This is a genomic window from Oceanobacillus halophilus (assembly GCF_003628505.1).
Lineage (GTDB): Bacteria > Bacillota > Bacilli > Bacillales > Amphibacillaceae > Oceanobacillus > Oceanobacillus halophilus.
Window position 1 is genome coordinate 403,701 of the sequence record NZ_RBZP01000002.1, and the last position, 57,671, is coordinate 461,371.

General features: G+C 38.1%; 52 protein-coding genes and 1 pseudogene (1 of these 53 only partly in view). 1 reads left to right on the forward strand and 52 read right to left on the reverse strand.

The window, feature by feature from the left end; translation table 11 throughout:
- The 48 genes and pseudogenes from D8M06_RS05865 to D8M06_RS06100 form a co-directional block, all read right to left on the reverse strand.
- Positions 1-796, reverse strand: the 5' portion of a protein-coding gene (locus D8M06_RS05865) for a TRAP transporter large permease (protein WP_121203455.1). 521 nt of this gene lie to the left of the window's left edge; the window shows 796 of its 1,317 coding nt (coding positions 1-796); the start codon lies at positions 794-796; the stop codon falls past the left edge of the window.
- 44 nt (positions 797-840) lie between these two features.
- On the reverse strand, positions 841-1,362 hold the full coding sequence (locus D8M06_RS05870; protein ID WP_158591736.1) for a TRAP transporter small permease: 522 nt from the start codon (positions 1,360-1,362) through the stop codon (positions 841-843).
- Positions 1,363-1,522: 160 nt separating this feature from the next.
- A complete protein-coding gene (dctP, locus tag D8M06_RS05875; RefSeq protein ID WP_121203457.1) occupies positions 1,523-2,533 on the reverse strand; it encodes a TRAP transporter substrate-binding protein DctP in 1,011 nt (336 codons plus the stop codon).
- Positions 2,534-2,580: 47 nt separating this feature from the next.
- Positions 2,581-3,611: pseudogene (locus tag D8M06_RS05880) on the reverse strand (zinc-binding dehydrogenase).
- Between the two features lie 360 nt (positions 3,612-3,971).
- Positions 3,972-4,352: a 4-carboxymuconolactone decarboxylase gene (gene pcaC / locus D8M06_RS05885; protein WP_121203458.1), complete on the reverse strand. Its 381-nt coding sequence runs from the start codon at positions 4,350-4,352 to the stop codon at positions 3,972-3,974.
- 672 nt (positions 4,353-5,024) lie between these two features.
- Positions 5,025-6,377, reverse strand: a complete 1,353-nt coding sequence (locus D8M06_RS05890; RefSeq protein ID WP_121203459.1) for an MmgE/PrpD family protein — start codon at positions 6,375-6,377, stop codon at positions 5,025-5,027.
- Between the two features lie 23 nt (positions 6,378-6,400).
- A complete protein-coding gene (locus D8M06_RS05895) occupies positions 6,401-6,931 on the reverse strand; it encodes a MaoC family dehydratase (RefSeq protein WP_121203460.1) in 531 nt (176 codons plus the stop codon).
- A 15-nt stretch (positions 6,932-6,946) separates the two neighbouring features.
- Positions 6,947-8,104, reverse strand: coding sequence for a CaiB/BaiF CoA transferase family protein (locus D8M06_RS05900; RefSeq protein WP_121203461.1), 1,158 nt, complete (start codon positions 8,102-8,104; stop codon positions 6,947-6,949).
- A gap of 30 nt (positions 8,105-8,134) precedes the next feature.
- Positions 8,135-8,992, reverse strand: coding sequence for an HpcH/HpaI aldolase/citrate lyase family protein (locus D8M06_RS05905; RefSeq protein WP_158591737.1), 858 nt, complete (start codon positions 8,990-8,992; stop codon positions 8,135-8,137).
- Between the two features lie 31 nt (positions 8,993-9,023).
- A complete protein-coding gene (locus D8M06_RS05910) occupies positions 9,024-9,689 on the reverse strand; it encodes a GntR family transcriptional regulator (protein ID WP_121203463.1) in 666 nt (221 codons plus the stop codon).
- Positions 9,690-9,714: 25 nt separating this feature from the next.
- Positions 9,715-10,272, reverse strand: a complete 558-nt coding sequence (locus D8M06_RS05915) for a Fe-S-containing hydro-lyase (RefSeq protein ID WP_121203464.1) — start codon at positions 10,270-10,272, stop codon at positions 9,715-9,717.
- A gap of 16 nt (positions 10,273-10,288) precedes the next feature.
- Positions 10,289-11,131, reverse strand: a complete 843-nt coding sequence (locus tag D8M06_RS05920; RefSeq protein ID WP_194074617.1) for a fumarate hydratase — start codon at positions 11,129-11,131, stop codon at positions 10,289-10,291.
- Between the two features lie 78 nt (positions 11,132-11,209).
- Positions 11,210-12,370 (reverse strand): acyl-CoA dehydrogenase family protein, encoded by a 1,161-nt coding sequence (locus D8M06_RS05925; protein WP_121203465.1) that lies wholly within the window; start codon positions 12,368-12,370, stop codon positions 11,210-11,212.
- A 17-nt stretch (positions 12,371-12,387) separates the two neighbouring features.
- Positions 12,388-13,206: an enoyl-CoA hydratase/isomerase family protein gene (locus D8M06_RS05930; RefSeq protein WP_121203466.1), complete on the reverse strand. Its 819-nt coding sequence runs from the start codon at positions 13,204-13,206 to the stop codon at positions 12,388-12,390.
- A gap of 13 nt (positions 13,207-13,219) precedes the next feature.
- Complete coding sequence (locus tag D8M06_RS05935) at positions 13,220-14,146, reverse strand: hydroxymethylglutaryl-CoA lyase (protein WP_121203467.1); 927 nt, start codon at positions 14,144-14,146, stop codon at positions 13,220-13,222.
- A gap of 187 nt (positions 14,147-14,333) precedes the next feature.
- Positions 14,334-15,158: an MBL fold metallo-hydrolase gene (locus D8M06_RS05940; RefSeq protein WP_241558849.1), complete on the reverse strand. Its 825-nt coding sequence runs from the start codon at positions 15,156-15,158 to the stop codon at positions 14,334-14,336.
- 16 nt (positions 15,159-15,174) lie between these two features.
- The gene (locus D8M06_RS05945; RefSeq protein WP_241558851.1) at positions 15,175-16,614 is read right to left on the reverse strand and encodes an SLC13 family permease; all 1,440 of its coding nucleotides are present in this window, start codon (positions 16,612-16,614) and stop codon (positions 15,175-15,177) included.
- Positions 16,615-16,699: 85 nt separating this feature from the next.
- The gene (locus tag D8M06_RS05950; RefSeq protein ID WP_121203469.1) at positions 16,700-18,706 is read right to left on the reverse strand and encodes a TRAP transporter permease; all 2,007 of its coding nucleotides are present in this window, start codon (positions 18,704-18,706) and stop codon (positions 16,700-16,702) included.
- Positions 18,707-18,797: 91 nt separating this feature from the next.
- Positions 18,798-19,841, reverse strand: a complete 1,044-nt coding sequence (locus D8M06_RS05955; protein ID WP_121203470.1) for a TAXI family TRAP transporter solute-binding subunit — start codon at positions 19,839-19,841, stop codon at positions 18,798-18,800.
- A 15-nt stretch (positions 19,842-19,856) separates the two neighbouring features.
- Positions 19,857-20,900: a DctP family TRAP transporter solute-binding subunit gene (locus D8M06_RS05960; protein ID WP_241558853.1), complete on the reverse strand. Its 1,044-nt coding sequence runs from the start codon at positions 20,898-20,900 to the stop codon at positions 19,857-19,859.
- A gap of 128 nt (positions 20,901-21,028) precedes the next feature.
- Entirely contained in the window at positions 21,029-21,694 is a 666-nt protein-coding gene (locus D8M06_RS05965; RefSeq protein WP_121203471.1) for a response regulator, read from the reverse strand.
- Positions 21,695-21,706: 12 nt separating this feature from the next.
- Positions 21,707-23,278, reverse strand: coding sequence for an ATP-binding protein (locus tag D8M06_RS05970; protein WP_121203472.1), 1,572 nt, complete (start codon positions 23,276-23,278; stop codon positions 21,707-21,709).
- Positions 23,279-23,564: 286 nt separating this feature from the next.
- A complete protein-coding gene (locus D8M06_RS05975) occupies positions 23,565-24,776 on the reverse strand; it encodes a thiolase family protein (protein ID WP_121203473.1) in 1,212 nt (403 codons plus the stop codon).
- 65 nt (positions 24,777-24,841) lie between these two features.
- Positions 24,842-25,588 carry an SDR family NAD(P)-dependent oxidoreductase gene (locus D8M06_RS05980; RefSeq protein WP_158591738.1) on the reverse strand — a complete coding sequence of 249 codons (747 nt, stop codon included), beginning with the start codon at positions 25,586-25,588 and terminating at the stop codon, positions 24,842-24,844.
- Positions 25,589-25,612: 24 nt separating this feature from the next.
- On the reverse strand, positions 25,613-26,392 hold the full coding sequence (locus D8M06_RS05985; protein WP_121203475.1) for an enoyl-CoA hydratase/isomerase family protein: 780 nt from the start codon (positions 26,390-26,392) through the stop codon (positions 25,613-25,615).
- Complete coding sequence (locus tag D8M06_RS05990; RefSeq protein WP_121203476.1) at positions 26,382-27,554, reverse strand: acyl-CoA dehydrogenase family protein; 1,173 nt, start codon at positions 27,552-27,554, stop codon at positions 26,382-26,384. Before D8M06_RS05990 ends, D8M06_RS05985 begins: the two co-directional genes overlap by 11 nt.
- Positions 27,551-28,417, reverse strand: a complete 867-nt coding sequence (locus tag D8M06_RS05995) for a 3-hydroxyacyl-CoA dehydrogenase (protein WP_121203477.1) — start codon at positions 28,415-28,417, stop codon at positions 27,551-27,553. The genes D8M06_RS05990 and D8M06_RS05995 overlap by 4 nt, the downstream gene beginning before the upstream one ends.
- A 267-nt stretch (positions 28,418-28,684) precedes the next feature.
- Positions 28,685-29,431, reverse strand: a complete 747-nt coding sequence (locus D8M06_RS06000; protein WP_121203478.1) for an SDR family NAD(P)-dependent oxidoreductase — start codon at positions 29,429-29,431, stop codon at positions 28,685-28,687.
- A gap of 13 nt (positions 29,432-29,444) precedes the next feature.
- Complete coding sequence (locus D8M06_RS06005; protein ID WP_121203479.1) at positions 29,445-31,085, reverse strand: AMP-binding protein; 1,641 nt, start codon at positions 31,083-31,085, stop codon at positions 29,445-29,447.
- An 11-nt stretch (positions 31,086-31,096) separates the two neighbouring features.
- A complete protein-coding gene (gene menB, locus D8M06_RS06010; RefSeq protein WP_121203480.1) occupies positions 31,097-31,897 on the reverse strand; it encodes a 1,4-dihydroxy-2-naphthoyl-CoA synthase in 801 nt (266 codons plus the stop codon).
- 15 nt (positions 31,898-31,912) lie between these two features.
- Positions 31,913-33,088, reverse strand: coding sequence for an acyl-CoA dehydrogenase family protein (locus D8M06_RS06015; protein ID WP_241558854.1), 1,176 nt, complete (start codon positions 33,086-33,088; stop codon positions 31,913-31,915).
- A 204-nt stretch (positions 33,089-33,292) separates the two neighbouring features.
- Positions 33,293-34,621 (reverse strand): sigma-54 interaction domain-containing protein, encoded by a 1,329-nt coding sequence (locus tag D8M06_RS06020; RefSeq protein ID WP_158591739.1) that lies wholly within the window; start codon positions 34,619-34,621, stop codon positions 33,293-33,295.
- A gap of 12 nt (positions 34,622-34,633) precedes the next feature.
- A complete protein-coding gene (locus D8M06_RS06025; RefSeq protein ID WP_147404949.1) occupies positions 34,634-35,053 on the reverse strand; it encodes a hotdog family protein in 420 nt (139 codons plus the stop codon).
- A gap of 95 nt (positions 35,054-35,148) precedes the next feature.
- Positions 35,149-36,564 (reverse strand): hypothetical protein, encoded by a 1,416-nt coding sequence (locus tag D8M06_RS06030; RefSeq protein WP_121203483.1) that lies wholly within the window; start codon positions 36,562-36,564, stop codon positions 35,149-35,151.
- Positions 36,565-36,649: 85 nt separating this feature from the next.
- The gene (locus D8M06_RS06035) at positions 36,650-37,927 is read right to left on the reverse strand and encodes a (Fe-S)-binding protein (protein WP_121203484.1); all 1,278 of its coding nucleotides are present in this window, start codon (positions 37,925-37,927) and stop codon (positions 36,650-36,652) included.
- Positions 37,920-39,332 (reverse strand): FAD-binding oxidoreductase, encoded by a 1,413-nt coding sequence (locus D8M06_RS06040; protein ID WP_121203485.1) that lies wholly within the window; start codon positions 39,330-39,332, stop codon positions 37,920-37,922. Before D8M06_RS06040 ends, D8M06_RS06035 begins: the two co-directional genes overlap by 8 nt.
- 93 nt (positions 39,333-39,425) lie before the next feature.
- The gene (locus D8M06_RS06045; RefSeq protein WP_121203486.1) at positions 39,426-40,868 is read right to left on the reverse strand and encodes an aldehyde dehydrogenase family protein; all 1,443 of its coding nucleotides are present in this window, start codon (positions 40,866-40,868) and stop codon (positions 39,426-39,428) included.
- Positions 40,869-40,883: 15 nt separating this feature from the next.
- The gene (locus D8M06_RS06050; protein WP_121203487.1) at positions 40,884-41,633 is read right to left on the reverse strand and encodes an SDR family NAD(P)-dependent oxidoreductase; all 750 of its coding nucleotides are present in this window, start codon (positions 41,631-41,633) and stop codon (positions 40,884-40,886) included.
- A 26-nt stretch (positions 41,634-41,659) separates the two neighbouring features.
- On the reverse strand, positions 41,660-42,733 hold the full coding sequence (locus tag D8M06_RS06055) for a tartrate dehydrogenase (RefSeq protein ID WP_121203488.1): 1,074 nt from the start codon (positions 42,731-42,733) through the stop codon (positions 41,660-41,662).
- A gap of 253 nt (positions 42,734-42,986) precedes the next feature.
- Positions 42,987-44,213, reverse strand: a complete 1,227-nt coding sequence (locus tag D8M06_RS06060) for a M20 family metallopeptidase (RefSeq protein WP_121203489.1) — start codon at positions 44,211-44,213, stop codon at positions 42,987-42,989.
- A 12-nt stretch (positions 44,214-44,225) separates the two neighbouring features.
- Complete coding sequence (gene panF / locus D8M06_RS06065; protein ID WP_121203490.1) at positions 44,226-45,695, reverse strand: sodium/pantothenate symporter; 1,470 nt, start codon at positions 45,693-45,695, stop codon at positions 44,226-44,228.
- On the reverse strand, positions 45,692-45,985 hold the full coding sequence (locus tag D8M06_RS06070) for a YhdT family protein (RefSeq protein WP_121203491.1): 294 nt from the start codon (positions 45,983-45,985) through the stop codon (positions 45,692-45,694). The genes panF and D8M06_RS06070 overlap by 4 nt, the downstream gene beginning before the upstream one ends.
- Before the next feature lie 19 nt (positions 45,986-46,004).
- Positions 46,005-47,270 carry a TRAP transporter large permease gene (locus D8M06_RS06075; protein WP_121203492.1) on the reverse strand — a complete coding sequence of 422 codons (1,266 nt, stop codon included), beginning with the start codon at positions 47,268-47,270 and terminating at the stop codon, positions 46,005-46,007.
- Positions 47,251-47,742: a TRAP transporter small permease gene (locus D8M06_RS06080; protein ID WP_121203493.1), complete on the reverse strand. Its 492-nt coding sequence runs from the start codon at positions 47,740-47,742 to the stop codon at positions 47,251-47,253. Before D8M06_RS06080 ends, D8M06_RS06075 begins: the two co-directional genes overlap by 20 nt.
- Before the next feature lie 71 nt (positions 47,743-47,813).
- Positions 47,814-48,827 carry a TRAP transporter substrate-binding protein gene (locus D8M06_RS06085; RefSeq protein WP_121203494.1) on the reverse strand — a complete coding sequence of 338 codons (1,014 nt, stop codon included), beginning with the start codon at positions 48,825-48,827 and terminating at the stop codon, positions 47,814-47,816.
- A 272-nt stretch (positions 48,828-49,099) separates the two neighbouring features.
- A complete protein-coding gene (galU, locus tag D8M06_RS06090; RefSeq protein ID WP_121203495.1) occupies positions 49,100-49,981 on the reverse strand; it encodes a UTP--glucose-1-phosphate uridylyltransferase GalU in 882 nt (293 codons plus the stop codon).
- A 226-nt stretch (positions 49,982-50,207) separates the two neighbouring features.
- A complete protein-coding gene (locus D8M06_RS06095) occupies positions 50,208-51,371 on the reverse strand; it encodes a toxic anion resistance protein (protein WP_121203496.1) in 1,164 nt (387 codons plus the stop codon).
- Positions 51,368-52,012, reverse strand: a complete 645-nt coding sequence (locus D8M06_RS06100) for a 5-bromo-4-chloroindolyl phosphate hydrolysis family protein (protein ID WP_121203497.1) — start codon at positions 52,010-52,012, stop codon at positions 51,368-51,370. Before D8M06_RS06100 ends, D8M06_RS06095 begins: the two co-directional genes overlap by 4 nt.
- Before the next feature lie 229 nt (positions 52,013-52,241).
- On the opposite strand from D8M06_RS06100, the gene coaW reads away from it, so the two are divergent.
- Complete coding sequence (gene coaW / locus D8M06_RS06105) at positions 52,242-53,042, forward strand: type II pantothenate kinase (protein ID WP_158591740.1); 801 nt, start codon at positions 52,242-52,244, stop codon at positions 53,040-53,042.
- Positions 53,043-53,190: 148 nt separating this feature from the next.
- Here the strand turns inward: coaW and D8M06_RS06110 are convergent, their stop codons facing one another.
- From D8M06_RS06110 to D8M06_RS06125, 4 genes are all read right to left on the reverse strand, one after another.
- Positions 53,191-53,916, reverse strand: a complete 726-nt coding sequence (locus D8M06_RS06110) for an abortive infection system antitoxin AbiGi family protein (protein WP_121203499.1) — start codon at positions 53,914-53,916, stop codon at positions 53,191-53,193.
- A gap of 139 nt (positions 53,917-54,055) precedes the next feature.
- A complete protein-coding gene (locus D8M06_RS06115; RefSeq protein ID WP_121203500.1) occupies positions 54,056-55,975 on the reverse strand; it encodes a S8 family serine peptidase in 1,920 nt (639 codons plus the stop codon).
- A gap of 110 nt (positions 55,976-56,085) precedes the next feature.
- Positions 56,086-56,943 carry a Cof-type HAD-IIB family hydrolase gene (locus D8M06_RS06120; RefSeq protein WP_121203501.1) on the reverse strand — a complete coding sequence of 286 codons (858 nt, stop codon included), beginning with the start codon at positions 56,941-56,943 and terminating at the stop codon, positions 56,086-56,088.
- A gap of 80 nt (positions 56,944-57,023) precedes the next feature.
- Entirely contained in the window at positions 57,024-57,374 is a 351-nt protein-coding gene (locus D8M06_RS06125; RefSeq protein ID WP_121203502.1) for a DUF3006 domain-containing protein, read from the reverse strand.
- Between the last annotated feature and the right edge of the window lie 297 nt (positions 57,375-57,671).

Here is a 57,671-nt window from a genome sequence, read left to right on the forward strand (position 1 = left end):
AAACTATAGGTAATAATAAAGCACCTAGAGCCCCTATTGCCGCTGATTCAGTTGGAGTTGCAAACCCTGAAAATATTAACCAAACTACTAAAACGATTAATCCCATTAGAGGAACTGCATCAAATACTAGTGAACGAAGTTTTTCATTCCAACTTGTTTTATCTACATCATAGACAGGAGCAACCGAAGGATTAAATATTCCTAGCGCCATAAAGTAAATTATCATTAAAACTGCTAGTAAAATTCCTGGAATTACTCCACCGATTAATAAGTCTCCTACAGAGATTCCTCCAAGTCCTCCCAAGAGAATAGCTGTAGTACTTGGTGGAATAATTGTCGCTAATGCTCCCGCACCAAGTATTGGCCCTACAGACATCTTTAGATGATAGCCTCGTTTTTCCATTTCTGGAGTCATAGATGAACCAAGCATTGCTGCATTTGCTACTGCTGAGCCACTTAAAGCCGAGAATAGTGTGCCAGCAGCCATTGTTAATATACTCAAACGACTTGGGAGCCTTCCCATCCACCTAGAAAGAACATCGATTAATTTCATTACAAGCCCTGAGTGGAATAAAACTTCGCCCATTAAAATAAATAACGGTATTGGTGTTAAAGAAAAGCTTCCTAAGGATTCAAATGCACTTCGTACAAATGTTTGTAATCCACCGTCCAATCCAATAAATAATATTGTCAATATAATATTTACTGCTATAAACCCAAAAGCAACGGGAAAACCTGTCAAAATAAATAGCATTAATAATACAAAAAATAGTGTTATCACTATGTACCATTCCATGCATATCCCTCCTTACATTCAACCCTATCTGTTATGTAAATAATTTATCTAGCTTGTATCTCTGGTACATCTATATCGATATTCGCCGTAGTTTTAAAAGTCAACAATTCCTTAATAAGTAGTAATAAAAACCGTATAGTTAAGAAAAATGTTCCAATAGCCAAAGGAAGTAATAATAAATATTCTGGCCATGGAATGTTATCTAACAAAACAACTCCACGACTATAACTACTTAAAGTTACTTTTAAGCTGTACCAAAAGAAAATAAACGAAGCTATTGCTGATACTGCAAATATAACACAATTCATAAACTTAAGAACTTTCCCCTTCAGTATCCCAAGAATTAAATCAACCTTAACATGCCCGTCATGTTTTAGGATCCAAGGTGCTGCTAAAAATACCGAGTAGACCATTAAATATCCTGCAAAATCATTTGTCCATATTACTGGTGCATTAAGCACTTCTCTTGAAAAGACTCCATATACAATACTCAACAACATAAGAAAAATACATGTTGCAGCAATGATTAACATTATCTTTTCCGTAAAAGTTATTATTCTGTCCAAAAAAGAATAGCTCCTGAATAAACCACTTTTATTATCGGTACTCATTATATCCCTCCTAGAAAGGTATTCTTTGTATGCCTTGGTTTTAAGGAAGGTAATCATTAATGTTACATGAGTATTATTAAAATACCCATGTAACAATTAGTACATTCCCTTTTGTTTACTTTCTAAAATATTTCTCTAATTCATTGATGTCACTATTAATCTTTGTCTCTAACCATTCCCAAGAATTTTCTAAAGCTATTTCTTTAAACTTCTCACTATCCTTCAATTCAATAAATTCAGCTCCATTTTCCTCTATTTCTTTGTGTTCATCCTCAATTACTTTTTCAACACCTTTAGCCATTTCAAAGTAAGATTCAACAGCAGCTTCACTAACAATTTCTTGCAAATCAGCTGGCAGTTCAACAAAAGTATTAGAATTGATTAAGATTAATAAATCATTAGTATTAAAATCGGGAACAACTTGATATTTTAATAACTCTTGAACACCTATATCCGTAACGGAATAGTTTGCCCAAGCAAACCCATCAATCATCCCTCTTTCTAGTGCAGAATAAATATCCCCAGCTTCCATTGAAATTACATCAGCACCTAAGCCTTCTAACAATGGTGTGTATGTTGCAGTTCCTCTTATCGACAATCCTTCAAAATCTTCCGTAGACTCTACCTTATCATTTAGATAAATCGAGTATTTACCCTTAGCTGCTCTTCCTAGTAGTTTTACACCCATTCTTTCTTCATGAATTTCACTTAGATATTCAAAACTCCCTTTTTCTAGTTCTTCTTCATATGTTAATTCAGTAAAGTTAGACACTAATGCTTCAGGAACATTCTCTGAATAATATGAACTAAAAACCCAACTCATATCAATTGAACCGTTACTTACAGCTGATCCTTGGTTAAATCCAGGAATGGCTTCGGGACCACCAACATGTTCAATTTGAATTCTACCTTCACTTTTTTCCTCGACAATATCTTTAAAAATCGGGAATCCATCCATCTGGTTATTTGTTAAATCTAACGCAGTAGCAACTCTAAGGTTATATACTTCCTCATCTGACCCACCTTTTGAACTAGCATCACCAGCACAGCCAACTAGTAATATTGAAAGTGAAATTGTTATGGCAATTAAAGTCGTATTAATTTTAAAGAATGATTTCTTTTCCATTTAATCCTCTCCTTTTCATATCTTCATATTTAAATATTTAATTACTACTAAAATTTTATGATTATTCTAGATGACTCTCCTATTGATAATCTATCAAATCCTTCATTAATTTCATCTGAAGTTATAAAATCTGGTAATAATTTATCAACCGGTAACCTACCTTGCTTAAATAATTGAATAGAATTCGGAATATCTCTAGTTGGTATACAACTACGGTAGTCCTGTAGTTACAGTTGTTCCGCCACGCTTAGTAATGGCATATGCCAATTCCATTGCAGGTACAATACCAGCAGTTTCAAAAGTATAAACAAGTCCTCCACCAGTTACTTCTCTTATTTTCCCCACTACATTACAATCATTTGAATTAAATGTGTGTGTAGCACCGAGTTCTATCACCTGTTCCAACTTATTATCGTTTATATCAATAGCAATAATTTCACCTGCACCAGCTGTTACTGCTCCAATAAGTGCACTTAATCCTACGCCTCCAAGCCCTACTACAGCTACAGTATGACCTAATCTAATCTTTGCGGTATTGACTACTGCACCAACGCCAGTAATAACTGCACAGCCAAATAAAGCTAGCTTTTCAAATGGAATTTCCTTATCAACTTTCACTAGTGAGTTTTGCGATGACAGAACATACTCTGAAAAAGCAGAGACTCCTGTATGATGGTTTACATCTTCAGTTACTGTATACAGTCGTATTTCTCCACTAATTAACGTCCCAGCGTAATTAGATTCAGCCGCTGGCTCACATAAAGCTTGGCGACCTTCCTTACAGGGTAGACAATGTCCACAACTCGGAACAAAAACACATGCAACATAATCACCTTTCTTAAATGATGTTACTCCATCACCTACCTCAACTACAATTCCTGAAGTTTCATATCCTAGCGCTATAGGTCTAGTCTGCTACCATTAATAACTGACAAATCAGAGTGAAATAGACTTGCAGCTATAATCTGAACCAATACTTCACCATGTTGAGAAGGCTCTAATTGCTATGTTTCGGCCGACTTTCTTCATATGGTGACTCAACTCACGATTTACGTAATACAGCTGACCTTACTTCCATATCATCTATCCATATAGTAAAAATCATAAAGTATTTTTAAATGAAAATGATACTTGTATTTGTACCAAAATTAAATCTAGCTTATAATTTACAAACATTCTGGTTGGAGTTTTTTCAAGATTACCCTTCAGTCTCACATACCTTACCCCAAACAAAATTATGTATCCTCAACATCAATAGATAACGCTTACATTTATTAAACTATTATTCTTTTAACTTATCATTCTACTTTACTCTAATACACTAGATTTGTAATTTAAATCATAGACTCCTTTGTTATTAGGATTTTTTATTTTCATACTGCTATTAACTATTAAAGAGAGACGAGCAGGGTCCTTCTAGACCTTCAATATCATCTTTTTATTTATTTTCTTCCATTTCATCAAACACTTGTTGTGCTGTACGGAAACTATCGATTGCAGCAGGGACACCACAGTAGATTGCGCATTGTAAGAAGACTTCTTTTATTTCTTCCTTTGAAAGTCCGTTATTTAATGCCCCTCTAACATGTAATTTTAATTCATGTGGTCTATTTAGAGCAGTAATCATAGCTAAATTTAATAGACTTCTTTCTCTTCTTTCTAAACCAGGTCGGGTCCAAACTTCTCCCCAGCAATACTCTGTTACTAATTCTTGCATAGCCATATTAAAATCATTTGCATTATTTAATGAGCGCTCAACATGCTCTACACCAAGTACAGCCTTTCTTACTTCTAATCCTTCTATAAATTTTTCACCCATTTTAAATCAACTCCTTAGTAATTTTCCGCATACTGTATACAAGATAGTGTTAAAAGGCAAAATTAAAAATAATACATCAGACCTTATTTTTTATATAATTAATAGTCCATACTTCCAAACGACTCTTTTTTTAAGGTATTTACTATTTATTTATTTTAACCTCCTTTTTGTATCTTTTTTAAATTGTATACCGTTATTTATAGACTGTCAATACAAAAAATAAATATTATTCTCTATTTTTACTTAATAATAATTATTCAAATAATTTAATAAAGTTTTCTTTCCCTCTCATTAATTAATACAAAGCAGACCAAGGATTCCTATAGTCTTTTGTTTACTTTTGTAATTATCTATTAGTTTTAGATGCTACTGTTCCAGTTAGTATGCATATTTCTATGAATACTAACACAAGAATCACACTGTTTACATCTTTCGAAATATTACTTACTATTTTTCATGGCTATTTAGTTAAATTTTATGAATGCAAAATATCAACTACATCAAATAATCTACGCTATATAATTACTACTAATAGTAGGAACGTGAAAACTAGCAAGCCTACCTAATGGCTCACTAGTTTTAATTGCTAGATTCTCGAGATGTCTGATTGATTTAAAATTAAAGAAAATATATATCATAAACCTACTACAACTTAGAGAAACTTTAATTTAACTACCTAACTTTAATAAACACACTCATAATTTTCTCTATTTTCTCAATATCCCCCAATCTCAATACGTAGGCAGATAACCTTTCCCTTTCATTTATTGAAAGCTTCTTAGCCAACTTCAAAAACTTATTCTGTAATTCTATTTCCGTTACCGGATTTTCCGTATCACCTTTAGGATAATCAGTTTGCTTGGTAATTTTTTCTCCATTTGAAAGTGATACTTCCACCTTTACTCCCCATTTTTCTGGATAATTGTCATCAATATCAGGATCCACTTCAACCTCTACTTTACCCATCATATTTCGAACATCCTCATTCCACAAATTCTCCTGATTAAACACATCCAATCCACCTTCACCCTTAACCAAAGCCAACGCCGTACAATACTGCAAACTAAACTTAGAAGCATACTCCGTTTCCGGACTATCATTATCTGTTATATTAAGTGCTACTTGATAGGTTTTCACTTTTATCGATTCCACCAAATCCAATGAGAGGTCGCTTTCATTTCTCAAGTCAATCATTAAATCCATTGCATGATGCGTATGGCGACAGGATGCATGAATCTTAAATCCATTCTCCATAATCTTAAATTCTTTCCCAAGATTATTTGTAACCTTTGATTCATCAAAGCTTTCACTCATCGCTCGAAAGAAGCCTCGGTCCCCCTCTAATATTTCACTTGCACCAGTAAATCCTTTTTGAGCAAGCAAACCACTTATTACTCCATTCATGGCAGCTTTCCCTGGGTGAAGCTGCTTCGACATAGCTCCATCCTCAATAAATTCCCATAAACCAGCAGCTTGTGTTCCGGCACTACCTAAGGCATGGACAATTTGTTCTTCATGTAATTCTAGTAATTTGGAGACAGCAGCTGCTGCACCAAATGTTCCGCACGTAGCAGTATTATGCCAATAGTAATAATGAGATGGCGTTACGGCTTCCCCAATTCGGTAACATACTTCATAGCCAATTACGACTGCTGTAATGAGGTCTTTTCCAGATAGCTTTTTCCACTCTGCCACAGCAAGTGCTGCAGGTACAACAACTGTTGCCGCATGAATAATTGACGCTTTATGGATATCGTCCAGTTCTACAATATGACTTGCTGCTCCATTTACAAGTGCCGCTTGTGCAACCGATGTTTTTCCTCCTGTCACTAACGTAGCTTGAGGTTCTCCACCCATTTCCACTGCAAAGTCATGAACCATTTTTACTGGGGCTTTCGTCGAACCAGCAATTGCGGAGCCAAAATAATCAAGAATACATAGTTTCGTAAATTCGACAACTTCTTCCGGAATATTATCGTAATTCGTATCAATAATATACGAGGCTAACTTCTTACTTAATCCCATTATTCTCTCCTCCTTCGATCCTATTAATTTACTTTTACTTGCTCTTTATCTAACACTTTATCAAGTAACTTATTTTCCTTATTTGGAGCGAATTCCTTCTTATAAATCATAAAGGTCCGTTTATACGTGATAACCGTTTCTTCTCTTTGGTTGTAGCCTACAGTTTTGACAGATACAATTCCTACGTTAGGACGAGACTTTGATTCGCGCTTTTCCAATACTTCTGAATAGGAATAAATAGTATCTCCTTCAAAAACTGGATTCGGTAAACGTACTTCATCCCAACCAAGATTGGCCATAGCATTTTGAGAGATATCCGTAACCGATTGTCCCGTCACCAATGCTAACGTAAACGTGGAATCTACTAATGGCTTTTTAAACTCTGTTTGTTCAGAATAGTAGTCATCAAAATGAATCGGGTTTGTATTTTGCGTTAATAAGGTCACCCAAATATTATCTGTTTTTGTTACTGTTCTACCTAATGGATGTGGATAAATATCCCCAATCTCAAAATCCTCATAAAAACGACCTTTCCAACCATCCTTCACACTCATCAAGTTATCCCCCTTTTAATTTTTTACATAGTCCTTATTAAAACCTAACTCTTCTAGTATCTGATCTGTATGCTCTCCTAACTCTGGCACAGGTTTCATTACCGGATTAATCCCTTTCATGGTAAACGGTGGCTTTAATGCCGCTATCTCTCCAACTGGCGTTTGTACAGTAGTCCAACGATTTCTAGCAGCTAATTGTGGGTGCTCATAAAAGTCTTTTAAATTATTTAATCTTGCATTTGCAATTTGTGCTGAATCCAGTCGTGCAATTACCTCAGCTGAATCCAACGAATCGAAACAATCTTCAATAATTCCTTTTAATTCTTGGCGATTCTCCGACCGTTTTGAGTTATTATCAAATCTGTCGTCATTCGCTAATTTAGGTTCCTGAAGAACAATATCACAAAACTTCTTCCATTCTCTTTCATTTTGTAAACCAATAAACACTGTCTTCTCATCTCCACATAAAAACGGACCATAAGGATAAATAGTAGCATGGCTTGCTCCCGTACGTTTTGGCTCTTTTCCACCATAAACAGAATAATACATAGGGAAGCCCATCCACTCTCCAAGCGCCTCTAACATGGAAACCTCCATTATCGTTCCTTTACCAGTCTTTCCGCGGTTTAGCAGAGCTGTAAGAATTCCGGAGTATACGTACATCCCAGCTGCTATATCCGCAATTGAGATACCCGTTTTTGACGGGGTATCTTCACTGCCGGTAACAGAAACAAGTCCCGCTTCACACTGAATTAAAAGGTCATAAGCCTTTTTATCCTCATAGGATCCATTCTTCCCGTATCCAGAGAGGCTGCTTACAATTAGATTTGGATTTTTCTCTGTCAGTTCTTCTGGTATAAAGCCCATTCTTTCTAATGCACCTGGTGCAAGATTTTGTACGAGAACATCCGCGTTTTCTAGTAATTTACGTAATACTTCTTTTCCTTCTTCTGCCTTCAAGTCAAGTGTTATTGATTCTTTTGAACGGTTACACCAGACAAAATGACTGGACATACCATTTACCGTTGTATCATAATTTCTTGCAAAATCTCCTGTTTCAGGACGCTCTACTTTAATAACTCGTGCTCCTAAATCTGCTAATTGTCTAGTAGCGAAAGGAACAGCGATTGCTTGTTCCAAAGAGACTACTGTAACACCTTCAAGTGGTAACATCTAACTCCTCCTTAAAAATAACCATATATTTTATACTTGTATATCCGCATATAAAAGAAGCTTTCTAGCGCGCTCTGCCACAGGGATATCCACCATTTTTCCATCTATCTGAATTGCAGCCTCTCCCTTATCCAGGGATTCATTGTATTGCTGAACGATTTTTTTGGCTTCCTCAATTTCCTCTGGAGTAGGGGAATAAATTTGGTTCGTTCGATCGATTTGATTTGGATGAATTAGTAACTTTCCTTGAAATCCCAAGCGTTTCCCCATTCTTGCATCTTCAACTAGCCCTTCTTCATCCTGAAAATCAGTAAATACAGAATCAATCGGTGGTTCAATTCCTGCTGCACTAGAAACTTCCACCAATTTCGATTTTGAATACAGTAATTCCGTCCCGTGATGATCCGGACTTATATTAAGGTCAAGCTTATAATCCTCAGCACCAAATGCCAGACACTGAATACGCGTACTTGCTGTTGCAATTTCATAAGCATGATAAAGCCCCGAAGCAGATTCGATGATAGGGATAATGGATACTTTATGATTATTAATCTGGTATTTTCTTTCTAATACTTCTAATAAATAATCAATGATTACTATATCCTCTTTGGTATTTACCTTTGGCAAAACAATTCCAGTTAAGCCATCCCTTACACATTCATATAAATCATCCAAAAAAAATGGGGTCGTACGATCATTAATTCGAATATAATTTAAATTTTCTTTTGTTTCTTGAATAATCTTGGAAACCTTTAATCTAGCTGTTTCTTTCTCAGACACTGAAACAGCATCTTCCAAGTCAAAAATAAGCGCATTCACATCAAGAATTCTAGCTTTTTGTAAATGTTTCTCATTATTTCCGGGTATGAATAACCATGTTTTAATCATTGGTCCCCTCCTCTCTACCTTGATGCATTCGTTATTGAAATTCATGGTTTTCCATGGATTGGATGAGTTCTTCACCAGACCTTCTAATATGTTCTGATAAGCAGGTAGCAGCAGTCTCTGTTTCACGATTTTTTATTGCATTTAGAATTTGTTCATGTTCTTGAATCGACTTTTCTATTTGTCCCGGAATAATCTGTGGGGTGTCGTGTGGAAAACCATTTGAAATGGTTCCAATGATTCCCAAGAGCCTTGGTCGATTACATTTATTAATTAATAGCTGATGAAATTGGATATTTAGCTCCACGAAATGATCACGAGAGTTTGTTTCTATCATTCCTTGATGAAATTCTTCTAACTTGTTGATCTCTTCTTTCGTAAAATTCCCAATACCTTTCGTTAATGCTTCTGGTTCAAGAAGAGCTCGAAGTTCATAAATTTCTTTGATATCCTCTTTAGAGATGGAGCGAACTACTGCCCCTTTATGTGGTTCAATAACAACTAATCCTTCCAACTCTAACGTACGAAGTGCTTCTCTAACAGGCATTCGACTGACCCCAATTAAATCAGCTAGCTCTGTTTGTACCAATTTTTCACCAGGTCTAAAATCACCTTTTAATATAGCTCTTCTTAACACACTGCAAACACGATTATGCAGCATTTCTCTTTCCCCTATTTTTAAATCCAGCTTCTCTGTCATAATCATTTCCCCTATTTTTTGGAGTTTATATATTTGTTTTTCGGTATATATTAACACCTTCCTGATAGTAATCGCCGCCATGCATATCATTGATTACTATAGCTGGAAAGTCCTCCACTTCCATTTTTCGTATCGCTTCTATACCTAAGTCTTCATATGCAATGACTTCCACGCTTTTTATCGTTTTAGCAATAAGCGCTGCAGAACCACCAACTGCTGCAAAATATACAGCATGGTTATCTTGAATCGCTTGTTTGACTTGATCATTACGATACCCTTTTCCAATCATCCCTTTTAATCCTAATTCCAATAATTTTGGCGTATAGGCGTCCATTCGTGAGCTAGTTGTAGGGCCAGCTGAACCAATCACCTGTCCTGGCTTAGCCGGAGTAGGACCAACGTAATAAATAACTTGACCATTGATATCGAACGGTAACTCCAACCCTTTATCTAATGTTTCCGCCATTCGCATATGGGCAGCATCACGTGCAGTATAAACCGTACCACTTATTCGAACCTGATCACCTGCTCTTAAACTTGAAACAGTCTTTTCATCTAATGGTAGTTTAATAGACTTTGGCATTTCTTTTTCTCCTTTATTACAAGATTGCTACTTGGTGTCTACTAGCATGACAATTTAAATTTACCGCTACAGGCAATGTCGCAATATGGCATGCTTCTGCTTCAATTTTCACATCAAGTGCTGTCGTAGAACCTCCCAACCCCTGAGGCCCAATACCTAATCGGTTAATTTCCTCCATCAGTTCTATTTCCAGATCTGCTATCGTAGGATCAGGATTCCGCTCTCCAATAGGTCGGAATAGGGATTTCTTAGCCAGAAATGCACAGCGTTCGAAATTCCCACCAATACCAACTCCAACTACTAATGGTGGGCATGCATTGGGTCCCGCATCCTTCACGATATCCAGGATATAATCCTTTATTCCAACAAGGCCATCCGAGGGTTTAAGCATTTTCATATCACTCATGTTTTCAGCGCCTCCACCTTTTGCTGTCATATGGATGGTTATTTCATCTCCTTCCACCATTTCCAAATGGATAACAGCAGGAGTATTGTCGCCAGTGTTTTTACGATTTAATGGGTCTCCGACAACGGAATTGCGTAAATACCCTTCACCATATCCTTTCCGGACCCCCTCATTAATTGCTGCTGACAAGGAACCCCCAACAATATGGCAATCTTGACCGATTTCTACAATAAACACGGCTGTTCCAGTATCCTGACACATTGGAACATGTTCTGTTTTAGCAACCTTGGCATTATCTACTAGTTGTTGGAGCACATCTTTTCCTACAGGAGATTCTTCCGTACGCAAAGCTTGTTGAAAAGCTTCAAAAACATCTTCTCCAAGATTATAGTTTGCTTCTTGACACATAGAAGCAACACGATCAACTATTTCTTGATACATTATTTTCTTCATAGTAATCACCTTCCAGATAGTAGGTAAATATAAAAGTTCCATCAATAGACGAATCTATTGATGGAAGGTTGATGCTATTTAGAATGACCTTGGTAATCCAAGCACATGCTGTCCAACGTAGGAGGTAATCAAATTATTAGTAACTGGTGCTACAATGAATAATCGAGCTTCCCGGAATTTCCGCTCAATATTATATTCCTTCGCGAAACCATATCCACCAAAAGTTGTCATAGCTGCATTGGCAGCTTTCCAAGTCGATTCAGTTGCCAAATATTTTGCCATATTGGCTTCTGCTCCACAGTTTTCCCCCTCATCAAATAATTTAGCAGCCTTATCTCTCATCAATGTTGCTGCTTCAATATCCATATAAGATTGTGAGATTGGAAACTGAACTCCCTGATTTTGACCAATTGGTCGATTAAAGACAACTCGTTCATTGGCATACTGAACAGATTTATCAACAAAGTATTTTCCATCCCCAAGACTTTCGGATGCTACTAAAATACGTTCTGCATTCATTCCACTTAAGACATATTTAAATCCTTTGCCTTCTTCCCCGATTAGGTTTTCTTCAGGAATTACGGCGTTTTCAAAGAAAACTTCTGTAGTCGCATGGTTAATCATCGTGTCAATTGGACGAATCTCAATATTATCTTGTTGATCTTTCATGTCTAAGATAAATAAGCTAAGACCATCTGTTTTCTTGGTCACTTGATCTTTTGGAGTAGTTCTTGCTAAAAGCAGCATTAAATCAGAATGCTCCGTACGTGAGATAAATATCTTTTGTCCATTGACGATATATTTATCTCCTTGCTTCACTGCTGTTGTCGTAATACTCGTTGTATCACTTCCAGCAGTAGGCTCTGTAATCCCAAACGCTTGCAGTCTAAGCTCTCCACTTGCAATTTTAGGAAGGTAGCGTTGTTTTTGCTCTTCACTTCCATGTCGTAGAATGGCGCCCATTGTATACATTTGCGCATGCCCTGCACCAGAGTTTCCACCAGAACGATTAATTTCTTCTAAAATAATTCCAGCCTCAAGCATACCTAATCCTGCTCCGCCATACTCTTCAGGAATAAGAACAGATAACCAACCTTCATTGGTTAGCGCTTTAATAAATTCTTCAGGATACTCATCTTTTTCATCTGTTTCTCTCCAATAAGATTCTGGGAATTTGTCACACAATGCTCGAACACTTTCACGGATTAATTCTAAATCTTGTACGGTACTTGTCGTCATTTTTCATTTCCCCTTTATTAATTATTTTTCCAATTCGGCTGACGCTTTTCATTGAATGCAAGAATCCCTTCTTGTCGATCTTCTGAATTAGCTGTTTTATAGTAATTATTTATTTCAATGGTTAAAGCAGTATGTAGATCTGTCTGCATGCCATTGTTTACAGATTCTTTTAATGCCCTCAAAGATAATGGGGCATTCTGAGCTATTTCTTTAGCTACGCTTAATGTATTCTCCTTGAATTCTTCTTGATTGAAAACATCATTTACTAGTCCTAATTCCTTGGCACGTTCTGCACTCATTTGATTTCCTCTAAATAAGTATTCCTTCGCTATCCCAACTGGAATAGCTCTTGGTAAATTCTGTGTACCACCTACGCCTGGAATGATACCAATTTTAGCTTCTGGTAATCCTAACTTGCCATGGGCCACAGAATAGCGGAGATCACAGCTTAAGGCCATTTCAAGTCCACCACCCAATGCATAACCATTTATAGCTGCGATAACGGGATATGGAAAGTCTCGAATTTCTTTGAATGCGTTCTCAAAAATATCGTGCTGTTTCTTCCAATCTTTATTGGTCATTCCGTTACGTTCTTTTAAATCAGCCCCTACACAAAAACTTTTTTCACCAGAGGCCGTAATAATTAATACACGAACATCATCTTTTTCTTTTAGTTCCTGAATGGAGTTTACTAAATCAAGCCCCATCTGGGTGTTCATCGCATTCATAGAATCTGGTCGATTTAAAGTAATCGTATAAACTCCTTTTGAATGCTCATCCTGATTAATTAATAGAGTTTCATATTGTTCGGCTAATAAGGTTTCATACTGTTTCATTTCATTTCCTCCTCTATGCTTCTGCCGGTACGGAATATTTTCGATCAGACTTCCCAGCTTTTAACACATAGCTGGATAAATCATGTCCTATTAATTCTTTTAAACGTTTGGATGCTTCTATTAACTTATCTAAATCAATACCTGTTTCAATTCCCATATTATGCAGCATATGTACTACATCCTCAGTACAAACGTTTCCTGTTGCTCCTGGAGCAAATGGACAACCTCCAAGTCCACCTAAAGAAGCATCAAAACTAGTAATCCCCGCTTCCATACCTGCGAGGATATTGGATAGTCCCATCCCTCTAGTATTATGAAAATGAAGGTTAAAAGATTGTTCCGGGAATTCCTGTCTCATCGTTCGTACAAAATCATAAACTTGCTTCGGGTTGGCCATCCCCGTTGTATCTGCAAAGGTAATTATATTTGCATCTAACTCTGTCAGATTAGCGACGATTTCCTTCACCCGATGAACTGGTACCTCTCCCTCAAAAGGACATCCAAATGAAGTTGCAATGGACACATCTAACTTTATTTCTTCTTTGGCACAGAACTCTTTAATTGTCCTTAGTCTTTCTAACGATTGCTCGGTACTTTGGCGAACATTTTGAAGGTTGTGTGTGTTACTTGCGGAAAAGACAAAATTTACTCTTTTCACTCCATGACTGGCAGCTGATTCAGCACCTTTAAGATTTGGAATCAACGCAACCAAATTTAGAGCATCAAGGTTCTTTATCAAATCATAAAGTTCTCCAGAATTGGCCATTTGAGGTACAGCCTTTGGATGTACAAATGATCCAAACTCTAAGCTTGTTGCTCTCGCATCTAATAAGTAATGTACTAACTCTTGCTTTTCTTCTACAGATAAAACCTTTTCTTCTAGTTGAATACCATCTCTAAGGATAACTTCATTAATAGTTACTTTTTTAGGTAATTCCATCTCCTACCTCCTTTTAGTTTGTCAACTGTATATTGGATACAATATTAATCTTTTTAAAATCGCTTCCATTACAGAAACGATTGTTAATCTTAATCATCCAACATTTACATAATAATTAATAATAATCTGATTTTAATGATTAATTAAATTATATAAAAGATTCATTCTAATGTAAAGGTGATTTGTATTAAAATTCCACTTTCTTTGTTATATCCCTTACAATCGAACGCACAATATGCAATGTATCATATTCTCCCTCTGAAAATTCAATCAACTGGTACCTTTTTGGAAACATGATATCTCTGGTTTCGGTCACTGTATAACCCTGGTGGTAAAGGTCTTTCACCTTATCATATAGATTCTCCAGATAGGAAAGCTTCCTTTTCAACATCATTCTTCCATTTGGAACAAGACCAGTATGAGAACAAAACAAACTCTTAAATTCTAAGTTTAATAATTTCCTTATAGATTCTATCATCAATGGAATAGATTCATCTTTCATGATTATTTTGGGTTCTGGCGTTAGAAATAAGTCACCAGCAAACAATCTACCTGATTCTTCATGGTATAAAGAAACATGATTTTCCGCATGACCAGGCGTATATATAACATTCCATTCCAGATGATTAGATTGGATAGTAGTCCCTAACGAATATACTTCAAAAGGATCTCTTATGCCCCATGTTATCCGGCGATACTTTGGATAGGATACTGGATTCTCACATATCGCTTTTCCCTTTGGATGAATATATATTGGGACATTCCTATTTTGCATGATCCAAGACGCTGTTCCCGTATGGTCCTCATGACTATGTGTTAACGTTACAAAATCAAATGAATGCTCCTTGTAAAATGGAACTAATTCTTCCTTCAATATGGCTGGACCTGTGTCGATTAACATTCCATCTACAAGATACATATAAACTGTTCTGCCTATCTTACCAGGTCTTGTGACCATCTTTACACAAATCACTCCATCTTCCTCTGAAACATGTATCATCCCTTTAGTCATTCCTCCTACAACTCATTTACGGCCAAAACCCTAGCCACTTCCACCAAGTAAAAGCAACGATTATGGTAATAATAGTGCTGATAACTGTCCCCCATATACCTGGAATATAAAAGTCTTTTTGCTCCACTAATCCTGTACCATGTACAACCACATTCGGCATCGTTTCCACCACTAGAATAAATCCAAACAACAAAGTAATGGAAGAAACAAAACTAACCACAACTGGGTCCAACCCAACCTGAAGAGATAAACCAATCAATACAGGCAATAACGTCACAACAGCAGTAGATACATTGGTAACACCTAAATGATAGAATTGCGACACAACAACTACTAGAATGATAGCCACCCATGGATTGCCAAATGCTTGCACAATAATATTTGCTGTAAATAAATCAGCAAGTAATTCGATTGCTCCTGATTGAATAAGCGCAAATCCTAACGAAAGAGTTGCTCCAATCAATAAAACCATATTAAAATTCACTTTAACCATTGCCTTCCACTCAACGAATCCAATTCTTGGCATCGCCATTAAAACAACAGCAAGTAAAGCAGGGACAGTAGGATGATAGCCATGCAAGGATTCGGTCATCCACAAGATAACGGTAATACTCAAAATCAGCAGACATTTCTTTTCGCTTTTACTGATAGGCCCTAATTGTTCTTTCTTTTCTTTCATGTTTTTTTGGAGTATCTGAAAAGAATATGCTTCTGTTGGGAATTGACGCCAAATCATAAAAGGAATGATTAAAATCAATAACAACCAAATAGGAAACGCGTATAGGAACCAGCTAAAGTAAGATAATGTACCACCAGTATATATTTGCAGAATTTCAATCGTTAAGATGTTTCCAACTGCTGCTGTTAAGATGGCGGTTCCACTTATATTTCCAGCAAACGCTGTCCCTACAAGCATCAACTTACTAAAGTTACTTCCTTTTTTTGCCCCAACAGCTTCAATTACAGACAACACAATGGGTATCATTAAAGTAACCCTTACAGCTGTAGCAGGAATAAAAAATGCTTGCACTTGCATCAGTAAGAAAAATCCTATGAAGATGGTTTTCGCCGAGTTCCCCCAACGCTCAAGAAATGTATAGGTAATCCTATCCATTAATGATGTCTGATTAACTCCTTGTGCAATCATCATTCCTGCTATTATGAGAAATACGGCTGGTGAAGCAAAGCCACTCAAAACCGTATCAATTGGAACGGCATTTAGTAACAATAATAGAACTAATGTCAAAACCGAGGTCATCCCTAGTGGAATTGGCTCTAGGGCCCATAACAACACTCCATAAACCATTACCGCTATCGTTACTCTTGGGCCCCATGATACATCTTCTGGAATAAATAGTAATAATCCTAAAAAAATGAAACTGGAGACCCCAAACACAATCATTCTTTTCGAAACAGAAAAATGCGTCTTTTTTATTAAATTACTTTGAACTTTCAAATTTCATCCCAGCTTTTTATTAAAATCGTTTAGAACAAATAGAAGGTAAGACATTAAAAACATATATGCTTTACATTCCTCACACTCAAGCCGCCTTTTGTATCATGTCGGATTTATTAATAAACTTTTGAATCACGATAACTAGCAGTACTATTCCAATAGCAACTAAATCTGTATACAGACTTGATAGCATAAAAAGTAAAGCTGCTACCATCAGAAAAATTCTACTGTACCATTGTGCATGCTTTCCTAAGAACCATGCTTGAACGGCTGCTGACAACAGGTATACTCCAACTAAAGCAGTTATCGATGCGATGATAATTCCAACTGTAGAATCACTTTGCAACAGTAATTCTGGGCTAAAGAAGAACATAAATGGAACGATAAACGCTGCTAAGCCAAGTTTAAATGCTTGGAATCCAGTTTTCATTGGATCTGTACCCGTTATACCTGCTGCAGCAAAAGCCGCTAGGGCAACCGGTGGTGTAATGGCAGAAATAACAGCAAAATAGAAAACAAACATATGTGCTAATAATGGATCAATTCCCATATTAATTAAACCAGGTGCTACCGCGGATGCGGCCACAGCATAAGCGGCTGTTGTAGGCATACCCATTCCCAAAATAATAGAGATGACCATAGCAAAGATTAGAGCAATTAACATATTGTTATCCGCAATAGATAAAAGCAAGGAACTAAATCGTTGGCCAATTCCTGTTAAAGCAATAACCCCAACAATAATACCTGCACAAGCCACAATAGAGATTAACTGTATGGCGTTTTTCATTCCTAATTCAAAGGCCTCTAAAATACTCTTTAATCCCATTCGTGTTTCTTTGCTGAACAAGCTGAGAACGAAGCACGCTATAATCCCTGCTGTACCTGCATATATTACAGAAAATCCTTGTACCAATAGAGTGATCAGTAATATGACTGGAACAAATAGATATGCCTTCTTTAAAATAGCTTTCACATTTGGTAATTGCTCACGAGATAATCCCTTCATGCCAGACTTAAGTGCTTTAAAATCTACCATGAAATAAACAGACGTGAAGTATAGTACAGCTGGAATAATAGCTGCAATAATGATCTCAGAATAACCTATGCCTGTTATCTCAGCCATCAAGAAGGCACCCGCTCCCATAATTGGAGGTAATAATTGCCCTCCTGCCGAAGCAGTTGCTTCTGTAGCAGCTGCAAACTGAGGTGGATAACCAGTACGCTTCATTAAAGGTATCGTTAGAGAACCTGTGGCTACAACATTACCTGCTGAAGTTCCATTAATCATCCCCATTAAACCGGAAGAAAAAATCGCTACCTTAGCAGGGCCACCACGCAGTCCACCTGCAATGGCAAATGCGACATTTATAAAGTACTGTCCGACACCAGACATTTGCAGAAATGCACCAAATATGATGAACAAAATAATATATTTAGATGACACATCAGTGGTTACACCAAAAACCCCATCCAAGCCATATACATACGTCACAAATCTTTCTAATGAATAACCGTTATGATTTAAAATACCCGGCAAATACGGGCCAGCAAATACATAACCAACAAATACTAGGGCTAAAATCGGTAGTACCCATCCACTTGTACGTCGAGTTAATTCAACAACTAATAGTAATCCAACTAAAGCTACATAAAAATCCATATCTGTTGGAGTAACCCCAAAGCGGAATACGAGTTGATTTAAGTTTGCATAAATGTAATAACCTATATATATAGAAGCAATGATTAGAAGCCAATCAACTATGTGTACTTTACTTGAAGCTTTTCTCCAACCAGGGTATAGCATTAAACCTAATACAGTCCCAAATACCAAGTGAGTACTACGAAACACCCAAGGATCTATTGGATTAAAGTTTAAAATATACAGATGATAGAGGGCACCAATAACTGCAATTGTCATAAACAGATACCGGACCCATCCAGACAAATGACGCATACCAGATGCAGCTTCAATCGCTTCTTCATCAACGGTAGTATCTATTTTCCCATTAGAAGAAGTTGTTACAGAGTTAGATTCTTTCTCCTCCAACTTCTTGTCATTCGATGATTTAGAATTTTGTTCTTTTTTCCCCATAGTGTCCCCTCCTTTAGTTGCAAATTCAACACGGTATAGATATGTCAAGGGATTCCTTACCCCTAAAGATAAGGAATCCCAATACTAAAGCTTACTCTTCCCATTCTTCCGGGTATACAGATTCAGGTAGGTCAACTCCTACTTCTTCATAGTAACGAATAGCCCCTGGGTGTAGAGGGAATTCTTGATTTTTTAAGATTGCATCCGGATCTTCCGCTTCTTTGGCAGATGCATGCGTATTAATCATTTGATCAATATTTTCGTGGTATGCTTTCACGAAGTCGTAGACAAAATCCTCACTTACATCTTTTTGAACAACACCAAAGTTAAATTGTGCCATTGTTTCTAAATCTTCATCTAATGAATCATATGTGTCAGCAGGAATAGTATACTCCGTAAAGTATGGAAGTTCCTCCATGACTGTACTTCTGTCTTCTTCACTAAGTCCGTAAATATTAATATCCATTTGTGTTTCCACTTCTGTTACCGCAGCAATAGGTATACCTGCAGAGAAACCAATATGATCAAGCTGGCCATCCATCATTTGTGAAGCCATGTCACTTGCCCCTGCCTGTACTTGGTCACTAGTTTCAATCCCTAATGCTTCGTAAATTAAAGGATTATATGTTCCTGGCGTACCACCAGCTGGACCAACGCCAACTCTTTCTCCTTCATGATCACGAATACTTGTTGCATCTGATTCTGCAGTAGACCACCAGTGAAATGGAGTATGATACATCGGGAAAATAACTCGGATATCTTTATATTCTTTCTCTGACCATTCTCCATCGTTGTAGTAACCTTCGTAAAGTGGGCCATTTGTTACCATCCCTACTTGCACATCACCAGCATCAAGCAGTTGAATATTGTGAACCGGACCACCAGTAACCTCTACATTAGAAGTAACATCAAGATGCTCTTCTAGTAGGTTGGCTAATCCACCACCCCAAATATAATAAGTTCCACCTTGGGAAGCAGTACCAATTGTTACCGTACTAGGATAATCCCCAGCACCTGCACTCTCTCCTCCATCTGTTTCTCCACTTGTTTCCTCTGCATTATCTCCACACGCTGAAAGAACCAAGAGAAAGATAGATAACACTAAAAGAAAACCAAATTTTGTAAATCTTTTCAATGTAATTTCTCCCCTTTACTGTTTTAATTTTGGAATATATTCTATATATTCAGCTCCAAACCTTTCTATATAAGTGTCATATAATGGATTTAGAGCTTCTTCCCATTGTTTTTTTTCTGTTTCACTTAGCTGATGGATTTTCATGCAATTACAATCTACTAAAGTCTTATATTTATCTTGATTAACTTGTTTTGCTAGTTCAGCCTGCCATTCAGTAACCTCTTCAAGTACATCTAAGATAATCATCTGTACTTCATCCGGCAAATCTTCCCAGAAATCCGCATTCATAATAACCAAATAACCTAAATAGCCGTGATTGCTTACCGTCATATAATCTTGAACAGAATGAATGTTTTTGTTAACAATATTGGAAAAAGTATTTTCCTGTGCTTGAACATGACCTTTTTCCAACACAGAAAATACTTGATCAAATGTTTCCACTTGCGAATTAGCCCCTAACAGTTTGAACTGTTCTTCCAATAATTCACTTTCCATTATCCGAAAGGTAACATCTTTAAAATCTTTTGGATCTTGAAGTGAATGATGTTTATTCGTCATTTGTTTGAAACCGTTGTCCCAATAAGATAAGTAATACATACCTTTTTGTTCTAATTTCTTTTTTAAGACTTCCCCAGCAGGACTCGATATGTACTCTTTTGCTTCCAACTCACTATCAAAAGCAAACGGTAAATCCATCACTTGCCATTCCGGGACAATGGAAGAGACTTTAGACGTTGCAGGTGCAATCATTTGTACGTCACCATCTAATAGAGCATCTAATTCTTCTCCATCCTTATATAAAAAACTATTCGGGAAAACCTGAACTTCTACATATCCATCTGTACGTTCCTCTACTAACTCAGCAAAACGTCTACTAGCAAGTCCTTTCGGTGTGTCTTCCCCAACAACATGAGAAAAACGAATGACGATTCTTTCATCTTCACTGAGTTGTTCATGATCGACTGGGTATGTTTTTGCTGAGCAAGAAACGAATAAAATAGTGGAAATAATGAATACAAAACTAAAACTTGTTATTTCTAATTGCCTCAGTAGGACCAACACCCCTCGATTAAATATTTAGAAATATTCGAGTAATCGGATGTTTCTTATTATAAAACGCTTTCAATTGCATCGCAATAAAAAGACCATATTAATCTTTTTGGTCTTTTTGGTCTTACCTATTAAGATTAGGCTAAATAAAAATTACTTGGCCTTCCTACCTTTCCATACTCCATTTTGACGGTTATTTTTTTCTGTTTTGATAAATAATCTAAATATCTGCGTACAGTAACCCTAGCCATTCCCAGATATTCAGCTAATTGTTCAGAAGTCACAGGCTCCTTTTGTTCGTAGAGAGCAATTAATACTTGTTTTAACGTATTTTCACTAAGCCCTTTCGGAAGGTCATCATCTCTCCTTATTTCCTGTTTCTTTGTCCATTCATCAATGTCCTTTTGACTAACAGATTGGGCCCATTGGAGTTTATTCCACATTTTCCAGTAATTATTTAAGGCTATTTTAAATCGGTCAAAGCGAAAAGGTTTCACAATATAGTCTACTGCACCGAAACGAAAAAACTGATGTACCGTATTTGTATCCCTAGCAGCTGTTATCATGATGATGTCTACCGGCAGTCCCTCTTCCCTCACCTTTTGTATAACATCAAGTCCAGATAAATCAGGTAAAAATACGTCTAATAAGACTAAATCAGGATCTTTCCGTCTAATCATCTCTATAGCCTCTTTTCCTGTCCCAGCACTACCCATTAAATGAAAGTGGGGAATTTTCTCTAAAAAAGATTTGTTTACTTCTAACACCATCGGATCATCCTCAACGATTAGCACATGAATCATGTCCCTTCCCCCCTATAAAGATATTTCAATCTCAAAAAGTGTCCCACCATGTTCATTTGAATTAACCCATAAATCGCCCTGCTTTGCTTCTACAATCTCTTTTACAATAAATAAACCAATTCCCCGGCCTTCTTTTGCCTTCGTACTATACCCCTGTTTAAATATGAATGATTTTTCGTTTTCGGCTATTCCTTTACCAGAATCTTTAACCGATATAAATAGATGATCTTCTTTTCCTTGAATAAGACATGAGACATTCTTGGTCTCGGCATCTTTACAAGCCTCTATCGCGTTATCAAGTAAATTCCCAAGGATTGTTATAATATCTCCTGCGCTCAATCCTTCCACAACTTCCTGCACATAACTCTCTCTATCTATGAATAACTGAACCCCAAGCTCTCTTGCCCGCGAACGTTTTCCTAATAGAAGTCCTGAAATAGAATAATGTTTGATACGGTTCCTAAGAAATTGTACTAGATCTTCCTCAATAGACGTCTCATCAACGATAACGTCCAAGGCTTCATCAGTCCTTTCTAACTGTATAAGCCCGGCAATGCTGTGGAGTTTATTCATGTACTCATGATTTTGTGCTCGTAAAGCAGCTACTAAACTTTTCACCCCTGTTAGTTCCTCACCTAGTCGATGAACTTCGGACCGTTTTTGTAGATTAATAAGTGAACCGGTAAAAGAACCCTTAACAAAGATAGGATAAATCGATACAAGATACATATTTCCATTGATGTTAACCGGTTTGTTAATTAATTTCTCTCTCGCATCAAGCTTATCCGTTATCCATGATTGAGTAAATAGTTCTTTCAGTACCATTCCACTTGAAAAGTTAATACCAGTATAGGTTTCTGCTAATTTATTCATAAAGCTTATCTGACCTTTATTATCCGTAGCAATGATACCCGTATCAAGATTTTCCATAATCGTAGAACGCTCTTCGAATAGTCGAGCAATCTCATATGGCTCTAAATGATAGGTTTGCTTTTTTACATTGTTAGCTAAAAACCAAGCACCAATTAATCCTATTAGAAGACCCCATATTAAGGATAAGCTTAAATCATATTGATATTCTTTAAGTAAGGATTGGAAGGTTGGAGATAAAATCCCCACAACAGCAACGCCAACCTGTTCTACCCCTTCGACATTCATGATTGGTACGAATGCTCGTATAGCAAAACCTAGTTCTCCTTCTGCTTTAGACGTATATTCTAGCTCAGAGAATGCTGCACGCTCATCACCGCCAGTAAACTTTTCGCCAATTTTAGATTCAGACGGATGGGAATATCTGATTGCCTCCATATCCATGATAACTATATAGTCTACATTTGTTGATAATCGAATCCTTTCAGCAATAGGTTGAATAATTTCTTCCCCACTCTTTTCACCCACAGCATTTCTTATATCATCTAATTGTGAAATTGTTCTCGCAATAGCAGTAGCCCGTTCTCCTATTTCACCTTCAAATGATTTTGATACACTAGCCAGCATAGTGATTCCGCTTACAATTACTGAGGAAAACACTAGTATGGAAGATAATATGAGCATTTTTGTTCGTAATTTTACTCGTTTATTCATTGTAAGCCTCACTTGTTTTTTTCACATGTAACTTTCCAAAAAGATAGAATCGCGTTATTATTTTAATAAATAACCTACGCCTTTATAATATTATGAAAATTACTATATATCAATCTATACTTAAAAGATAAGTACCGTACAAAGAAAAATGAGATGTCCTATAAAGAACATCTCTATAATTAGCCTTTTTAAAGAAAATAATTGATTGAACAATAAGGGTTAATTTCTTACGATTCTACACAAGTCATTAACTGACATTTTAGAGAGGAATTTAATGATGTTTGCATTATCCTTTATTACCTAACCCCACACATCTCCTCGCCACCGTAGCAATCCCCTGCCCAACACCAATACACATAGTAGCCAACCCAAACTCAACCTCTCTCCGCTCCATCTCATACAACAAAGTAGTCAATATCCGAGCCCCACTAGCCCCTAAAGGATGACCATAAGCAATCGAACCACCATTCACATTGACCTTATCCATATCTAAAGATAACTCATTAATACATGCGAGCGATTGCGCTGCAAAAGCCTCATTTAATTCCACTAACCCTATGTCTTCAATGGATAAATTCGCTCTTTGAATAGCTTTCTTTGTAGCTGGTACTGGCCCTACCCCCATAATGGCAGGATCGACACCTGAAACAGCAAATGATTCAATGGAGGCAATAGGAGATAATCCCAACTCCTTGGCCTTGCTTTCACTCATGATCAATAACGCTGCTGCCCCATCATTTACTCCGGAGGCATTCCCAGCTGTTACTGTTCCTCCTTGATTGACCGTTCTTAAACTCTGTAGTTTTTCCAAAGAAGTATTAGGACGCGGGTGTTCATCTTGATCAACCACGATCGTTTCTTTTTTTCGTTTTACCTCCACTGGAACAATTTCTTCTTGCATTCTTCCAGATTCCATTGCGGCTTTAGCTCTTTGCTGACTATTGTATGCAAACTCATCCTGACTATCTCGGGATATATCATACTTTTTCGCAACATTGTCTGCTGTCTCAATCATGGAATAGGGATAATGTTTTTCTGCTAATTTATCATTCACAAATCTCCATCCGATGGTTGTATCATATATTTCTACTGATCTTTGAAAAGGTTTGGTTTGTTTAGCTGTTACAAAAGGGGCTCTTGTCATACTTTCTGTACCGCCTGCAATAAAAATATCTCCTTCTCCACACATTATTGATTTAGCCGCTTGGTTTACTGCTTCGAGACTTGAACCGCACAAACGATTAACAGTAACTCCCCCTACAGACAATGGTAATTCTGCTAATAGAGTTGCCATTCTAGCAACATTTCTATTATCTTCTCCACTTTGATTTGCACAACCTACATAAACATCTTCCAATTCTTCTACTGGAAAATCATTTCGATTTATCAATTCCTTCATAACAATAGCGGCAAGATCATCTGGCCGTACATCTTTTAAAGCTCCTCCATATCTTCCTATAGGTGTTCTAATTGCATCAATAATAACAGCTTTCTCCATAAAAAATCCCCTCCATGTTTATACATTAATAGCCATCGCCAAAAGACGATGGCTATCTCACAACATTATCCAATCATACTATGTCCACCATTCACACTAAGAACTTGTCCTGTAATCCAATCAGCATCTTCTGATAACATAAATAACACGGCGCCCACCACATCACTTGCACCCCCGAGCCTTTTCATTGGATATTGCTTGATAATCTTATTTAACAATTCCTCATTTAGTCTTCCTTGATCAATCATTCCCAGTGAGATGGTGTTACATTGGATATTATTTCTACCAACCTCTTTTGCCAGAGACTTTAGAAAACTGATTGCTCCATTCCTTGCTGCAGCAGAAACAATCAAGTTCCTGTCGCCTGTCCTGGCAGAGTCTCCTACTATATTTATGAACTTTCCATTATTATTTTCCTTCATGGTAGGTATAAAAGTATATGCAAGATTAAGCACTCCATGAAAACAAACATCTACTTCTCTTTTCCATTCTTCTGGTTCATATTGAAAAAATGATTTCAATTGCGCCCATCCAGCATTGTTCACAATCCTATCAATTTGACCGAATTTCTTATCAAGGTTATCTTTCATTTCCCTTACTTCCTCAAAGTTTCCAATATCCGCTTGAATAGCCGAAACTTTCACACCTAGTTTTTCAATTTCTTTTACTGTTTGTAGTGCTTCTTGTTCTGATTCACGATAATGAACGGCAACATTCGCTCCATTTTCTGCCGCTGTTATGGCTAGTTCACGACCGATTCCTTTTGCAGCACCAGTAATCAGAACATTCTTGCCTTGCAGGTTGATTTGCATTCCCATCTGCTCCTTGTACGTTGATTATTTTCCAGCAAAAGCGGCTGTACGTTTTTCTAAGAATGCTTGGGTTCCTTCTACCTTATCTTCCGTTCCGTATAACAGGGCTTGTGCTAATGATTCAATCAACAGGCCTGTATCCATATCAACGTCATAGCCTTTACTTACAGTGAGTTTGGCCATTTGTACGGCTATTGGACCTTTCTGGATGATGCGATTTGCTTTTTCTTTTGCCACCTCTAGTAAATCTTCCTGATTAACTACTTTAGAAACCAGTCCAAGTTGTTTTGCCTCATCCGCGAGTAAAAATTCACCTGTTAGGATCATATCAAGTGCAACACCTCTACCGACTATTCTGGAAAGACGTTGAGTACCGCCTGCCCCAGGAATAACTGCTAAATTCAATTCAGGTAAGCCAAGTTTCACATTTTCCGAAGCAATTCGAATATCGCAGGAAAGCGCCAGTTCGAAGCCCCCACCTAAAGCATATCCATTGATTGCAGCTATCGTAGCCTTTTTACTTGATTCAATGCGTCGATACAGTTCAGACATACTGCCAGAAACAAATGCATCCATTGGTTTACGCTTGGTTAGCTGGTTAATATCAGCTCCAGCAGCAAATGCTTTTTCTCCTGATCCAGTAAATATTATGACTCTTACCTGTTCATTTTTTTCAAGCATATCCATCGCAGACGATAGTTCTTTAACCGTTTCTCCATTGAGGGCATTTCGTACCTCGGGTCTATCAATAACAACCGTCGCAACATTTCCTTCATTAATAAGAAGAATGTTTTTAAACTCCATGTGGTACACCTCTTTTTTCATACTCTTTATGAAGCTGTGCAGCAATAATATTTTTTTGAATTTCAGAAGTTCCTTCGTAAATCCGTGTAATTCTAGCGTCCCGATAGAATCGTTCAATTGGGTATTCTGATATATAACCAATACCACCATGTATTTGGACTGCCTTATCAGCCACACGATTATAAACTTCAGAACCTAGCAGTTTAACCATTGCCGCTTCTTTGATTACTTTCTCCTTTCTGTCTACCTTGGCGGCAACACGATACACCATAGAACGAAGGCCCTCTATTTCCATTGCCATTTCTGCTAAATAATGTTGTATAATTTGCTGTTCAAAAATGGCTTTGCCAAATTGAACCCGGTTATGTGCATAATCCAAAGACATCTCCAATAGTTTATCCGCTGAACCTAGATTACGGGCTGCCATACCTGCTCTTCCATTTGCTAAAATCTTTAAGGCGTTGACATAACCTTCACCTTCTTCACCTAATACATTTTCAACTGGAACTTCGCAATCCTCAAAAAACACTTCGGAAGAGTGCGAACCATGGAGTCCCATTTTCTGCTCAATCTTTCCAATTTCTAAACCTGGGGTATCTCTCTCCACAATAAATGAAGTGATACCTCTTGCTCCTTTTTCTGGATCAGTGACCGCCATTACCGTAAAAATATCTGCAATCGGTGCATTGGTTATATAATGCTTGCTACCATTTAGGATATATTTATCTCCTTTTCTGACTGCAGTCGTTTTTAAATTTGATGCATGGGAGCCAGCAGCTGGTTCGGTTAATGCAAATGCACCGATTCTTTCTCCAGAAGCCATACCTGGTAAGTACTTTTGTTTTTGTTTCTCTGTCCCCATTTCAACAATACCGACACCACCTATTCCGGTATGACCGCCAATTACCGTTGTAAAACCATTGTGGGTTCTTCCCACTTCTTCTAGAACGGCACATTTTCCTACCATGCTAAGACCGAGACCACCATATTCTTCAGGTACGCTTAAGGCAAATAACCCCATTTGCTTTGACTTCTCCATAATTCGTTCAGGAATTTCATTGGTTTCTTCAATTTCCATGGCATGTGGTTCTACCTCCTTATCGATAAAATCACGAATTCCCTCTTTTAAAGACTGAATCTCCTCAGACAATTCAAAATTCATAGTAATGTCTCCTCTCTATCATACTGATAAAATCCACGACCTGACTTTTTGCCTAATCGCCCTGCCTTTACATATTTTAAAAGCAGTGGCGACGGACGATATTTTTCTCCTAATGTTTGATGCAAGTACTCCATATTTCGTAATCTAGTATCTAAACCCACTAAATCCGCCATTTCCAGGGGACCCATTGGGTGATTTAATCCTAGTTTAATAGCTTTATCAATTCCTTCTGGAGATGCCACACCTTCCATCAACATATTCATCGCTTCATTTCCGATTACACAGTTCATTCTGCTAGTTACGAATCCGGGGAACTCATTTACTTCCACCGTTTCTTTCCCCATTTGAATTGCTACAGATTTTATCACTTCCACTGTCTCATCGGACGTATCCAACCCTCGTATAATTTCTATTAACTTCATTCGATGAACAGGATTGAAAAAGTGCATCGCAATAAACTTTTCTGGATTCTTTGTACTTGCACCAATTTCGGTTGGACTCATAGTCGATGTATTGGTAGCTAGAATGGCGGATTCTGGTGAATGTTCATTTACTTGTTTAAATACCTCCATCTTTAAATCTACTTTTTCCAGTACCGCTTCAATCACTAGATCCGTATACTTTACCGCTTCTGGCAAGTCGGTTGTATAATGGATTTTTTGAAATACGTTATCATATTGCTCCTGTTGTATATATCCTTTCTCCCTACTTTTAGCAGCAAGTCCTTCGATGTAGCTTTGAGCATTGTCAACTGCTTCACTCGAAATATCCTGTAGAGTTACGTTAAATCCAGAAATCACTGCCTGATAAGCAATTCCACGTCCCATCGTTCCACTGCCAATAACGGCAATATGCTCTACCATCTGTTTTTCCTCCTTAATTCTATGTATTATTTAGGAAGGAGACTGGGAGGAAAATGGATGTATATTATAAAAGTACCGAGCGTAAACCCGCTCCGGAAATATACTCCGCTTTCCGCGGGGAGCTGGTGAGCCTCCTTCGTGCTGACGCACTACGTAGTCTCACCTATGCTGTTCTTCCCGCAGGAGTCTACGTATATTTCCTACGCTTTATTAAAGCGTTATCCGTCTTATGCATGAAACTAATTCCCCCCCAAACCTCTTCCCGCCTTAAGCCATCGTCAATCCACCATTCACCGATAATGTCTGACCAGTCACATAATCTGCCTCCGTTGACGCAAAATAACCGACTGCATTCGCAATGTCTGTTGGTTGAGCTAAGCGTCTGAATGGAATAGCTTTTTCTAAAGCTTTCGTAATTCCCTTGTTATAAGATCCAATTTCAGCAAATAACGGGGTATCACTTGGCCCTGGTGCCACACAGTTAACATTGATATTATGTCTCGCCATTTCTCTGGCAATGGTTTTGGTAAATGCAACGATTCCACCTTTCGCAGCAGAATATACAGCCTCTCCACTCGATCCTACTCTTGCGGAATCAGAAGAAATATTGATCACTTTTCCAGAACCTTTTTCAACCATAATTGGCAGAATTTCTTTACTCGTATGAATTTGTCCCATTAAATTAATATCCACAATACGTTTCCATGTGCTTGGTTCACTTTCTAAGAAAGGTTCTATCTTATCCCAACCTGCATTATTCACTAATACATCAATTGTTCCATACTGTGCTAATGATTCCTTAACAGCTTCCTGCACACTTTCTAATGTCGTAACATCGCAATAAACTGCAGCACCTTCTCCCCCTTCTTTATTTAAGATAGAAACCGTCTCTTCAGCATTTGCCATATTAATATCTGCTACAAGAATTTTCATAGATTTAGAGGCTAATACTCTCGCAATCTCTCTGCCGATTCCACTTCCTGCTCCCGTTACAAATGCTACCTTTTCCGTCATATATACCCCTCCATTAGTTAGTCTGATTTAATTGTTCTTTTACTAGTTCTCTTAAACGAAACTTTTGAATTTTACCACTAGGTGTTCTTGGAAAATCATCCACTACTTCCAAATGTTCAGGCCAGTACTGTTTGACAACCCGTTTCTCTTCTAGGAATTTCTTTAATTCCTTTAAGGTTAGAGGTTCTTTTCCAGGTTTCATACTAATAAAAGCACAGGCCTTTTCCTGTAAGCGTATATCTGGCATGGCCACCACTTGTGCCACTGATATATCTGGATGCTCATATAAAACATTTTCAATATATGCAACAGGAATATTTTCACCACCACGAATAATGATGTCCTTATCACGGCCAGTAATTCGGATATATCCATCCTCATCCATCGTTGCTCTATCCCCTGTAATAAACCAGCCATCCCGATGCTCATCTTCGGTTATATCCATTCTCTTCAGGTAACCAACAAACTGTGCTGGTCCTCTGCTTAATAAGGAACCTTCCTCATTTGGAGGACATTCGATGAAATTCTCATCCACGACCTTCACTTCCATACCAGGAAAAGCGAAACCATCTGTGCTAGTTAATTTCTCATCTGAATCATCTAATCCAGTAAGGGTCACAAGTCCGTTTTCTGATTGTCCCCAGCCAGAAATGATTTGAAAATCCACTTTGCTCTTTGCCTCTTTCACTAATGGCCTTGGTATAGGTGCACCTAAAGCAATAAAGGCACGGAATGTACGGATGTCCTGTTTTTCAATCCCATCCAGCTGGACTGTATCTTGCAAAAATGGCGTAGCTGCTGCAGTAAACGTAATACCTTCTTTTTTAATGAGTTCAATAAACTCATGTGGATTCCAAATGTCCTGATAAACTCCTGTCCCAGCAATATGAAACGGCAGGCGAACCCCATAACCAAAGCCTGTTTGATGGGCAAAAGTTGACGCCATAAACATGACATCATCGGAAGTTAATCGTAAACGTTCAATCCAATAATCAGTAGATACGCAAAGTGTATTATGTGTGTGCATCACACCTTTTGGATTACCAGTCGTTCCAGACGTGAAAATAATTTCTGTCACATCATTCGGATCGATTTTTACTTTCTCTAATACTTGAGGATCTTTCGTTTCCTCCCACGGTTCATCTGTTAACACAGAAAGCGATTCCATTTTTTCTGGAACATTATCTCCTACTACAAAAACTTTCTCCATGCTTGGCCAACCATCCCATAGTCTGGAAACCATCTCAGGATAATCAAAGTTTCGGAATGTGTCAGGAATGACCAATATTTTTGCCTCAGTCATCTTCACCATATAGTCAATTTCTCGGTCCCGATAAATTGGGATCAAAGGATTGGTCACAGCACCAATTCTTGTAGCTGCTAAATGAAGAATAATAAATTCATTCCAGTTCGGTAATTGCAGAGAAATAACATCGCCCTTTGTTAATCCATACTCAGTTAATCCTAGAGCAACCCTGTCCACAAGCTGATTGAGTTCTTTATACGTATACCTGCTTTTCTTATCTATCAAAGCTGTCTTGTCTGGATACTTTTCAACTGATTCATAAAAATAATCTAAAATAGTTTTATTTGGCCATAAATCTTGGTATTTTTCGATATACTCATTTGTTAGCAGCGTTTCAAATTTTCCCATCATATTCCTCCTTATTTTCTAAATTTATTAAAGTCAACCGGACGTTTCTCAAGGAAAGCATTCTTCCCTTCTTCCGATTCTTCCGTATTATAAAACATGGCTAAACTTCCCATGGAAAGCTGTGATATTCCTTGTATGTTTGCAGAATCCGCATTAAAGGAATATTTCAGCATTTTAATGGCAGTTGGGCTTTTTTCTAGTATTTTTCTAGCCCATTTATCGGCTTCTTCTTGCAATTCACTAGCTGGAACTATTTTATTAACAAGTCCCATTTCTTTTGATTCTTCTGCTGTATATTGTTCGCATAAATACCAAATTTCCCTGGCTTTCTTTTCTCCAACAACCCTAGCTAAGTAAGCGGAACCAAATCCTGCATCATAACTTCCTACTTTTGGTCCACTTTGCCCAAATTTCGCAGTATCAGCAGCGATGGTCAGATCACAAATAACATGCAACACATGCCCCCCACCGATGGCATATCCATTCACAGCAGCGATAACAGGTTTTGGGATGTTTCGGATGGTCTGGTGTAAATTTTCTACTTCCAGGCCAATTCCACCACCTAATCCACCATTGTAATCATAACCTCCTTCGTCTCCTTTTTCCTTCTGGTCGCCACCAACACAAAATGCTTTTTCTCCAGCCCCTGTTAAGATAACGGCACCAATTCGATTATCATCCCAAGCATCACGAAAGGCCCAAATTAATTCCTTAATGGTCTCTGCTCGAAAGGCATTTAAAGATTTAGGACGATTAATGGTTACCTTTGCTACTCCTTCTACTTTTTCGTATAAAATATCGGTTAATCCCATTACCAATTCCCCCTTTTAATTCGTTGTCACTGGTTTTTCATATGACTTGAATTCTTTCCCAATAATATCTTTGGCGATAACCATCTGATTGGCCTGTGCCGTTCCGTCTCCAATTTCTAAACCAATAACGTCTCTAAGTCTTTGCTCCAAAGGCATTTCTTTAGTATAAGCATAGTGTCCATTTAATAATAAGCATTCATGAATGGCTTCCTGGCTGCATTTTGGTCCCATCCATTTCACAGAAGCAGACTCTTTGGAATGCTTTAATCCTTGGTCACGAAGCCATAAACCTCTGTATGCCTGCCATTTGATCATTTCTAATTGTGTATAATGTGTAACGATTGGAAATGATACCCCTTGATATTTGGCCAGTGGTTTGCCAAAAGATTGTCTGACTTTCACATGTTCAATGGTTTCATCTAAGCTCTGAAAACCTGCACCAACACATTGAAGTCCAATTAACAGTCGGCTAAGGTCAAATCCATTCATTACTTGAGCAAATCCTTTATTTTCTTGTCCAATTAAGTATTTTTCTGGCAATTCAACATCGTTTAAGTATATAGATCCTCGTCCAATCGGAATATTGCCCATATCTTCATACCCTTTACATTCAACCCCAGGTAAATCAGACGGAAGGATAAACGCACTAATTCCACGATTCCCCAATTCTGGGTTAGTTTTTGCAAAGATGATGAAAGCGTCACTAATTGTTGCTACACTTATCCCTGACTTTTCTCCATTTAAAATATAAACTCCATCTTGATAAATAGCTGTCGTTTGGATCCCAGCTGCATCGGTACCAGCTGCTGGTTCCGTTAAGGCAATCCCGACTATTTTTTCACCACTTGCGATTTGCGGGAGCCATTCCCGTTTTAATTCTTCTGATGCATGATTCGTAATTATCTCACCAATTAAAGAATTCAACATGACTGCATAGGTTAAATTAAAGTCTCCTCTACCAATCTCCTCTGCTGCAATTCCTGTTGTTACACAGTCCGCCTCACTACCACCGTATTCTGTTGGTATTCTCAATCCATTAACGCCTAATTGTCCCAATCGCTTCCAAAGGTGTCTAGGCATCGTTCCATCTCTATCCCATTTTGTATAATTAGAAAGTAATTCTTCTTTAGCAAATTCTTTTAGCATATCTCGAAAATATTCTTGTTCTTCTGAAAAAGAAAAATCCAACAATTTCTTTCCCTCCCTTTTACAATTCATTAAGCAAAAAATGTGCCAACTATCGAAAGTGACTATATCAGCATTTCATGTCTATCATTTTTGCAAAAAAACTATGATTATCAAATTTGCGAATTATAAATGCGAATAGGAATTCTACAAAGAAATAAAAAAAAGCCTGACTTTATATTCGCAAGTAGGCTTACTTCCATGTGATATTCACTTATTTTTTAATTGATACTTGGCTACCTTTCTATATAAACTCGCTACATGGATTTTTAGTTTTTGAGCAGCTAGGACGCGGTCCCCATCCGCTTCATCCAATGCCTGTTTGATAGCAGATATCTCTGCATGTTTTACAGCTTCATCTAAACTGGAAAAGGCAGTATCCCTATTGATTACTGGAGTTGGATTACTAACAGATGAACTGGTAGAAAAATATAATTTATCGAGTGTTAAAGTATCCCCTTCCACTATATTCATTCCTCGTTCAATGCTTGCTTTTAGCTCCCTAACATTTCCGGGCCATTCGTAACTCAATAACCATTCTTCCAGTCCTGAATCAATAAAGTCTACTTCTTTATCAAATTTTTGGTTGTAAAACTCTATGAATTTATGAGTTAAAGGTAATATATCTTCTTTTCGTATCCGCAGTGGAGGGATTTGCAAATCAAAAACATACAAACGGTAAAATAGATCCTGACGAAATTCTCCCTTTTCGACCAGTCGTTTTAAATCACGGTTTGTGGCGGCAATAATTCGGATATCCACTTGCTTCCGTGAAGTACCACCTAAACGCTCCACTTCTCTTTCCTGCAGAACACGTAATAACTTTCCTTGTGACAAGTAAGATAATTCCGATATTTCATCTAAAAATAAGGTCCCATTCTGCGCCAGCTCTATCTTTCCTGGCTTTCCATCTTTCTTCGCCCCACTAAAAGCCCCCGCTTCATAACCAAAAAGTTCGGATTCAAATAATTCGTCTGGGATTGCTACACAATTTACCGCTATAAAAGGATGATCTTTTCTAGCACTTAATCCGTGAATGGCCTGTGCAAACAATTCTTTTCCTGTTCCGCTCTCCCCAGTCAGTAGAATGGTAGAATTACCGATAGCAATTTTCGATGCTAAATCTTTCACACGCTGAATCGCTGGACTGTAACCGATGATATCATGGAAACTATAACGATTTTCATTAATAGATTTTTTCTTGTACCTCTTTGTTTCAATTGAATTAATAAAGGAAATGACCTCGGTATAATCAATATCCTTTTCTTGTAATAGAATATGATATAGATTGCTATTTTTCTTAGCAGTGTGCTTTATTAAACAAGGATGACCATACACCATTCCGAACAGTACTTTATTTTTATTTATATTCGAATATCTTCCAATCAAAGTATGTATAGACTTTCCTTCTATTTCTTCTTTACTAACATGAAACTGTTTGTAGAAAGAGGGGCTCGCAGATGTTACCTTTTCCATTTCATTTGTCTCGACAAGCAACCAATCGTCCATGTCTTGTAATAGATTTTCTTTTAACATCATTAGCATCACCTATCATTCTTGATTCGATAACAGTAATATGACAACTTGTCCTTTAATAACTTCCTTCCCATCCTCATCCAAACAAGTTACCTTTTGTGTCACCCATTTTCTATCTGCATTGATGTCTATAACAACCATTTCTGCTGTGATTTCCTCGCCAACATGAACGGGATGGTAGAAGACTAAGTCCTTTTGTAAGAGAACACATGGAACACCAGGTAACTTTTCACTAATTACTTGAGTAATAAGCCCTTCCGTCAATAGAGCCGGTACAATAGGCTTTTCATAAAACTTCTTCCACACATCTTCTTTTTGGTTATAAACCGGGCTAAAATCTTTTGTTAATTCACTGCTTTTCTTCACGTCTTCTTCCGTAAAGGTTCTTTGTAATCGAGCTGTCTGTCCTTTATAAAATTGTTCTAATTTATTCATGTCTACATCATCTCGCACTTTTAAATTTTCTTAATTTTATTATACATTCTATATATTATAAATTCTATTAAAAGATTTGACATCTGTCTTTTATTTTATCCCCCAAGCATTAACCTCACCTGCACATACCCCTGCACCAACACATAAATCACCACTGCATACTTCCAGTTAAACCCAATCCCATTTTTAAATGCATTCAACCCATTCGCACCACTCAACATAATCAGTGGCATAATCAACGGTGATAATAGAATAGAAATAGCACTTCCGGATGTAATAGATAGTACAATTAATTCAGGCGGATACGGAAGGTGAATTGTTTCCAAGATACCAGCAACCAGTACCATCACGGTTAGTGGTCCTAGTCCAACAAAACCAAGGATGATAATAATAAACGGCAGGAAATACAAGATATTTAAAAATGGAATGGATTCTTGCACTGCATAAATTCCATCAACAACCGTTTGCGCAAATGTGGTTTGATTTAAAGCATAGATTAAGATTCCCGCTCCGAGCATGACACATAATTGATAGGCTTGGTTTTCCATATTTTTTGTGAAGTAAGAATAGGCTTCTTGAGTTAGCCGCTTAGGTCGTCTTTTCAAAAGATAATAGGCTACAATCCAAACCAACACAATTAAAGGAATAAGAACCAATAACTCTAAATCTACAAAAGCCTGTAAGATAAGAATGGTTCCGAACAAAGTAATAAATAATACAAAGAATTCCAACACATTTCGATGCATTTGTTTTTTATCTCTTGTATGACTTAATACATCATCAATCTCCGTTTGCAAACCTGCCGTTAAATCCACTCCATAGCGTTTCTCCTCAAAGTGGGAAAATATAAGGGCTACCATAATACCAGCGATTGATATGCCTAACCCCTGTAAAATGGATAATCCAAGTGGTGCGTCCATTACTTCCACTACATAGGCAAAACTAGGAATACTTACTACCCACATGACAGAAAGAGAGAATCCACGGAGCAATGCGGTTCCCTTGTAATTTTCCCAAGGCTCTCCTTTTTCGTTTTTTAAGATCCTATTGACAAATTGATACATCATTAAGATGGATCCAAACAATAAAAAGTAAGCAATAATTTGGGTAAAGGAAACGATACCAAAATAAAATTTTCGGCTCGTATCCAGCAAATTATGGGCAAAACCCATGATAGACTCAATATAGGACTCTTCACGAAGTACCCAGCTGATCATTGGTACGATAATTAGTAGTCCGATCATATTCCGCATTTGAACGAGCCCACTAATTAATCCTTCCAGAACGGATTCCCCAGAAAAGGTCATAATAGTCAGTCCTGCTATCAGTAGCGCGAATGGCATTTTTATCTTTTTAATATGAAGCCTTAAAATGGCAGAAAGGAAGATACAAAATCCACTAAACACTAACAAATAAAGAAGAATAGTACTTTCATAGAAATAAGTAATAAAATGTAAGATTGCATAAAGCACAATGGATATTCTTAATATCCAGCTTTCTACTGCCTGCATCGTTTTGTCGCCTGCCTAACATTATGTAATGAAGAAGAAATCATACCTTCCCTATAACTATAGCATGAAGAAGTTGATTTTTTTGTCAAATCTTGGCGTCACTCTCCAAAGCACAAGCCTCTGCAAGAAGTTCGACTAAATGAACAACCTTCATTTGCTCACCCAATCCTTCCCGAACCACTCCTAGTTTCAACTGAAGATGACAACCTGGGTTTGTCGCGACCATTATTTCAGGTCTTAATGTTAACTGATTCACGTGGCCCATTTTTTTATCTAATATCTGCATCGAAGCATCATAGTTAACGATATTATAAATTCCAGCAGAACCACAGCACAGTTCTTTATGTGGCAACGGTATATACTGAATGCCCGGAATGGAGGTTAAGAGATTTACCGGTTCTTCCACCCTCTTCTGAACATTACTAAGATGACAGGATGGTTGATAAGTCACAACCTTGGAAATTTCTTTTTGAAAGGGTAGTTTTAATTGAGTTAAAATCACACTAATATCCACTGTTTTTCTAACAAACTCATGGGCTCTCTTCTTCCAATCCTCCTCATCCGTAAAAAGCCGGTCATACTCGACAAGCATGGCTCCGCAGCCACCGATACTATTCACGATATAGTCAAAATCATATTTCTCAAATGCTGCAATATTCTTTCTCGCTAACTCTTTGGTAATATTAGATTCGCCAGCATGATTTTGCAGAGCACCACAACAGGTTTGTTCCTTAATGACCGTAACCTCACAGCCAGCAGCTTGCAGGAGTTTGATGCTCTTTTTATTAATTTCTGAAAACATGACATCCATCACACATCCGGTGAAAAAGCCCACTTTAAATATAGGTTCCTGCTCAGGAGAATACTTTTTCCTTCGCGTTCGTTTATCAGTCTTTGGCAAGATGCTTTCAAATGAACGAACATTTTCAGGTAACCATTGCAAAGCTTTGGTAGCACGTGCTATCTTTTGCATGCCAAACTGTTGATAAACAGAAAGACTGGCTCTTGCTGCAAGCATGTAGGTTTGATTCGGCAATACATTCTCGAAAATAAAAGCTTGAAATGTCGAAGTTCTCTTCTGATTCTCCCTTAACACCTCTTTAGCAGATTCCAAAATCGTACCATACTGAACATTCGTTGGACAAACTACCTCACATGCGCGACAACCCAAACATAAATTAATTGGGCCTTCTAATTCCGAGTAAGTAATCTTACCTTCTGCTGCCATTTTTACTAGATTTATCCGTCCCCTTGGTGAGTGTGTTTCTTTTTCCATTGTGAGGTAGGTAGGACAAGCAGGTAAGCAATAGCCACACTGAACACAATCAACTGTTTCTTCATACGCAAGTTCCGCTTTAGTCATCTGTTAACACCAGCTTTTGACCGGGCTCTGCAAAAATCTTTCCAGGATTAAGGATGTTTTTCGGATCCCAGCTTTGCTTTATTCGTTTCATCATATCGAGTCCCACCTCTCCTAATTCCATTTCCATGAAAGGTGCTTTTAACGTTCCAATTCCATGCTCCCCAGACAATGTACCACCTAGTTCAATAGCAGCTTTAAAAATTTCTTCGACTGCTTGTTCCACTCGTCGCATTTCTTCCTGATTCCTTTTGTCTGCGATTATGTTGGGATGCAAATTTCCGTCCCCTGCATGACCAAAAACAACTAGATCTATTTCATATCTTTCTTTAATTTCTTTTAAACGTTGGAACATCTCTGGTATTTTGCTTCGTGGAACAGTGGCATCCTCTGAGATTTTGGTTGGCTTTTCCCTCACAATAGCAGGCGATACCAGTTTGCGAGCTTTCCATAATCCACTTGCTTCCTTGTCGTCTTGTGCAACCTTTACTTCTTTTGCATCTGCTGCTGTACAAACATCATGTACTTGTGTGATTTCATCATCTATTGCGGCAGGATGTCCGTCCAATTCTATCAAGATTAGCGCTTCTGCTTCAACAGGAAGTCCTAGCGGTTCATACGCTTCTACTGCCCGAATCGAAGCATTGTCCATCATCTCGAGTTTTGAAGGCAGTATTCCCGATCCTAAAATGGAGGTAATTGCCTTACCAGAATCAACAATATCATCAAATATTGCCATTAAAGTCCTAGTCGCTTGAGGCTTGGGATAAAGTCGAAGGATAGCTTCCGTAATAATACCAAGCGTGCCTTCCGAACCAACCATTAATTTGGTTAAATCATATCCAGTCACGTTTTTCACTGTTCTACCGCCAGTCCGGATAATCTCTCCCTCTGGGGTTACCACCTCAAGACCGATGACATAATCCTTCGTTACGCCATATTTTAACCCACGTGGACCACCTGAGTTTTCGGCTAGATTTCCTCCAATAGTGGATACATTGGAACTGCTTGGATCTGGTGGGTAAATAAATCCCTTTTCCATCGCTGCATGATTAATATCTGCCGTTAATACTCCGGGTGACACTACAGCAACCATGTCTTCAGCATCAATGTCTAGTTTGGTATCCCATTGCGATAAATCTAAAACAATCCCCCCCTTAACTGGAAGAGGTCCACCACTTAAACTCGTCCCCTGGCCACGCGGATAAATTGGAATCTCATATCTATTGGCCAACTTCATTAACTCCGCCACTTCCTGAACAGATTTTGGCTGGACCACCAAATCAGGTAGGTACTTACCAAAAGACGCATCAAACGAGTAACTATATAAATCTACTTTTTCGGTTAGTACTCTCTTTGAATCTGAGATGATTTTTTGCACGGAATTTAAGTATTCTATAAGTGCCACCTCCTTATATCCTTCACTATTTTACTTCTTTAGCTTTCTACAAACTTAAAAGATACAAAAGAAACCACCCAAAAATAGGCAGTTTCCTTCCAATCAATCATATCTCACCGCTACATTCTTCACTTGCGTATAATTATACAAAGCAATCCAGCCTTTCTCCCTGCCAAATCCGCTTCGTTTATATCCGCCAAATGGCATTTGCACGCCGCCACCAGCTCCATAATTGTTAATAAACACTTGCCCGGAGTCGATTCGGCTGGATAAATAATGTGCCCTGCTGATATCCTTTGTCCAGATACCAGTAACCAATCCATAATCGGTACTATTCGCTAGCTTCAGCGCTTCTTCCGTATCGTCAAAGGTAAATACCGTCAATACCGGACCAAATATTTCTTCTTGTGCCAATCTACTATTAGGGTCTACTCCATCAATAACCGTTGGCTCGATGTAAAACCCCTTTTCGGCACCTTCCACGGTAACTTGCTTTCCGCCAACTAAGATCTCGGCTTCCTGACGTGCTAGCGTGATAAATTCTTTCACACGATTAAATTGTTTTTCATTCAATATTGGCCCGATATCTTTATCATCCAGACCCTGACCAACTTCCAAGCGCTTAAACGCCTCAACTACTTTTTCCAGAAATTCATCCTTAAAGGATGATTCCACCAATAGCCTTGATCCTGCAGAACAGGTTTGGCCGGCATTTTGAATAATCGCTCGAACCACACCTTGAACGGTTCTTTCCACATCACAATCCGCAAACACGATATTAGGTGACTTACCGCCAAGTTCTAGTGTAACTGGTACAACATTTTCCATAGCAGCCTTCGCTACAGCAACTCCGGTTTGAACAGACCCAGTAAATGTGACATGATTGACAAGTGGATGAGCGGATAAGGCTGCACCCGCGTCCTGCCCAAGTCCTGTTACATGATTGAACACACCATTTGGCAATTTCAGTTCATCAAAATACGCAGCTAATTTATTCGCAGTCATTGGTGTGTCTTCTGCACTTTTCACGACAACGGTATTTCCCGTTGCTATAGCTGCTGCAACACTTCTTGAAATGATTTGAATCGGATAATTCCATGGAATGATATGTGCTGTTACACCAACGGGCTCCCGTACAACATAATCAATGAGGCCATCTTCAATAGGGATGGTGTCTCCCATCACCTTGTCAGCAGCACCAGCATAAAACCGAAAATAGCGAATCGCCGCATCGACATCAGCATACCCTTGAGTCAATGGTTTTCCGACATCCATACTCTCTAGTTTTGCAAGTTCATCACGGTCGGATTTTAATTTTTCTGCAATTGCATATAAAATATCTCCACGCTCATGCGGCTTCACTTTTCTCCAGGACTCATCCTGAAATGCTCGCTTAGCAGCCTGAACCGCTCTGTCTACATCTTCTGCTTTCCCTGCTGGAATGGATGCAATCACTTCTCCATTGGACGGATTTTTTACATCCAGGACAGTACCACCTGATGCTTCCACCCATTCACCGTCTATGTACATCTTAATTTGTTGCATATTCATTCCTCCTCATTATATGCTTCTGCCGCCATCAACATGTAAAACAGTACCAGTGATCATACTTGCTTCATCAGATAGTAAGAATTTAATGGAACCTGCAATATCTTTCGGCTGGATTAATCTTCCAAGCGGTACACTTTTTTCGAAAATTTCTTTTCTTGCCTCGTCTACGTCCCCATCTTCTTTTGTAAATTTCCCAAGCATGGTTGTATCTGCTGGTCCTGGGTGAAGTACATTCACATTTATATGATGTTCTGCGAGTTCCAGTGCCAATGCTTTCGTAAAGGATTCTACAGCACCTTTTGATGCAATATACGACTGTAATCCAGGTCTCGGTCTTGTTGTAGAAACCGATCCAATGTTAACAATCCTTCCTTGGTTTTGTTTCTTCATATAAATAGCAGCTTCCCGGCAGGTTAAAAACATCATGGTCAAATTGATATCCATAATACGATGGAAATCTGTTAAACTTACTTTTTCAATTGGTGTGGCACTTTGGGCAATCCCAGCGATGTTAGCTAGTCCATCGATTTTTCCAAAGCGTTCTTCCGTTTCTTTAAATACATGCTTTACTGTTTGTTCCTCTAATAAATTTCCTTCAAAAGAGACAAAATTCTCCACAGCCTCATATGCTTTTAGATGGCTTGTATTCAAATCACAGCCCACCACATTGGCACCTGCTTGCACCAATAAATCAACGGTAGCCTTCCCCATTCCTCCACCAGCACCAGTTATGATGAACGTTTTTCCCTGTAACGACATCCTTTCACTCCCTTTCCTATTTTTACTTAACCCCTAACCTTCGTTAAAAGCTTTCCTGCAATTGCATCACCAACCAGTTCGGTCGTCGCCGTACCTCCAATATCAGGAGTTAATACATTCTTTTCTTCTAAAATTTCCTCAATAGCAGATAGAATTTTATCATGGAGATCCCTTCGTCCCAGATGTTCGAGCATTAAGGCTGCAGACCAAATCTGTGCTATTGGATTCGCGATTCCTTTTCCAGCAATGTCCGGTGCTGATCCGTGAACCGCTTCAAACATCGATGGGAACTCACGTGTTGGGTTGATGTTTCCTGAAGGGGCCAAACCTAATCCCCCCACAATTGCTGAACCAAGATCAGATAGAATGTCTCCAAACAGGTTAGATGCTAGTACCACTTGAAAATCCTCTGGACGCTGGACAAAGTAAGCAGCCAGTGCATCAATGTAATATTTCTCATATTCCACATCAGCATTCTGTTCCGCTACTTCCTCGACGACTTTATCCCAAAATGTCATCGCATGGATAATTGCATTGGATTTCGTTGCACTGGTCACCTTTGTTTTTCCATGCTCTCGTGCATACTGATAAGCAAATTCTGCAATTTGTGTTATTCCTTGTCTAGTCATCACCGTATTTTGCACAGCCATTTCTCGTTGTTCTCCCGGAAACATCGTGCCGCCCATATTAGAGTATTCGCCTTCCCCATTTTCACGAAGAATCACAAAATCTATCGGATGACTATTATTTAGTGGACTCTGTAATCCTTTTAATAGTTTAATAGGCCGAAAATTAACGAACTGCTGAAAGTTTTTCCGAATCGGCATGATGAGCTCCCACACGGTCACAGGATCTGGAACACGACTATCACCAATTGCACCAAATAGGATGCTATCAAAAGTTTTCAATTGATCTAAACCATCGTCTGGCATCATTTTTCCATGTTCCAAATAATACTCGCTGTTCCAATGAAACGTCTTTATGTCAAAGGATATCGATTCGTCCGATTCTTCTATCGCTTTTAATACTTTTACTGCTTCTTTTGTCACTTCTGGCCCTATGCCATCTCCTGGTAATACAGCTATTTTGTATGTTTGCACTTTAGAAACACCTCGCTAGTTTTGGTTTAAGAATCCGTTATTATTATTTTGCGTGTACCCGCTACAGAAATTATGTGCTTTAGATATTAAAAGTAGAAAAAACACATGAACTTTTACATTGGCGAATCCAAGCACTTTACCACAGTTTGTGTATGCAAGAACGGATAGAAAATCAATTTACTACGTCAAACTTGATAGATATTTTGCATCAAAAGATTCCTTTCCGTTAGAAACGCTGTGATGAAGCCAATTTTTATGCCTTGTCACCTGCTAAAAAATCTAATGCAGCAGTCCGGTATATTTCTGTTGTTTCTCCTAATTCCTTGATATCAACATATTCATTGATCTGATGCGGAACTTCTCTGTCTCCCGCACCGATTGTTACGATTGGGACGCCATGTATATGCAAAAAGGTTCCATCTGTTGCACCCGGAACTCCATTGTATTGTGGTTCTTTTCCTAATACGGTTTGAACCGCATGATAAATCGACTTTACGACTTCTTCGTCTTTACGCGTTTCTGTTGCTGGTCGGTTATCAATCACTTCATACTCCGCATGGAAATCTGGATCAGCTGTTTTTAAGCTTGTAAAAATGGCTTCTATTTTACCAAGCAATTCATCATGATCCTGGGATGGCACAGTGCGGATGTCCAAGGTCGTCATACAACGATCCGGAATAACATTGATCTGTGCATCCCCTTCAACAGGTGCCTGTAAAATAGTTGGCGTAATGCTTGGCCAATGGAGATAAGGATGACCGCCATGTTTTTCCTGTTCTTCTTTTTCCAGTTCTTCCAATGCTGTAATGATCTTTGCCATCCGCCAATTGGGATTAATTCCACTCCAGGAAATTGCTCCATGCGCCATTTTTCCATGAACCGTAATTTTCACACGCAGGGCGCCTCGTTGGGCAACGCAGATCTGATTTTCTTCTGGTTCACAAATGATGGCACCATCTACATCATCTGCCCATCCCTGTTTAATGAAATCCTTTATTCCGAGCATTAACCCTTCTTCATCAACCGGGATACATAAGATAATTTTTCCGGTGAAATCTTCTTTATCTTCCAGCAAGGATTGAACTGCTGTAATCATGCAGGCGAGGTTTCCTTTTGTGTCATTGGTTCCTCTACCGTACATTCTCCCGTCGATAATCTCCGCACCAAATGGATCATATTTCCAAGCGTTCTTATCTCCTTCCGTAACTACATCTGTATGTCCTTCGAAAAGAAGGGTCTTTCCAGGTTTTCCGGAATCAACTATTCCAATTACGTTCGGCCTTCCTGGAGAGACTTCTTCCATGTAGACCTCTATCCCGAGATTATTTCGTAAATAATCTGCAACAAAATGCGCAACCTTTTCCTCATTCCCATTAGGATCTTCTGGTCTATATACGCTTGGTATTTGAACGAGCTGCTGTGTGAGTGATACCACCCGCTCATAGTCTCTTTTTAATCGTTTCGATGTTTGTACAGTCATGCAACCTCTCCCTTACGCTTCTTTTTTTATCGTTGTACTAGGAAATTCATATGCTTCCTGTTTGAACATTAGACTAAACAAGACAAAGGCAATAAGTGACAAGAAAACTGGAACGGTTACGGTATGCACCCCTAGTAAATCACCATAAGCCTGATTGTAAAAATGAATTCCTATATAAGAACCAATACCAGTAATCATCGAAGCTACAGCGCCATATTTATTGGCAAATTTCCAGTAAAGCCCAAGAACTAATGGCCAAATAAATGCTGCTTCCAACCCGCCGAAAGCAAATAAGTTTAAAAAGATTAACAAATCAGGTGGACTGATGGCTAAAACAAAAGCAATGGCACCAATTACGGCAGTAACCGCCATACTTACTTTCATCACATGATTTCTAGATGCATCTGGTTTTACATAGTTAATATAAACGTCCTTCACAACGGCAGAACTTACTAAAAGCAATAGGGAGTCTACCGTTGACATAATCGCTGCGAGTGGTGCAGCAAGGATAATACCTGCGACCCACGCTGGTAAAACTTCTAATGCAACAAGTGGGATAACCTGGTCGGCTACTTCAATCCCAGGCAACACTGGTCGCGCAAATACACCAATTAGATGCATGCCAAGCATAATAAAGCCCACAACGATTGTTCCAATGATGATTGCTTTATGCATCGCCTTGGCATTTTTATAGGACATCGCACGTACGGCCACTTGAGGCAATGCAACAACCCCAACCCCGACAAGAATCCAATAAGACGAAATGTAGGCAGATGTTAATTGACCATCCTGACCAAATGGGGTAATCAGGTTAGGGTTAATGGTAACTAAATCCGCAATAATAGTAGACACACCGCCACCTGCAACAATGACAGCAACTAATAGAATCATCGTTCCAAAGAACATAACAATCCCTTGGATCGTATCTGTCATAACTACCGCCCGAAACCCGCCGATGGTAACGTACACTAATACAGAAAGAGTAAAGATAAATAATGCCCCTATGTAACTTAATCCAGTTAGTGATTGAATTAAATAAGCTCCTCCAACCCATTGCGCTGCCATGGCTGAAAAGAGGAAAATAATAATACTAATGGCTGATAGTAAAACAACTGGTGTGCTTTTATATCTTGCTTTCAGGAAATCAATTAGCGTAACCGCTTTATATTTTCTCGCGACTATAGCAAATTTTTTCCCTAAAACGAGTAAGGTAAAATAACCGGTTGCAACTTGGGTCATTGCCAGAAGTACCCATCCAAAGCCGATCGAATAGGCGGCACCCGGACCTCCTAAAAAGCTGGATGCACTGCCATAGGTAGCTACCATCGTCATGGCTAGTACAAGTCCGCCAAATTCTCGGCTTCCTAGAAAGTAATCTCCGAGAAAGCCGTCTGCTTTGGCCATTTTTCGATTGGACCAAAAACCAATAAGGAAAATAATGACTAAAAATACGAGTAATGGTGTAAGAACTGCCCAATTCATGCGGAGTTCACCTCATCTTTCTTCCCGTTCTCCTCTTCAAATGGAACCTCTTTTAACACGAATTTAACAACGATCGCAACCAAGACAACCATCACTAAAAATCCAACAATACAGCTCCAGAAAATCCATGCAGGAAACCCAAAAATATAGCTGTACTCTTCTGGTGGCTTGGAACCAAGACCAAAGGCAAATCCGTACCACCACACAATATTTACAATAGCCAATCCACAGCCAATAAGTGCTTCTCGGTGGGCAATTTTAAATCGTGAATCCTGTTTATTCTTAGCCATTTTAATGACTCCTTTCTTTTTAATCTGTTAAGAACAAGCTTAATTCTGGTATAAAAGATAGAATAATAACATCCACTATCATCACAAGGATAAATGGAATTATCGCTCGGATTAATTTTTCAATTTTGGTTCCTGCAATATTGGAAGCAACAAATAAGTTAACACCAACAGGTGGCGTAATGAACCCAATGGCCAGATTCACAATCATGATAATACCAAAATGAATCAAGTCAATTCCAAGGGCTGTTGCAATTGGAGCAAGAATTGGTGTCAAAATAATGATTGCTGCAGATGTTTCTAAAAATGTACCAATTATTAAAAGCAATAGATTGATAATTAATAGCGCAATAATCCAATTATCTGTAATACCCAGCATAAAATCGGCCATCTCTCGAGGTACTCTTTCTCGTGTCAGGTAGTAACCAAATGCGGATGCACCCGCAATAATAAACATAATAACGGCACTAGTAACTACAGAGGCTGAAAAAATATCGGATAAGTCCTTCCATTTAATTTCTCGATAGATTAATAGACCCACGATTAGTCCATAGACTACAGCTACAACAGCCGCTTCCGTCGGTGTGAAAATACCACCATAGATTCCACCTAAAATTATGACAGGCATTAGTAATGCTAAAATCGCATCCAAAAACGCCTTTATAAATTCAGCAAATGTGAAGGTTTCTCCTCCGCCGTATCCTCTTTTTAACGAAATAATATAGACCAAAATAAGTAAGGAAACCGTGACAATAACTCCAGGGATAATCCCTGCGATAAATAAATCACTAATCGAAACACTTGCTGCCACCCCATACAATACGAGCGGCACACTTGGTGGAATCATAATTCCGATCGTCCCACCAGCAGCTTGTACAGCGGTAGAGAAGTCTTTATCATAGCCACGTTTTACCATTGCTGGAATAATTAATGCTCCAACAGCTGCTGTTGTTGCTGCGGCGGATCCAGAAATAGCCGCAAAAAAGGCACAAGCTACAATGGAGACAAGAGCAAGTCCCCCTTTCACTCGTCCAAAAATAACGTTCGCCAAATGAATAAGTCTAGTGGAAATCCCACCTGTTTCCATTAACTTCCCTGCAAGAATAAAGAACGGAATAGCTAGTAATGGAAAGGAATCGACGGAATTAAACATCCGCTGCATAATAACAATAAGGGAGACGTTACCTTCCATTAAAAATACCGTAGATGCTGATAATCCAAGTGCTACAGCAACTGGGACCCCAATTAAAAATAAGAGGATTAATAAACTAAACAGCAGAATCGTCATGTGCGTCATCCCCCTTTTTCATATCATGAATGATTACGGAAATAAGATTGATTGCTAGAAAGAGCCCGCCAATTGGAATAACAGCATAAATTGCTCCCATTGGAAGACGAAGTACAGGAGATAATTGTGATACGGCACTTAACGATAATTGAATTCCTTGATAAATCATTAAAGTAAAAAATAGTAAGCTAACAATCGCTGCAAGCATTTGAAATATTTTTCGACCAAAAGGAGGAAATAGATTCGTGAAAAACTCAACAACAATATGCTGCTTTAACGACATGGTATAGGCAGCACCTAAGAATGTTAACCAAATAAGGCAATAACGTGCTAATTCTTCCGTCCAGGCAAGTGGATTTTCAAGTACAAAGCGAAAAACAACCTGTAGAAATGTTGAAATAACTAAAATAGCCATTATTACGTTCAGCAAATGTTTCATCCCTACATTTATGTAACCAACGATCTTCTGCAATTGTCTGATGCCCCCTTGTAACAGAAATAGGAGAAAGCACCTTTCTCCTATTTCTGTCTCTATCTGTCTATTTATTTTTGTGCTTCTAATATGTTATTAAGAAGTTCTTGATGCTCAACCATGTCATAAACAGAGCTGACAATTTCTTGGAATGGCGCAGGATCAACTTCATCGATGATTTCTACCCCTTGCTCTTCCAATGTTTTTAGAGATTCCTGTTCCATTTCTACAATCATGTCTCGCTCCATTGCCCCGATTTTCTGACCTTCTTCCAACACAATATCTCTTAGATCTTCTGGCAACTCTTCATAAGTTTGTTTACTCATCATGTAAACAGCCACGGAATATACATGTCCTGTCAAAGTCATATACTCTTGATTGGATTCATATAGTTTATATTGGTCTGCAACAATTGCTGGATTTTCCTGTGCATCTACAACCCCTTGCTGAAGCGCAGTCAGGGCTTCCGTCCAAGCCATTGGCGTGGGTTGTGCTCCAAGTTCTTCAAATGCTGCTAAGTGTATTTCATTCTCCTGCACCCGAATTTTAAGTCCACTTAGATCTTCTGGTTTTTCAACTGGATGAAGAGCATTCGTTACATGACGGTACCCATTTTCACCCCAGGACAGTCCTATAATTCCTTGATCATCCATCGCTTGAAATAGCTCATCGCCTATTTCCCCATTTAATACGTCCACAGCCGAATCACGGTCATTGAATATAAAAGGTACATCCAAGACAGCCAATTCTGGAACGAAATTAGTAACAGGTGCTGTAGAAGATACAGCTAAGTCAACGGTTCCTAAGGTTAGCCCCTCTGTCAATTCACGTTCTGCCCCAATTTCACTAAAAGGAAAGACTTCAATTTTCACTCGTCCATCCGTTCTTTCTTCTACTTTTTCAGCCATTTCCAAGAAACCTAAATGATATGGGTGATCATCTGGCAGTGAGTGGCCAGCCTGGAGTGTATAAACTTCTCCATCATCTGCACTACCGCTGGACTCATCTGCTTCTCCCCCTCCACATGCAGCTAAAACCATCAGTACGACAACCATCATTAATAGTGCTCCCAACTTTTTCTTCATCCATATTCCCCCCCTGATAGTATGGTAATTCTTCTGTGAGATAATCTATTCCCCTTACTTTTATAAAGGGTGATAGAAAACTTTCTACTAAGCTAGTTAGAATTATATTACATAATTCTGTAGAGTTTGTAAATAACAAATAGACAGAAAAATTTATTTTTTGACAATTTTAGTAAGAACAACACAATATTGGTATTATTAAACGAGTCTAGTATGGCTGAAATTAAAAAACTGCACATGTTCAGAATATGAATCATGTGCAGCATTTATTATTACTCTATTCTTTCCCTCTCTATCAACAATTCCCTTACCATCTTTTCTACTTCTTCTCCGATTTCTTTATTCTGCATAGCAAATTCCAGGTTTGTTCGAATAAATCCCAGTTTTTCTCCAACATCAAAGCGTTTCCCTTCAAAATCATATGCATAGACTCGCTCAAATTTATTTAACTGCTGTATCGCATCAGTTAGCTGTACTTCGCCACCAGCACCGATTTCCTGCTTATCCAAAAAGCTAAAGATTTCAGGTGTCAGTATATAACGGCCCATAATTGCTAAGTTAGAAGGAGCGGTACCAGCTGTTGGTTTTTCAACAAAATCACAGACTTGATACCTTCTGCCTTCAATGGTACATGGATCAACGATTCCATAACGAGAGGTTTCCTCTTCTGGAACTTTTTGTACCCCTACTACAGAACATTCCGTTTCTTCGTACTGCTCTATTAATTGTTTCAGTACGGGTTTTTCTGCCTCAACAATGTCATCTCCCAACAGAACAGCAAATGGTTCATTTCCAATGAATTTCCGAGCACACCAGACCGCATGTCCAAGTCCTTTTGGCTCTTTCTGACGTATGTAATGAATATCTACTTCAGAAGGTTCCTTCACCTTTTCTAGCACATCGTATTTTCCTTTATCCATTAAATTCTTTTCTAATTCAAAATTGATATCAAAATGGTCCTCTATCGCACGTTTTCCTTTTCCCGTTACAATAAGGATGTCTTCAATTCCTGAGGCAATTGCTTCTTCCACAATATATTGAATCGTTGGCTTATCTACAATGGGGAGCATTTCCTTTGGCATTGCTTTCGTAGCTGGTAAAAATCTAGTACCCAGTCCAGCTGCTGGAATAATCGCTTTTTTTATCTTTTTCATTGTCTTCCCCTCCAATTAAAGTGTGCCACAAGTAAAAGTCTTGTATTTTTTATTCTATTTTAATTTATATTCTATAGTACTATAGTTTTTTAATAATTTATATAAAATAATTATGACAAATATTTAGGAAACTTCAGATGTGAATTCAAAACAAAAAACTGCCAGTCCTAAGACTAACAGTTTCGCACCTTTTTATTCGACAAAATCCGGGGAGTGCCAGGCACCTTTAGCGAAGTTCGAGCAGTTTTTGTTTGAGTTCGTTTTCCATTCCTTGGAGTTCTTTTTCTGCTTGCTGGCGTTTTTGTCTGCCTTCTGTTTGTATTTGTAGTGTTTCTTCTATAGTAGAAACCAGATTTTCTTGGGTTTTCTTGAGGGTGTCGATATCGACAAGTCCTCGTTCGTTTTCTCTGGCAGATTCAATGGTGTTCGTTTTTAGCATTTCTGCATTTTTAAGCAATAAGTCATTGGTTGTTTGTGAAACCTTTTTCTGTGCCTCTACGGCATTGCGTTGACGAAGTAGAGTTAATGCTATTGCAATCTGATTTTTCCATAAAGGAATTGCTGTTAATACAGATGATTGGATTTTTTCTACAAGAGCTTGGTTTGTGTTTTGTATTAGACGAATTTGCGGGGCGCTTTGCATGGTAATCTGACGGCTTAGTTTTAAGTCGTGCATACGCTTTTCTAATCTTTCCGCAAACTGTAATGTATCATTTACAACCTGAACGTCCATTTGACTTTGGCTGAGTTCTGCCTTCTTCTTTAATTCAGGAATGACACTTGTTTCCAGTTCCTGCAGCTTTACTTCTCCTGCTGCAATATAAATATTTAACGCATCATAAAAATCACGATTTTTTTCAAAAAGCTGTTGTAATAACTGATTATCTTTCATCAGCGCACTTTTACTGCGATCTAGTTTGACACTAATTCTATCAATTTGGGCACCGGTTTTCTGATACTTGGATAGAATTTCATTAACCGTGCTGTTAATTTTGCCAAACATACGGGAAAGGAGTCCTCGTTTTTCAGGTTTGAGTTCATCCGGGTTTACTTGCTCCAATTTCTTCATTAAGTCTTTTAAAATACTGCCAATTTCACTGACATCATTATGATCAACATGCTCTAGCATGGAATGAGAAAAATCCATCAGTTTAGACTGAGCTTCCGTTCCATACGTTGTAATGGACTGCTGATTTTGGTGATCAATCTGTTTTGCGATTTGCAATGCTTTTTGTTTATCTGCTTCCTTTAAAACATCTATCATTTTCTTTGCCTCGTCTGCTTGTTGTACATCTGTGTCTTCTTGAAAAGGGTCAGACTTTCCAAACGGATTGGCTAATAGGTCGTTTATTTCATCTGAGTGTTCTGTTTCGCGTTTTGGTTCGTTCATTTAAGAATCCTCCTATCTTTTTTCTTCATACGTTCCATAGAGTTTTTGGCTACATCGAGTTCAAAATTTAATGTATCTACATCATCATCGAGCATGATATATAAGTCTTTTTTTACCGATTCACCTAAACTTTGAATCGTTGTGCGCGTATCTCTCAGTGAATCAGAAATTTCCTTAGATTTAGCTGGCTGAGATGATAAATATGCGAATTTTTCCGTTAGCTCAACAAGGGAATCCAGACGGTCATAATAAAACCCTTCTGCTTTATAAAAACGCTTTGGTTCTTTTTTTGTGTTGGAATAAATTTTTCGAACGGTTCGAATAAGTTCCAGATTATGCTTCGCCTGATCAATACTGCGAACGCTCATAAGGGAACGCTGTAACCTTGAAATTTTCTCTTTTGCTTCTTTCAGATTTTTTTCAATATATCTATATTCTCTTCTCGTAAGCCCATTCTGACGGACAAATCGGTAATCAGCAATACCTTTCACTGTCAAAAATACGATGGCTCCACCTGCTAGAGCAATCAGATTAGAAAGGAGAAAGGTTAGTTCAAATCCAATAAAAGTGATTAACCATGTAATGACCATTGCAGAGAAGGCGGATATGGATTGTAAAACAAATTGAAAAAATGCCTTCATTTCTACCAGCTCCTATTAAAATGCCTATATTTAAAATCTAATTACTATTATTTTCGTTAACTAATACTACGAATAGAAGAAAGAAAAGGTTTCACACCTAACTCTATTTTAATTAATATTTATGAAATATGCCAATCTAGAAGGAACTATCCTCGGAATTGTCAAAATAATGTGTATACGTTATGATAAAATTGCTAAAAAAATTGACTTTTAGAAAGGATTATAGATGATGCCTGAAAAAATTGGAATTGATGCGGGTGGTTCCTTAATCAAAATCGCCTATGAGGAACAGGGAGACTTCCATGTGATGTCTTACAGGAATCATGAAATGAATAAGCTGCTAGAATGGCTGCAAATGGTAAAACCTGATGCTGTTCTCTACTTAACTGGCGGCAAGAGTGGTCATATACAAAAGCAAGTAAATCTGCGAAATCATGTTGTCGACGAATTCACAGCAGTCACAAAAGGAACAAAGTTTTTATTGCAACAAAAGAAACCAAGCTTTGACGAAGATTTTATTCTAGTAAGCATTGGAACAGGTACATCTATTTTTCATGTGACCCCTGATAATTCTAAGCGTGTCCTTGGAAGTGGGATTGGTGGTGGAACCTTAATGGGACTGGGTTCACTGCTGACTGGGAGAAATGACTTTCACCATATAATCGAGCTTGCCAAAAAAGGGTCCAATGAAAATAGCGATTTATTAGTAAAAGATATTTACTCTCCATATGATCCACCAATCCCTGGTCATCTAACTGCAGCCAACTTTGGTAAAGCACATTTAAACGCGAAAGCAAGAGTAGAAGATCATGTAGCTGGTCTTATCCAATTGCTTGGGGAAACCATCATCTCCCTGGCAGGACAAGCTGCCATTTCTCATCAAACAGAAAAAGTCGTGTTCGTTGGTAGTACACTAAACGGAAACGCCCCGTTAAAGGAAGTATTAAGTGGTTTCCAAAACATGATGCCATATGAACCCATTTTCCCAGAAAAAGGCTCCCACGCAGGAGCTATCGGCGCACTATTATAACGTGCCACCTCTCAGGTGCCTGGTACTCCCCGAGTTTTGTCGATTACCAAAGTTCAGGCGGGGATTGAAGTTCGGATTTTTGCTATCTCATCGGGTGCCTGGCACTCCCCGAATTTTGTCGAATTGCAAAAAATATACCGGGCGAATCTTATTCGGTAAATGAGATTTGTCCGGTATATTCAGGTAATGCTTCTCGGAGTTTTCTTCCGTATTTTTCGGGTACTAATATTCTTGTTATGTCATTCAGGGAAAATGCAACGTCACCGACAATTCTCCATTCTCTTTCAAGATAATAATTATCCTCATCTGCATCTGTTTTGGATGCGTCAAATGGCTTTAAATACGCAAATATATGTTTGATTAGAAACGAATCCAGTTGCTCTAGCCTTTCCATATCTTCCAGAGTATTATTTTCATTTTGTGCATTTCTTTCTATTAATTTCTTCATATGACTTTTCCAAGTGAAGTAACGTTTAATGTTATCTTTAAAATAATCTTCACGAACCGGGGCTTGATTACTGGGCATTTCTTTTGAGATTTGGATATAACCATTTGTAGCAATATAATGAACCGGATTAGCTCCTCTTTCCACAAGAAAATCCTTCTTAAAAGCTAGCCCGAAGTTACTGTATTTTTCCATATGGAGGGATAAGTCATTGATTGGAATGTCTGCAAAGCAAGTAATTCCTGGAGTAACAATGTCTTCCAGCCCATGTGCATCCGTATTGATTTTTATATCCCCACGAATATTTTTATGTAAAAGCCAACCACTTTTTATAATTTCAATCAATAAATCAAATCGTTCTTTTTCTGGTTGATGGCGACCAACAAAGTGGGTTAGCTCCTTGGAAACATATCTTTGGATAAGCTCCATCAAATCCCCCTTTTTTACCTATAGTCTTGTCAAAAAAGAAACATAATATAAGATGGCAATGCTAAGTACCGACAGTTCCCCCACTTTTAAACAAAAAAGCTGTTAATCCTGAGATTAACAGCCCGTCAGCTAATGATTGTTAATTAAATAAACCAACTGCCCATGTAAAAAGGGAAATAAAGATGCCAGATATTACATCCATGAGTTTTCCAAAGAGAGATTGATTTTCCACTGTATCAGCTTTACTATTTTCTGGCTCCTTTTCTGTTGAAAAAGACTTTTCAATATGAGTGGAGTCTGCCATATTTGTTTCCGTATTCCATGTCTCATATGTTTCTTTTTCCGATAGTATGTCATCCCAATCACGGCCATTATCTTTTCTAACAGAGTCTTCGTCTTCTCCATCAGATTTCTTAGAAGTATCCGATGAACTTGACGTTAAATCTTTCTTTTTCTCATCCTTTTTATCATCTGAATCATCTTTTATAATCCCAACTGTAACAGGTTTCTGATTCATTTCTGTGTTAGCAGCACTGTTTGATGATTGCTCTTTAGGTGCAGTAATTATTGGTTGATCTTCATTTTTTTCTTCAACCTCAACTTCGTCCGTCGTTTCTTTTGAATGTTCTTCTTCCTCTAATTCAATAGTTTCTGTTCGTATCATTTCTGCAATCCCTTGAGATAAGTTCCCTACACGGTCTGCTGCATATATGGTCAATTGATACTCTTTGTCAGATTCCAGTTCCTTAAACGTATAGGTTGGTTCTTCTTCAACATTTATATAGTCAACAAACACATCATTTAAATAGATTTCCACCCTTTTAAAATCTTCTTCTGAAGGGTTTTCCCACTGAATCGAAAAGCCGTCTGAAGTAGTATGATAGATATCCACATTGGTTACATCACTTGGGGCAACCTGATCTTCCGGGAAATAAGAGACAAAACCATGTCCATATAATGGATCTCTGCCTTCTATTCCGATATCTTTCGTGTGGTAAATTAGTTCTTTTCGAAGATCTTCCGAGGACAAGTCAGGATTTTTTTCCTTTAATAAGGCGAGTATCCCTGTCACATGTGGTGCTGCTTGTGATGTTCCACTTGCTGTACCGTATGAATTATCCAAAAAAGTGCTTAGAATACTAAATCCGGGTGCAGAAAATTCAACCTCTGGGCCAGTAGAAGAAAAAGGAGCAATATTCAATCGTCCATCAACGGCGGAAACTCCAATGACATGTTCATATTTTGCCGGGTAGATAACCGAACTTTCCTCTCCAGAATTTCCGCTTGCTCCTACTATTAATATTCCATTGTCAGCTGCTTTTTCGATGGCTTCCTCCAATAATGGATCTTCCACGTCCGTTCCTAGCGATAGATTGATAATATCCATGTTATTCGCAATCGCCCAATCGATGCCTTCTAAAATGTCTTCAAGGTCGCCTTCTCCATTCTCATCGAGCGCTTTAACGGCGTATATATTGGCGTCCGGTGCTACACCTACAACACCAGTCTCATTATGACTAGCTGCAATTACACCAGCAACATGGGTTCCATGACCATGATCATCTTTCCAATTCTCCGTATAATCAACCGTTGCAATCCCGCCTGCCACTGTTAATTCATGATGCGGGGAGACTCCTGTATCAATGATAGCGATATTTACATTCTTTCCCGTTGAACCTTCTACCCAGGCCTTTTCCGCTCCAATTTGACTGATGTTCCAGCGCTCGGTTTCTGGGATATCATCTAACTCCGCTACTTCTGTAATCTGACCATTATCGGTTGAAAACTTTACAGATGTATTTTCCTTTATGTATGTAATATGCTCATGATTTTTTAGTTCCTGAACGTCCTGTTTATCCATTGTCACCGATATGGCGGACAGGTTGGTAAACTCGTACTCTATTTTCTTACTATTGCTCCTAATTAACTGCTTGCCATAATCATTTTCATATCCTGCAACAACTTTTACGACATCAACATTTGAAGCATGTATAGGTTGATAGATTCCTATTAGAAAGATAGACAGCATGAAAACAGTAAAATGAATAATTTTCGACAACACGATAATCCCCTTTGTCTAAAAATGTCTTACTTTCTATTCTAGCAATGAAAAAAGGGGTTGTGTGTTGAAATTTGATTAAATTTATATTACAGATTTGAGATAAAGTTCTAATACTCTAGCACAAACTTCTCCAGCCCATATGCTACTCCATCTTCATCATGATGCTTTGTAACAAAACTCGCTTTTTCTTTCACCTCATCTACCGCATTTCCCATGGCAATACTTTTACCAGCGACTTGGAACATGGATAAATCATTTAAATTGTCTCCCATGACTACCGTGTCTTTAAGTGGAATAACCAAATAACTTGCTAAGTACTTAAGTGCATTCCCTTTACTCGTTTCCGGATGACCAATTTCTAGTTTTTCTTTTCCAGAAGTAGTAATGGAGATGTCTTTCCTGTTCGTAAGCGCTGCCTCTAACTTTGTTAGTTTTTCCTTGTCAAACGACAGAACAAATACTTTATAAATTTCTAAGGATGCATAATCCAACGAATGATAACTTGGTACAGACACGAATCCTTTTTGCTGAAATTGAATAGTAATCATCGTTTCCGCTTTATCCCTCGGAAAGTCATCTAATTTTTCATGCATGCGTTTTGCTTCTTTCTTTAAGAAACTCTTTCCTTGGTCTTCAATATACACACCATTATTAGTATAAAGCTCGAAATATAAATTCATTTCTTCTGCTTTCGTTATCATTTCCTTAATCATTTCATCCGGCATGGAAAGATTTTGTAAAATTTTTCCTTTATAATAGACAATCGCCCCATTTCCCGCGATGATGGGACATTGAAGTTTTGCTTCCTGCAAAATCCCAATCGTATCATGTAGGGAACGACCAGAAGCAATCGAAACGATATGCCCTTGTCTCTGAATGTTTCGAATCACCTCTCTATTACGGTTGCTAATACGTCCATCTGATGATAATAGTGTTCCATCTAAATCAATTGCAATTAGTTTCATCGTGACCCTCCAGTATGTATTCTTGATTTATTAGGTATTTGCAAAGGTATCTGTTAGCCGACTTTCTTATACGGTACCAATTATTCTCGTAACCTTTCTAGCAATTGTTTCCTTCTAATTTGTTGTTTTTCTGCTTTCTCTTGATTAACAGAAAGAATTTTATATCCTTTCTTCGTTACTATTATATCAAACCATGTATGTTGCTTGCTCCCTTTTGGCAATACCTCCATTGGTAAAGTGATTTCTTCGTTGATTTTTTCAAGAAGGATAACTGCATGATTGTTTTCAAATCTATCAAGTACTCCTTTAACCTGTATCTTATGAAATGATTTCTGTTCCAATTGGTCCAGTAATTGAATGATGAATAAAAGGAAACTTAGCGAGACTATAAATAATAACAAGACTGCAAACATATTTTTAATCCTTTCCATTCAGTGCCCCTCTATTCTTTTTCAACAGTATGACAAGAAACGGAACAACTTGCAATTCACCAAAATGGAAAATTAGACACTTATTGCTGGTTAAAATTCATTTTTTGCTTAGGCAATTGAACAAATTGGCAAGGATACATCGAGTGAAAATGGAATTTCGGTGATTTTTTCATTTAGGCTATTTTCGTATAGTTTGTTGCTTTTTGTGGTTTTACAGTTGGTAGACATTCTTGATAATCTGAATTCATAGTAATGTGCTTAACCCCGCTGCGGAAATACACTCCGCTATGTTGTCTG

Excerpts from the sequence above, each read along its gene's own strand:
- dctP (WP_121203457.1), bottom strand. The coding sequence starts at position 2,533 with ATGGAAAAGAAATCATTCTTTAAAATTAATACGACTTTAATTGCCATA.
- pcaC (WP_121203458.1), bottom strand. The coding sequence starts at position 4,352 with ATGGGTGAAAAATTTATAGAAGGATTAGAAGTAAGAAAGGCTGTACTT.
- D8M06_RS05890 (WP_121203459.1), bottom strand. The coding sequence starts at position 6,377 with ATGGGATTAAGTAAGAAGTTAGCCTCGTATATTATTGATACGAATTAC.
- D8M06_RS05895 (WP_121203460.1), bottom strand. The coding sequence starts at position 6,931 with ATGAGTGTGAAGGATGGTTGGAAAGGTCGTTTTTATGAGGATTTTGAG.
- D8M06_RS05900 (WP_121203461.1), bottom strand. The coding sequence starts at position 8,104 with ATGTTACCACTTGAAGGTGTTACAGTAGTCTCTTTGGAACAAGCAATC.
- D8M06_RS05905 (WP_158591737.1), bottom strand. The coding sequence starts at position 8,992 with ATGATTAAAACATGGTTATTCATACCCGGAAATAATGAGAAACATTTA.
- D8M06_RS05910 (WP_121203463.1), bottom strand. The coding sequence starts at position 9,689 with ATGACAGAGAAGCTGGATTTAAAAATAGGGGAAAGAGAAATGCTGCAT.
- D8M06_RS05915 (WP_121203464.1), bottom strand. The coding sequence starts at position 10,272 with ATGCCAAAGTCTATTAAACTACCATTAGATGAAAAGACTGTTTCAAGT.
- D8M06_RS05920 (WP_194074617.1), bottom strand. The coding sequence starts at position 11,131 with ATGAAGAAAATAATGTATCAAGAAATAGTTGATCGTGTTGCTTCTATG.
- D8M06_RS05925 (WP_121203465.1), bottom strand. The coding sequence starts at position 12,370 with ATGACGACAAGTACCGTACAAGATTTAGAATTAATCCGTGAAAGTGTT.
- D8M06_RS05930 (WP_121203466.1), bottom strand. The coding sequence starts at position 13,206 with ATGAAACAGTATGAAACCTTATTAGCCGAACAATATGAAACTCTATTA.
- D8M06_RS05935 (WP_121203467.1), bottom strand. The coding sequence starts at position 14,146 with ATGGAATTACCTAAAAAAGTAACTATTAATGAAGTTATCCTTAGAGAT.
- D8M06_RS05940 (WP_241558849.1), bottom strand. The coding sequence starts at position 15,158 with ATGACTAAAGGGATGATACATGTTTCAGAGGAAGATGGAGTGATTTGT.
- D8M06_RS05950 (WP_121203469.1), bottom strand. The coding sequence starts at position 18,706 with ATGGGGAAAAAAGAACAAAATTCTAAATCATCGAATGACAAGAAGTTG.
- D8M06_RS05965 (WP_121203471.1), bottom strand. The coding sequence starts at position 21,694 with ATGATTCATGTGCTAATCGTTGAGGATGATCCGATGGTGTTAGAAGTA.
- D8M06_RS05970 (WP_121203472.1), bottom strand. The coding sequence starts at position 23,278 with ATGAATAAACGAGTAAAATTACGAACAAAAATGCTCATATTATCTTCC.
- D8M06_RS05975 (WP_121203473.1), bottom strand. The coding sequence starts at position 24,776 with ATGGAGAAAGCTGTTATTATTGATGCAATTAGAACACCTATAGGAAGA.
- D8M06_RS05980 (WP_158591738.1), bottom strand. The coding sequence starts at position 25,588 with ATGCAAATCAACCTGCAAGGCAAGAATGTTCTGATTACTGGTGCTGCA.
- D8M06_RS05985 (WP_121203475.1), bottom strand. The coding sequence starts at position 26,392 with ATGGAGTTTAAAAACATTCTTCTTATTAATGAAGGAAATGTTGCGACG.
- D8M06_RS05990 (WP_121203476.1), bottom strand. The coding sequence starts at position 27,554 with ATGAATTTTGAATTGTCTGAGGAGATTCAGTCTTTAAAAGAGGGAATT.
- D8M06_RS05995 (WP_121203477.1), bottom strand. The coding sequence starts at position 28,417 with ATGGTAGAGCATATTGCCGTTATTGGCAGTGGAACGATGGGACGTGGA.
- D8M06_RS06000 (WP_121203478.1), bottom strand. The coding sequence starts at position 29,431 with ATGACGGAAAAGGTAGCATTTGTAACGGGAGCAGGAAGTGGAATCGGC.
- D8M06_RS06005 (WP_121203479.1), bottom strand. The coding sequence starts at position 31,085 with ATGGGAAAATTTGAAACGCTGCTAACAAATGAGTATATCGAAAAATAC.
- menB (WP_121203480.1), bottom strand. The coding sequence starts at position 31,897 with ATGGGATTAACCGATATTTTATACGAAAAAGTAGAAGGAGTAGCAAAG.
- D8M06_RS06020 (WP_158591739.1), bottom strand. The coding sequence starts at position 34,621 with ATGATGTTAAAAGAAAATCTATTACAAGACATGGACGATTGGTTGCTT.
- D8M06_RS06025 (WP_147404949.1), bottom strand. The coding sequence starts at position 35,053 with ATGAATAAATTAGAACAATTTTATAAAGGACAGACAGCTCGATTACAA.
- D8M06_RS06030 (WP_121203483.1), bottom strand. The coding sequence starts at position 36,564 with ATGCAGGCAGTAGAAAGCTGGATATTAAGAATATCCATTGTGCTTTAT.
- D8M06_RS06035 (WP_121203484.1), bottom strand. The coding sequence starts at position 37,927 with ATGACTAAAGCGGAACTTGCGTATGAAGAAACAGTTGATTGTGTTCAG.
- D8M06_RS06045 (WP_121203486.1), bottom strand. The coding sequence starts at position 40,868 with ATGCAACAAATTAAGATGTACATAGACGGTGAATGGGTGGAAGCATCA.
- D8M06_RS06050 (WP_121203487.1), bottom strand. The coding sequence starts at position 41,633 with ATGTCGTTACAGGGAAAAACGTTCATCATAACTGGTGCTGGTGGAGGA.
- D8M06_RS06060 (WP_121203489.1), bottom strand. The coding sequence starts at position 44,213 with ATGACTGTACAAACATCGAAACGATTAAAAAGAGACTATGAGCGGGTG.
- panF (WP_121203490.1), bottom strand. The coding sequence starts at position 45,695 with ATGAATTGGGCAGTTCTTACACCATTACTCGTATTTTTAGTCATTATT.
- D8M06_RS06070 (WP_121203491.1), bottom strand. The coding sequence starts at position 45,985 with ATGGCTAAGAATAAACAGGATTCACGATTTAAAATTGCCCACCGAGAA.
- D8M06_RS06075 (WP_121203492.1), bottom strand. The coding sequence starts at position 47,270 with ATGACGATTCTGCTGTTTAGTTTATTAATCCTCTTATTTTTAATTGGG.
- D8M06_RS06085 (WP_121203494.1), bottom strand. The coding sequence starts at position 48,827 with ATGAAGAAAAAGTTGGGAGCACTATTAATGATGGTTGTCGTACTGATG.
- galU (WP_121203495.1), bottom strand. The coding sequence starts at position 49,981 with ATGAAAAAGATAAAAAAAGCGATTATTCCAGCAGCTGGACTGGGTACT.
- D8M06_RS06095 (WP_121203496.1), bottom strand. The coding sequence starts at position 51,371 with ATGAACGAACCAAAACGCGAAACAGAACACTCAGATGAAATAAACGAC.
- D8M06_RS06100 (WP_121203497.1), bottom strand. The coding sequence starts at position 52,012 with ATGAAGGCATTTTTTCAATTTGTTTTACAATCCATATCCGCCTTCTCT.
- coaW (WP_158591740.1), top strand. The coding sequence starts at position 52,242 with ATGCCTGAAAAAATTGGAATTGATGCGGGTGGTTCCTTAATCAAAATC.
- D8M06_RS06110 (WP_121203499.1), bottom strand. The coding sequence starts at position 53,916 with ATGGAGCTTATCCAAAGATATGTTTCCAAGGAGCTAACCCACTTTGTT.
- D8M06_RS06120 (WP_121203501.1), bottom strand. The coding sequence starts at position 56,943 with ATGAAACTAATTGCAATTGATTTAGATGGAACACTATTATCATCAGAT.
- D8M06_RS06125 (WP_121203502.1), bottom strand. The coding sequence starts at position 57,374 with ATGGAAAGGATTAAAAATATGTTTGCAGTCTTGTTATTATTTATAGTC.